Annotated in this window: 48 protein-coding genes and 1 pseudogene (1 of these 49 running past the window's edge); 29 read left to right on the forward strand and 20 right to left on the reverse strand. The window is 67.9% G+C overall.

All coding sequences use genetic code 11. The features are described 5' to 3' along the window. The 7 genes from QZ772_RS17435 to QZ772_RS17465 form a co-directional block, all read right to left on the reverse strand. A partial coding sequence (locus QZ772_RS17435; protein WP_295528888.1) for a GDP-mannose 4,6-dehydratase occupies positions 1 to 628 on the reverse strand: 628 nt, incomplete at its 3' end. 107 nt (positions 629 to 735) lie between these two features. Continuing rightward, positions 736 to 3897, reverse strand: a complete 3162-nt coding sequence (locus tag QZ772_RS17440; RefSeq protein WP_295528890.1) for a glycosyltransferase — start codon at positions 3895 to 3897, stop codon at positions 736 to 738. Then, positions 3897 to 5141, reverse strand: coding sequence for an FkbM family methyltransferase (locus QZ772_RS17445; RefSeq protein WP_295528892.1), 1245 nt, complete (start codon positions 5139 to 5141; stop codon positions 3897 to 3899). Before QZ772_RS17445 ends, QZ772_RS17440 begins: the two co-directional genes overlap by 1 nt. A gap of 125 nt (positions 5142 to 5266) precedes the next feature. After that, positions 5267 to 6658: a hypothetical protein gene (locus QZ772_RS17450; protein ID WP_295528894.1), complete on the reverse strand. Its 1392-nt coding sequence runs from the start codon at positions 6656 to 6658 to the stop codon at positions 5267 to 5269. Next, a complete protein-coding gene (locus QZ772_RS17455; protein WP_295528896.1) occupies positions 6651 to 9164 on the reverse strand; it encodes a glycosyltransferase family 4 protein in 2514 nt (837 codons plus the stop codon). Before QZ772_RS17455 ends, QZ772_RS17450 begins: the two co-directional genes overlap by 8 nt. A gap of 63 nt (positions 9165 to 9227) precedes the next feature. Further along, positions 9228 to 9950: an ABC transporter ATP-binding protein gene (locus tag QZ772_RS17460; RefSeq protein WP_295528898.1), complete on the reverse strand. Its 723-nt coding sequence runs from the start codon at positions 9948 to 9950 to the stop codon at positions 9228 to 9230. A gap of 7 nt (positions 9951 to 9957) precedes the next feature. Continuing rightward, on the reverse strand, positions 9958 to 10764 hold the full coding sequence (locus QZ772_RS17465; protein ID WP_295528900.1) for an ABC transporter permease: 807 nt from the start codon (positions 10762 to 10764) through the stop codon (positions 9958 to 9960). A 144-nt stretch (positions 10765 to 10908) separates the two neighbouring features. Between QZ772_RS17465 and QZ772_RS17470 the strand changes: the two genes are divergently transcribed. The 3 genes from QZ772_RS17470 (at position 10909) to QZ772_RS17480 (ending at position 15869) form a co-directional block, all read left to right on the forward strand. After that, positions 10909 to 12927: an acyltransferase family protein gene (locus QZ772_RS17470; RefSeq protein WP_295528902.1), complete on the forward strand. Its 2019-nt coding sequence runs from the start codon at positions 10909 to 10911 to the stop codon at positions 12925 to 12927. Positions 12928 to 13017: 90 nt separating this feature from the next. Beyond that, positions 13018 to 14820, forward strand: a complete 1803-nt coding sequence (locus tag QZ772_RS17475; protein WP_295528989.1) for a glycosyltransferase family 2 protein — start codon at positions 13018 to 13020, stop codon at positions 14818 to 14820. After that, a complete protein-coding gene (locus tag QZ772_RS17480; RefSeq protein WP_295528904.1) occupies positions 14817 to 15869 on the forward strand; it encodes a glycosyltransferase in 1053 nt (350 codons plus the stop codon). The genes QZ772_RS17475 and QZ772_RS17480 overlap by 4 nt, the downstream gene beginning before the upstream one ends. 93 nt (positions 15870 to 15962) lie before the next feature. On the opposite strand, the gene QZ772_RS17485 is transcribed toward QZ772_RS17480, so the two are convergent. Then, positions 15963 to 16736, reverse strand: a complete 774-nt coding sequence (locus QZ772_RS17485; RefSeq protein WP_295528906.1) for a glycosyltransferase family 2 protein — start codon at positions 16734 to 16736, stop codon at positions 15963 to 15965. A 68-nt stretch (positions 16737 to 16804) separates the two neighbouring features. On the opposite strand from QZ772_RS17485, the gene QZ772_RS17490 reads away from it, so the two are divergent. The 15 genes from QZ772_RS17490 (at position 16805) to QZ772_RS17560 (ending at position 33595) form a co-directional block, all read left to right on the forward strand. Continuing rightward, positions 16805 to 17902 carry a glycosyltransferase gene (locus QZ772_RS17490; RefSeq protein ID WP_295528908.1) on the forward strand — a complete coding sequence of 366 codons (1098 nt, stop codon included), beginning with the start codon at positions 16805 to 16807 and terminating at the stop codon, positions 17900 to 17902. A gap of 72 nt (positions 17903 to 17974) precedes the next feature. Continuing rightward, entirely contained in the window at positions 17975 to 18868 is an 894-nt protein-coding gene (argB, locus tag QZ772_RS17495) for an acetylglutamate kinase (RefSeq protein ID WP_295528910.1), read from the forward strand. Positions 18869 to 18948: 80 nt separating this feature from the next. After that, the gene (gene slmA, locus QZ772_RS17500) at positions 18949 to 19626 is read left to right on the forward strand and encodes a nucleoid occlusion factor SlmA (RefSeq protein WP_295528991.1); all 678 of its coding nucleotides are present in this window, start codon (positions 18949 to 18951) and stop codon (positions 19624 to 19626) included. Between the two features lie 214 nt (positions 19627 to 19840). Then, positions 19841 to 22084, forward strand: a complete 2244-nt coding sequence (gene katG / locus QZ772_RS17505) for a catalase/peroxidase HPI (RefSeq protein ID WP_295528912.1) — start codon at positions 19841 to 19843, stop codon at positions 22082 to 22084. Between the two features lie 121 nt (positions 22085 to 22205). Continuing rightward, on the forward strand, positions 22206 to 23054 hold the full coding sequence (locus tag QZ772_RS17510) for a fumarylacetoacetate hydrolase family protein (RefSeq protein WP_295528914.1): 849 nt from the start codon (positions 22206 to 22208) through the stop codon (positions 23052 to 23054). A gap of 130 nt (positions 23055 to 23184) precedes the next feature. Continuing rightward, positions 23185 to 23865, forward strand: coding sequence for a TetR/AcrR family transcriptional regulator (locus QZ772_RS17515; protein ID WP_295528916.1), 681 nt, complete (start codon positions 23185 to 23187; stop codon positions 23863 to 23865). A gap of 70 nt (positions 23866 to 23935) precedes the next feature. After that, on the forward strand, positions 23936 to 25732 hold the full coding sequence (locus tag QZ772_RS17520; RefSeq protein ID WP_295528918.1) for an acyl-CoA dehydrogenase C-terminal domain-containing protein: 1797 nt from the start codon (positions 23936 to 23938) through the stop codon (positions 25730 to 25732). A 44-nt stretch (positions 25733 to 25776) separates the two neighbouring features. Beyond that, positions 25777 to 26208: a DUF2147 domain-containing protein gene (locus tag QZ772_RS17525; RefSeq protein WP_295528920.1), complete on the forward strand. Its 432-nt coding sequence runs from the start codon at positions 25777 to 25779 to the stop codon at positions 26206 to 26208. Positions 26209 to 26267: 59 nt separating this feature from the next. After that, entirely contained in the window at positions 26268 to 28679 is a 2412-nt protein-coding gene (locus QZ772_RS17530) for a 3-hydroxyacyl-CoA dehydrogenase/enoyl-CoA hydratase family protein (protein WP_295528922.1), read from the forward strand. A gap of 64 nt (positions 28680 to 28743) precedes the next feature. Next, on the forward strand, positions 28744 to 29166 hold the full coding sequence (locus QZ772_RS17535; RefSeq protein WP_295528924.1) for an endonuclease domain-containing protein: 423 nt from the start codon (positions 28744 to 28746) through the stop codon (positions 29164 to 29166). After that, on the forward strand, positions 29163 to 30365 hold the full coding sequence (locus tag QZ772_RS17540; RefSeq protein ID WP_295528926.1) for an acetyl-CoA C-acyltransferase: 1203 nt from the start codon (positions 29163 to 29165) through the stop codon (positions 30363 to 30365). Before QZ772_RS17535 ends, QZ772_RS17540 begins: the two co-directional genes overlap by 4 nt. Before the next feature lie 141 nt (positions 30366 to 30506). Continuing rightward, the gene (locus QZ772_RS17545; RefSeq protein WP_295528928.1) at positions 30507 to 31337 is read left to right on the forward strand and encodes a thioesterase family protein; all 831 of its coding nucleotides are present in this window, start codon (positions 30507 to 30509) and stop codon (positions 31335 to 31337) included. 49 nt (positions 31338 to 31386) lie between these two features. Further along, complete coding sequence (locus tag QZ772_RS17550) at positions 31387 to 32130, forward strand: SDR family oxidoreductase (RefSeq protein ID WP_295528930.1); 744 nt, start codon at positions 31387 to 31389, stop codon at positions 32128 to 32130. A 73-nt stretch (positions 32131 to 32203) separates the two neighbouring features. Beyond that, entirely contained in the window at positions 32204 to 32806 is a 603-nt protein-coding gene (locus QZ772_RS17555; protein ID WP_295528932.1) for a 2-hydroxychromene-2-carboxylate isomerase, read from the forward strand. Between the two features lie 24 nt (positions 32807 to 32830). Next, entirely contained in the window at positions 32831 to 33595 is a 765-nt protein-coding gene (locus QZ772_RS17560; RefSeq protein WP_295528934.1) for an enoyl-CoA hydratase, read from the forward strand. Positions 33596 to 33677: 82 nt separating this feature from the next. Here the strand turns inward: QZ772_RS17560 and QZ772_RS17565 are convergent, their stop codons facing one another. Continuing rightward, complete coding sequence (locus QZ772_RS17565; RefSeq protein ID WP_017757113.1) at positions 33678 to 34100, reverse strand: acyl-CoA thioesterase; 423 nt, start codon at positions 34098 to 34100, stop codon at positions 33678 to 33680. Positions 34101 to 34176: 76 nt separating this feature from the next. Here QZ772_RS17565 and QZ772_RS17570 point away from each other — a divergent pair, with 76 nt between their 5' ends. From QZ772_RS17570 to QZ772_RS17585, 4 genes are read left to right on the forward strand one after another with little or no spacing between them, the layout of a single operon-like run. Beyond that, complete coding sequence (locus QZ772_RS17570; protein WP_295528937.1) at positions 34177 to 36066, forward strand: ABC transporter ATP-binding protein/permease; 1890 nt, start codon at positions 34177 to 34179, stop codon at positions 36064 to 36066. 26 nt (positions 36067 to 36092) lie between these two features. Next, positions 36093 to 37031 carry a 2-hydroxyacid dehydrogenase gene (locus QZ772_RS17575; protein WP_295528939.1) on the forward strand — a complete coding sequence of 313 codons (939 nt, stop codon included), beginning with the start codon at positions 36093 to 36095 and terminating at the stop codon, positions 37029 to 37031. Positions 37032 to 37087: 56 nt separating this feature from the next. Further along, the gene (locus QZ772_RS17580; RefSeq protein WP_295528941.1) at positions 37088 to 38590 is read left to right on the forward strand and encodes a M81 family metallopeptidase; all 1503 of its coding nucleotides are present in this window, start codon (positions 37088 to 37090) and stop codon (positions 38588 to 38590) included. A 28-nt stretch (positions 38591 to 38618) separates the two neighbouring features. Continuing rightward, positions 38619 to 40211, forward strand: a complete 1593-nt coding sequence (locus QZ772_RS17585; protein ID WP_295528942.1) for a phage tail sheath C-terminal domain-containing protein — start codon at positions 38619 to 38621, stop codon at positions 40209 to 40211. Between the two features lie 68 nt (positions 40212 to 40279). Here the strand turns inward: QZ772_RS17585 and QZ772_RS17590 are convergent, their stop codons facing one another. Further along, positions 40280 to 41728, reverse strand: coding sequence for an amidase (locus QZ772_RS17590; RefSeq protein ID WP_295528944.1), 1449 nt, complete (start codon positions 41726 to 41728; stop codon positions 40280 to 40282). An 85-nt stretch (positions 41729 to 41813) separates the two neighbouring features. Between QZ772_RS17590 and QZ772_RS17595 the strand changes: the two genes are divergently transcribed. From QZ772_RS17595 to QZ772_RS17620, 6 genes are all read left to right on the forward strand, one after another. Further along, entirely contained in the window at positions 41814 to 42770 is a 957-nt protein-coding gene (locus QZ772_RS17595) for a LysR substrate-binding domain-containing protein (RefSeq protein WP_295528946.1), read from the forward strand. A 319-nt stretch (positions 42771 to 43089) separates the two neighbouring features. Next, on the forward strand, positions 43090 to 43986 hold the full coding sequence (locus QZ772_RS17600) for a transporter substrate-binding domain-containing protein (RefSeq protein ID WP_295528948.1): 897 nt from the start codon (positions 43090 to 43092) through the stop codon (positions 43984 to 43986). Between the two features lie 122 nt (positions 43987 to 44108). After that, positions 44109 to 44834: an amino acid ABC transporter permease gene (locus QZ772_RS17605; protein WP_295528950.1), complete on the forward strand. Its 726-nt coding sequence runs from the start codon at positions 44109 to 44111 to the stop codon at positions 44832 to 44834. 1 nt (position 44835) lies between these two features. Next, on the forward strand, positions 44836 to 45501 hold the full coding sequence (locus QZ772_RS17610) for an amino acid ABC transporter permease (protein ID WP_295528952.1): 666 nt from the start codon (positions 44836 to 44838) through the stop codon (positions 45499 to 45501). A gap of 32 nt (positions 45502 to 45533) precedes the next feature. After that, a complete protein-coding gene (locus QZ772_RS17615) occupies positions 45534 to 46271 on the forward strand; it encodes an amino acid ABC transporter ATP-binding protein (RefSeq protein WP_017758520.1) in 738 nt (245 codons plus the stop codon). A 432-nt stretch (positions 46272 to 46703) separates the two neighbouring features. After that, on the forward strand, positions 46704 to 47087 hold the full coding sequence (locus QZ772_RS17620) for an HdeA/HdeB family chaperone (protein ID WP_295528954.1): 384 nt from the start codon (positions 46704 to 46706) through the stop codon (positions 47085 to 47087). Positions 47088 to 47093: 6 nt separating this feature from the next. Here QZ772_RS17620 and QZ772_RS17625 read toward each other — a convergent pair whose 3' ends face one another. The 3 genes from QZ772_RS17625 to QZ772_RS17635 are packed head-to-tail and all read right to left on the reverse strand — an operon-like array spanning position 47094 to position 50043. After that, on the reverse strand, positions 47094 to 48140 hold the full coding sequence (locus tag QZ772_RS17625) for a DctP family TRAP transporter solute-binding subunit (protein ID WP_295528956.1): 1047 nt from the start codon (positions 48138 to 48140) through the stop codon (positions 47094 to 47096). Between the two features lie 44 nt (positions 48141 to 48184). Beyond that, on the reverse strand, positions 48185 to 49483 hold the full coding sequence (locus tag QZ772_RS17630; protein ID WP_295528958.1) for a TRAP transporter large permease: 1299 nt from the start codon (positions 49481 to 49483) through the stop codon (positions 48185 to 48187). Next, entirely contained in the window at positions 49480 to 50043 is a 564-nt protein-coding gene (locus QZ772_RS17635) for a TRAP transporter small permease (RefSeq protein WP_295528960.1), read from the reverse strand. The genes QZ772_RS17630 and QZ772_RS17635 overlap by 4 nt, the downstream gene beginning before the upstream one ends. Positions 50044 to 50144: 101 nt before the next feature. Here QZ772_RS17635 and QZ772_RS17640 point away from each other — a divergent pair, with 101 nt between their 5' ends. After that, positions 50145 to 50651 carry a metallophosphoesterase family protein gene (locus tag QZ772_RS17640; protein ID WP_295528962.1) on the forward strand — a complete coding sequence of 169 codons (507 nt, stop codon included), beginning with the start codon at positions 50145 to 50147 and terminating at the stop codon, positions 50649 to 50651. On the opposite strand, the gene QZ772_RS17645 is transcribed toward QZ772_RS17640, so the two are convergent. The 7 genes and pseudogenes from QZ772_RS17645 to QZ772_RS17675 form a co-directional block, all read right to left on the reverse strand. Beyond that, entirely contained in the window at positions 50629 to 51921 is a 1293-nt protein-coding gene (locus QZ772_RS17645) for a Zn-dependent hydrolase (RefSeq protein WP_295528964.1), read from the reverse strand. The genes QZ772_RS17640 and QZ772_RS17645 overlap by 23 nt on opposite strands. 86 nt (positions 51922 to 52007) lie before the next feature. Beyond that, entirely contained in the window at positions 52008 to 53189 is a 1182-nt protein-coding gene (locus QZ772_RS17650) for an amidase (RefSeq protein WP_295528966.1), read from the reverse strand. 15 nt (positions 53190 to 53204) lie between these two features. Beyond that, entirely contained in the window at positions 53205 to 54221 is a 1017-nt protein-coding gene (locus tag QZ772_RS17655; protein ID WP_295528968.1) for an ABC transporter ATP-binding protein, read from the reverse strand. Positions 54222 to 54226: 5 nt separating this feature from the next. Then, positions 54227 to 55260: pseudogene (locus tag QZ772_RS17660) on the reverse strand (ABC transporter ATP-binding protein). After that, a complete protein-coding gene (locus QZ772_RS17665; protein ID WP_295528970.1) occupies positions 55257 to 56150 on the reverse strand; it encodes an ABC transporter permease in 894 nt (297 codons plus the stop codon). Before QZ772_RS17665 ends, QZ772_RS17660 begins: the two are co-directional and overlap by 4 nt. A gap of 3 nt (positions 56151 to 56153) precedes the next feature. After that, entirely contained in the window at positions 56154 to 57107 is a 954-nt protein-coding gene (locus QZ772_RS17670; RefSeq protein ID WP_295528972.1) for an ABC transporter permease, read from the reverse strand. Positions 57108 to 57150: 43 nt separating this feature from the next. Next, positions 57151 to 57197, reverse strand: partial view of an ABC transporter substrate-binding protein gene (locus QZ772_RS17675; protein WP_295528974.1) — the 3' end only. The gene runs 1624 nt beyond the window's last position; only the last 47 of its 1671 coding nucleotides appear in the window; its start codon lies beyond the right edge, outside the window — the gene reads right to left on this strand; its stop codon occupies positions 57151 to 57153.

Consider the following 57197-nt stretch of genomic DNA (forward strand, 5'->3'; position numbering starts at 1 on the left):
CGTCCAGCTTGCCCAGCACGATCTTGGCGACCGAATCGGTGATCTTGCGGGTGACGAACTCACGGCCGCGCAGCGGGCTCTCGTGATTGAACAGGATGCCGCTGGAGCCGAAGATGTCGTAGCTCTCACGGTAGTTCACTGTCATCCAGTGTGCGTAGAGCTTGGCGACACCATAGGGGCTGCGCGGGTAGAAGGGCGTGGACTCGATCTGCGGCACGGCCTGGACCTTGCCGAACATCTCGGAAGTGGAGGCTTGGTAGAACCGGATGTTCTTGTTGGTGAGCCGAATTGCCTCCAGCAGGTTGAGCGCCCCGAGGCCGGTGATCTGCGCGGTGGCGCCGGGCTGGTCGAAGCTCACGCCGACGAAGCTCTGGGCGGCGAGGTTGTAGATCTCATCCGGCTCGACCGAGCGCACCAGCGACAGCGAGCTGCCCAGGTCGGTCAGGTCGTATTCGACCAGATGCAGGTTCGGATTCTTCTCGATGCCGAGTTCTTCGATCCGCCAGAAGTTGACGGAACTGGTGCGGCGGTAGGTGCCGTAGACGACGTAGCCTTTGGCCAAGAGAAGTTCTGCCAGGTAGGCGCCATCCTGCCCGGTGATGCCGGTAATAACTGCACGCTTGTTCATCGAATGACCTTATCAAAATTGTGGTGGAACGCCATGAGCGCCGACGCGTCCGACTCAGTTCGCTGAATGACCTCAGCCATGGCGCGACCGCAACGCGAAGGAGGAACTCATGCGCAAAGCCCGTCGGAGATCAGTGCCGGGATGAGGGCGTCGTCGTCGTCAAGAACGGTCGCACGCCGCTTCTTCCCTTCCCACGCAGGGTGACGCGCCACCCATTCATCGAACTGCTGGGCTCCGCCCTTCGCGGCATACAGCACGCCATCGAAGATGTTTAGCGCCTCTACAACGACGGCGCTGTCGTCCGAGACGCCGGGCGCAGGCACGGGAGCCGACCGGAGCGGTGCTTCGTCCACGAACAGCAGATTCAGCCGTACGTTCTGATGCTTGAGTGCGTACAACTGCTTCATGCGTAAACGAAGAGCGTCGGCATGCATGTCGACGCCCACGTAGATGTCGCCCTGTCGGAAGTCGATGGGCTCATCCGGCAGACAGTGGGGCGCATTCAGCAATTCGAGCGCGAATCTGCGGGCGTAGAAAAACTGCGTGTCTTCGTCCGAGAGCCGGACCGGCTCCACGCGATAGCCTGCGCGCAGAGAACACAAGGCACGCGAAAGCATCGCGCGCGCACGATGCGCTCGATTGGACGGTGCAACGTTGTCAGCGCTGGCGGCGAGATCGACAAATATCCTGCGGGCAGGCCGAGGCAGTGGGAGCGAACGGACTGTCGCAGCAGCCAGCGTACGAAGCTCTGCCTCGGAGGCGGAGAGCCCTTCGCGAGCGAAGTGCTGCAGGAGGCCTGGCCGGCGGTACCTATCGGTAGCCACGAACGCCTGCAGTGCGTCGGCGTACATCCGGGCGCAGGCTTGAGGAGAGTGCTCTTTTTCGATCAGCGCCCGCGCTTTCGTGCGCAGCGAGGCGATGGTCGCTGGATCGCTCCTCAGCCTTTCCAATGCATCGATGAGCTGCTCATCCGAGAACTGGTCTGGAATCTTTAGAACGGTATCGTCTGGCAGATATTGCATCGAGCCGTTGGCGTTCACGATCGTAGGAAGGCCTCGACTGAGTGCGTCCAGCACGGTCCCGGATGTTTCACCTCTAGAGAGGGTGCGCAACTGCACGGCAGCGTCGGCGGCGTCCAGATATTGTTGAAAGAGATCGTCGTCCGCCCAGCCGGTGATGCGGATCGAGGATGGGTTGGGCGAGCTGGCAATGCCTGCGAGCAGGGTCTTGCCGAAGTCGCCCTCGTCGTTTTTGCCGACATAAACGAGCGCGCAATCGCTGCGGCGAGCCAAGGAGGACGCGCTCCATGCATGAAGCAAACGGTCGTTCAGCTTGGTGGGACCGATGATTCCGAACGTGCAGACGACGAAATCGTCTGGACCGAAGCCAAGCCTCTGCCTTGCGGCCTGCCGGCGTTCGACCGAAAGCGTCGGCAACGCACGCATGTGCGGAATCAGCGCCCACTCGTCGGCGGTGTCCGTCTCGTACCACTCACGGGCGAGCGCCTGCGAGTAGGGAGAGTGGACGATCACGCCGCGCGCCGCGCGAAGAACGTCGAAATTGCATGGGAAGGCGTAGATGGTTCTCGACGCGTCCGTCTCGGTGAAGCGGTGTCGCAGGGCCGGATAGCCGTGGGACTCGTAGAGAGCGCGAGACCAGTTGGCAGGTTGGAGACCGGCAAATTCACGATGGGCCTGAATGCCGCTGAGAAAGAAGTCGTGAAGAACCACAGTCCCTGGCACATCTTCGAGCAATTCGAACATGTGCTGATGGAATTCGGAGTTGCCGAAGTGATACAGCACATGGTCGAACTGGCAGGCGTTGGCGCGCAACCATTCGACGTCCTTGCGCGGAAGCTCGAGGCCAGCCCCGTGACCGGTTGGCACCGTGGACGTGATGAGGGTGATGTCGAACAGTCTGGACAGTTCAGGCAGCAACTCTGCGCTGTAACTGGCAATGCCTGTGCGTTCCGGGGGCAGAGGCGAAACGTAGGCCAGTGCCGGCTTTGCATGCTGGATGGCTGGGGTTGGCACGGCTAAAGGCCGGTTCGAACGGTCCATCAGGAGTTCGAAGGCTTCGATGGCGCGCCGCGCCGACTCGTCCCAGGAGAACTTGCGGCTTTGCGCCAGCCCCTCCTGCGCAATTCGTCGGCGCATCGATTCGTCTGCAAGAACCTGTGCCATCTTGCGGCCGATGGCGCCGTCGTCCCGCGGATCGAACAGGACCTCTTCCCTGCCGACGACTTCCGGAAGGCTCGAACAGTTCGAGGCGATTACCGGGGCACCACACATCATGGCCTCGAGGGCAGGCAGGCCGAATCCTTCGTGCCAGGACGGAAAGACAAAAAGATCGCACAAGTTGTAGAGGTCGACCAGATCGTTTTCCGGCACGAAACCGGTGATCACCACGGAAGTGGGCGGGATGCCCTCTGCACGAGCCAGTTGCAACAGACGATCACGATCGTTGTCTCGCGCGCTGCAAACGATGGCCACCTGATGGCTCTGGCGTAGCGCTTCCGGCAGGTGCGCGAACGCCCTGATCAGCCCCTCCAGATTCTTGCGGTGGTCGATGCCGCCCGTGTACATGATGAACTTGCGGTCAAGGCCGTACTTCGACCGTAGCTCACGTTCGCTGGCTTCGGATGGCCGAGAGGGCTGGAAATGGTTGCCCGCCGCTGTCGAGACATTGACGCACCTCGTCGGGTCCAAATGCAGGTGGTCCAGGCCTTCCTGCCTCGACGATTCGGAGATTGCCAGCCACAGATCGGCCTTACGAAGCGCCTCGATCTTGGCCATGTACCAACGCCTGATGGTCGGATCGTTGAGATACGGATCCGGATTGATCAGCGGAATCAGGTCGTACAGCGTGACCGATGTTCTCAGGGGCGCGAAGGCTCCGATGCTGGTGATGGTCGGATCGCCCAGACCCTCGAAGAGGCTGGAGATATGAACGACGTCCGGTTGAAGGCCGTGGAGGAAGGTTTCGTAGAGCTTTGCGGCGGCCAACGTCGATGCAGGGCTGGCCGAGGCGAACCCACGGTCGGTGCCCGGCTGCCAGATCTTGATGTCCTGGCGCTCTACCACGCCCTTGAATGCATGGACGATTTCCTCGACCGATTCGGTGAATCCGCCATTGAGCGCGATCTGAATGTGATGACGGTCTCTGCCGCGCAACGCGATGTGCTGGGCCAGTGCCAGGGAATATCTGCCGATACCGCGAGTTCTGCTGCCTGGCGCCTGGGCGCCTTGAAGGTCGATGACGATTCGCATCAGTGGGAACGTGATTGATTGGCGATGGCGGTTAGTCGCTTGAAGACGAGCTTGGCATCGGGCGACAGCGCCGCCGCTGATGAGGCGGGCGCAACTTCAGTGTGGCCCGGCGGCGCGGCAAGCATCGTGCTGAGGCGCCGCTTGAGCGGCGGCGCGACGTTGAGCACCGCACTGACACCGGCCTGGAGCTTGGGATGGTGGTGCAGCGTTACGGCCAGCACCCGCAACGTGGTCCGGACGCGATGTTTCAACGCGGCCGAAAGCCGGCCCTCCATCGCAGCGTAGGCGAAGCGGCGAAGCACCGAGCTCGTTGCACGTTGCTCCCTGGCTTCGGCCTGCATGGCCCGATCGGTCATGAGTGCTGCCTTTTGCTCGGCGAGCGCGGCTCGGGCTTGCAGCTCCGCGGCGGCGGCTTTCAACGTCGCCAGTTCGGCGGCGGCGGCTTCCCTGCTTTGCTGCGATTCGCGCAATGCTTCCCTGGTACCCAGCAGCTCGGCATCAAGGCGCTCGAGCGTCGCCGCAGCTGCAAGAGGGGGTCGATGCAGCCACGAGGTGCCATGGCCGCTGAATCGCGTCTCGTCGAAAACGTTGGGCGGCGAGGCGAAGGCCTTGGAGAGTGCCGCCCGCTCCTGGGCCACATAGAAGCGGTTGAGTCCGTCGAAATAGCAGAAGCGGTATCCCGCTTCGACGAGCAAGGCATCCGCCTCCTCATAGTGAAGCTCTTGCGAAAGCGGGACGGTGGCCTCGATCACGATGATCCAGGGCCTGAGGATCTGGCTGTCCCAGCCGCGAAGCACGCGAGCCTCTTCGCCCTCGACGTCGATCTTCATCCAATGGACATCGCGATCCTTGAGGTCCGCAAAAGCCACATGGATGGGCAAAGCCGGCGTCGGCACGACCAGGGCGCTCAACCCATGCGTCTTGTTCAGCGCTGCGGCATTGGCACTGTCGCTGGTGCTCAGGCCGGTGTTTGGGAACACATGAAGGTCCAGGACGCCCGAAAAATCGGAAAGGGCGATCTGCAGCACCTTCTCGTCGGGGCGATCCTCGCGCAGCAGAGCAGCGTATGCAGGAACGGGCTCGACATGGGTTCCTCGCCATCCCTGCTCGTAGAAACCCTTGCTGACTGAATCGACGACCGGATGCTGGGCGCCGATGTCGATGTAGACACCCCTGTCGATGTGCTTCAGCGCGCGCCACAGCACCACATCCTCCAGGTTCTGTGCGTAGGAAGTGAAGGTCATCGCAGGAATCTCTCGTTATCAGTTCGTGCAGGCCGCACCGGAGCCGGTCGGGCAGCCGGCGGCCGCGCAGTGTACAAGTCGCCACTCCCCCTTCCCTGACGCGCTGGGCCGTGCCGACGCGCGGGTCAGCTCCCCCATGCGCAGGCGCCACTCGGCGGCATGTCGGGATGCCAGCAAGGATCCTGTTCCAAGAAGGGATGCCAGCGTTCCATGAAGCGCGCCCAGCCGCCTGCCGAGTCGTTCGGCAAGCCTGCGACCTCCAGATGGCTGTCCACCGTCAGCGGCACGGGCGCTGCGCAGACCGAGCGCATCCCAAGCATGCGCAACTTCAGGCAAAGATCAGCCACCGCCAGAGCCGGCCCAAAGCGCTCGTCGAAACCATTGGTCTCCTCAAGCAGCGAACGCCGGGTGGCAAAGGCCTGCCAGCTCAGCATGCTCCATTCTCTCGATGTCCCGCCCGGGGGTGTCTCAGAGGCGTCCTGCTGGGCGGGCTCGCGACCAGCCAGCCTCAAGAGTCCGAGGCTGTCGCCGGCCATGCCCGCAAAGACGATCGCCCCCTCGCGGTCCATCAGTACCGGGCTGCATCCGCCGACGTCCTCCTGCAGCGCATGGGCGAGCAATGGATTGAGCCAAGACGCCTGTTCTGGCAGGTCGATGCGTGCGTCGAGGAAAACCATGAGCTCGTGCCTGCTTGCCCGCCACATCGCGTTACGCGCGCGCGTCCGACAGTTGGCGCGCGCGAGGGCCGTGACATCAATGCCTGCCGCCGATGAGGAGAAATTGGCGCTCCCATCGTGCTCAACGATCAGCTGAATCGGCGCTGGATAGTCATAGCGTTGCAGTCGCTGGACAACGGTAAGGACCGTGTCGGCCGCGGTGCCATGGGAATCATCTTGGACGAGGCAGATCGTCAGCGGCGGCGCGGCCTCGGGCGTGAGCCTTCGTAGCAACTCCAGCGTCGAGGGAAGGTGTCCGTCCACGATCTCATACAGCGGACGGTCGGGTCCCAACCATTGCGCCACCGCCTGCGCGTGAAGAAGGCGGTCATGGCGCGGCGGCGTCGTGCGCTCCGCCAGGAGCTCAGGAATTCGGGTGATCGCGATTCCGGCTGCTGCTGCGCGCAGGAGCAGGACGTACGCCTGGAAAGCGCCGCCCCCGCCGTGAACTCCGCCAAATCGGGCAAGGATGTCGCCTCGCACGCACAGAGGCAGGCCCACGTAGTTGGCCGACACCAGCCAGGTCAGGTCGAAATCGGGCTTCAGGAGAGGCCAGTCGCCCCGCGAATCCCGTACAAGTTCGTCCACGTAGAAGATGCCCACGTCCGGTCTGGCAGCAGCGTGCGCAAGCAGATGCGCGGCCAGGATGGGTTTGGTTTGCACGCCGCTGGAAGTCAGCACCGCCCACTCGGCGTGCGGCATTGCGGCTGCACCGTCAGCGGCCTCGTCTTCACGGCCGGCTCTGAGGTCTCCGTCCAGGAGGATGTGCCGCAACCAAGAGGAATCGGACAAGTCAGTCACGGGGTTTCCGATGCATGTGCTTAGAAAGGCTCTGCTGCATGCACTTTGCGACCCGGTCCGCCGACAGGGTGTCGAGAATGCGCGCACGCGCTGCCTGGCCAAGCCTTCCGTCACCCGCTTCGACAAGCGCGGCGGCCTCGACCAGTCGCTCGCACAGATGCTGCTCGTCGATGTTCGCCCAGGTGTCGCCCTTCAGATAAGGTCCGTGGTCTTCTTCGAGAGTGACCAGTGTGTAGCGGACCGGCATGCCCGTGGAGGCATCCAGGAAGTCCCGGGTTCCGCTGTAGTCCGTTGCGACGACGAGTTTGCCTGCGACCATCGCTTCGGCCACCGTCAGGCCGAATCCCTCCGCGCAGTGGGGGGAGGCATAGATGTCCGCCATGCTCATCAGGCTGCGCATGGCCTGCCTGTCCAACGACCGGTCGATCAGGAGGCAGCCTTCACATGCGTCTGCCAGCGCCTGTAGCCGGCTGCCGGCGTCACGGCTGTCGAACAGGTGTTTTGTTTTCAGCACCAGCCGCCAGCCCTGGGTGGCCAAGCCGCTGCTTTCGAAAGCACGGATCAGCGCGAAAGGGTTCTTGCGAACCAGGAAGCTGGCGCCGTCGAAGACATAGAGGATGACACGTTCATCGAGAGCGATGCCGAGCTCCTGCTTGGTGCGACGAATCTCCTGGGGATTTGGGCGGATCGCAGGATCGCCAACCACGTGCGGAACCACATCGATGGGCAGATCGGTATGTTGTGCGAATACTTTCTTGCAGAACTCAGTGGGCGCCCAAAGCGCGTCGACCTGATCGAACGCGGGCAGCCAGCTCGCAGGCACGCGCTCGGTTTCCCAGACCCACAGCCCGACACGCAGCCCTGCTGCGTCGATGCCTCGACGCTGATCCGCGGTGGGCACGCTGGCCAGCGAGTCGGGGTTGAGGTGGATCACGGCGACATCCGCAGGACCGGCGAAGTCGCGCATGGGTACGGCCGGCGCGATGCGCCGGTGCACATGGAAGGGCCGGGCCACGGGCTCCAGATGCAGGTCGAAATGGGTGCGGCGCAGGGCTGACAGATAGGACCGGCTGGCTACGCCCAGGCCATTGTTGTAGTTCCAGGGGCCTAGAAAAAGTAGCCGCGGACTTGGCTCAGCAGGCGCGAGCGGCGGCGCCTCTGGGGGGGCTGCGGTAGCTGGCAGCTCGTCCTCGCGAGGAAGGGCCTCGAGTCTCTGCTTCCAGCCGCTCAGGGAAAGTTGGGCATCGTCCAGTTGGACAGCTGATTCCCAACCAGGACGAGCCGCGTGAAACGACCTGACGAAGTCCGCCTCCTGCCAGTCAAGGTACCGCCGCTCTGCAGGCAAGTCGGTCACGCGCTGCACGAAGGCATGAAACGCCGGGGAGCACAGTGCCTCTTCCGTGAAGGTGATCCAGCCGGTCCATGGAAGGATCGACCCATCCCTGCCTCCACGGGCCAGCGTGATGACGGGTGCCGCCGGCCGGCGCATGGCATCGAGCGCACGATCCAGGAGGTCTGGATGACCGCCGAGTTCGAGCATGCGGGCGTCGAGCCAATGCATGTGCCGCGCCCGCCCCAGCCCAGGCAGTCTGCGCATGAGATGCGCCCAGGCCTTGAATGGGGTGCTGGCCTCAGGTTGGAGATGGAGGCCATCGGCGGCCGCCATCAGGCGTTCGGTCGTCGGTCCGCCCCCGAGCGCGGGCGTTGCACCGACGACCAGGACCCGCACGCCGCGCCGGGACAGGTGCTCCAGGAATGCCTCTGCCTGGCCTCTCTCAACGCGCGTCGGAGTCGTCAGTGCGAGGAGTGCGATCTCTTCCGAGGCTGGGTTGACGCGGAACGGCTTCACGCAGTGCAGTGGCAGGTCTGCCAGGGGGCGGCCGGGCGTGCGATGCTGCTCGCGTCGGTTGGGGCTGGCGCCCCGGGGGGCGCCTATCGTCAGATAGTGGACCAGAGGCGGCATCCCCGAACGCTGCGCGTCCGGGTTGTGTTGCAGGTACCAGTCACTATCGAAGCGGGACGATGTGTCGACGGCCAGATCGGCGCCGTGCTCAAGGTAGTGACGCAGCGGGTAGCCATCCGAGGAGCGCATGCCCGCCAGCTTCCCGATGACCATCATGTACCAACGCAGGTCGAAATAGGGATTGGGGTTTCGACCCTCCTGGCTGCCGGCGCGGATGAAGTGCACCAAGGGCTGGGCTCCCGCCTCGGCCACGTCCAGGTTCTGCTGCAGATACCAGGCGCTGTCGAACAGAGGATTGGGCTGCAAGCCTTCGAATCCGCCCCGCTCGAGATAGTGCATAAGCGCGCCACCCGGGTGGTGTCGTGCCGCTGGCCGCTGGCCGAGGTAGTACGGCTCGTCGAACAATCCGCTGGTTACGACGAGGCGAGCCTCTCGCTGCCAACGCACCTCGTGCTGCAGCCGCCGGCGCATAGCGACGAGATCGAGGTGGAAAGCCGCCGCCGCCAGATGGCGAAGCAGGTGGGCCAGGCGCTTCGGGTCCATCCATGGCGTCCCTTTGCTGCGAAGGCCAGACATCGGGGCGGCGGTCCTACCGAGGGAAGCTGGTCAGGCCGCCGCGCGCAGATCCTCGCGCCGGACGATGGTGCCGTGCTCGAGGTGGATGATCATGTTGCATTCGCGCTGGATCAGCTCGGGAGAATGGGTGGCCAGAACAAGAATGCCCGACTGGGAGACCATGGACCGCATGCGTTGCTCTGCCTTTTCGGTGAACTCGGCGTCCCCGACGGAAAGCCATTCGTCCATCAGCAGGATGTCCGCGGTCATGCTGGTGCAGATGGCAAAAGCCAGCCGCATCACCATGCCGGTCGAATACGTGCGCACCGGCATGTTCACGTACTCGCCCAGACCGCTGAACTCGCAGATTTCCGGCGTCATGGCTTCGATCTGGCGCCGCTTCAGGCCCATGGACAGGCCGCGTAGCATGATGTTCTCCACACCGCTGGCGTCGCGCTCGATGCCCATCGACGGGTCGATCAGGCTGGCGACGCTGCCGACCCGGCTGAATTCACCCGACGTCGGTTCGTACACGCCGGCCAGCAGGCGAAGCAGCGTGGACTTCCCGGCGCCGTTGTGGCCCATGATGCCGAGCCGGTCGCCCGCTCTGAGTTCCAGGTTGATTTCCGACAGGGCCTGTACCACGGTGACGCCGGTTTCCTTTCCGACGCGACCGCCGGTGACCGAGGCGGCCAGCGTCTTCTTGAAGGAGGTGGCGCTGGCGCCGTAGATGGGGAAGCCCAGGCTGACGTTCTTGAGCGAAAGGGATGTCATGGGCGACTCAGAGCCAGAAGACGATGCGGCGGCGGTAGCGCTTGAACAGATAACAAGCCACCGTGATGTTCAGCACTGTCCAGAAGAGCATGCCGAGCCAGTTGTGCCAATGCGCCACGCCGCCCATAAGCGGCGTGCGCAGCAACTCCAGCATCTGCGCCAGCGGGTTCCACAGCATGTACCTGGCGCGGTCTGGCAGGTTCTCGGGCAGCCAGAACACGGGTGTGAGGAACATCAGCATCTGCATGACGCTGGCGATGATCTGAGCCACGTCCCGGAATCGCGTACACAGGATGCCCAGGCCGATGCCGATGCAGTGGGCGTTGACGATGAGCAGCAGGAACGCTGGGACGACCAACAGGGCCTGCCAGGACAGCGAGATGCCTGTCCAGAGCGCGACGGGTACAAAGATGATGATGTGATGCGCAAACTGGATGACGCTGCGTGCCTGGGTGCGCCAGACGAACATGCTCACCGGGTAGTAGCCTTGTTTAAGGTAGTTCTGCGCATTGATGAAGGCATCGCCAGAGTCGATCACCGTCACCGAGAAGAAGGTCCAGAAGATGATGCCCAGCGCCAGGTGCGGGAAGAACTTGGACAGCTCGGTGCCGAACAGCGAGGCATACAACGGGCCCATGCCGCCGATCATGGCGCCCATGCTCAGGGTCAGCCACAGTGGGCCCAGCGTCGAGCGGCGGTAGCGCAGCACGATGTCGAACCAGGCCAGGGTCCACCAGATGTCGATGCGGCGGGTGCCTTCCCACCAGTCCTTCCACGCGCTTCTGTGCAGGTTGGAGTGGACGGTGGTGGTCATGCGATGGGGAGCTGAAGAGAAGCGCGGGATTCTATCCGGGGGCTTTTTCCCGGCATGGCGCGCCGCCAGGGCCATCGGGCAGCGCATGGATAATCCGCCGTCCTGTTCAGCACAGCGTGGCCCTGCGCCACCCGGCCGCACCGCATGCCGCCCAGCCCCGCTCCCGCGCCTTCACTCTCCCATCCGGCCTACCGACCCGACATCGACGGACTGCGCGCGATCGCGGTGCTGTCGGTCATCGTCTTCCATGCCTCGCCGCGTTGGCTGCCGGGCGGCTTCGTGGGCGTGGACATCTTCTTCGTCATCTCGGGCTTCCTGATCTCGACCATCATGTTCGGCAGCCTGGGCGGGGCCGGCTTCAGCTATGCCGAGTTCTATGCCCGCCGCATCCGCCGCATCTTCCCGGGGCTGGTGCTGGTGCTCGCAGCAACGCTGGCCTTCGGCTGGTGGGTGCTGCTGGCCGACGAGTTCCGGCAGCTGGGCAAGCATGTGCTGGCCAGTGCGGGCTTCGTCGCGAACCTGGTGCTGTGGGGCGAGGCGGGCTATTTCGACACCGTGGTCGAGACCAAGCCCCTGCTGCACCTGTGGTCGCTGGCAGTGGAGGAGCAGTTCTACATCTTCTGGCCGCTGCTGCTGACGCTGGCCTGGAAGCGCCAGCACCTGCTGCGGTGGATGGGCGTGGCGGTGGGGCTGTCCTTCCTGCTCAATGTGGGACTGGTGCTGCGCCATCCCGATGCGGCCTTCTACATGCCGCTCACGCGCGTGTGGGAGCTGGGCGCGGGCGCGATGCTGGCGTGGGTGGCTTGGCGTCGCGGTGCCGGAGCGCCGGCCCTGCCGGGTCAGCACTGGATGGGCGCGGCCGGACTGGCCTGCATCGTGGCAGCACTGGCGCTCATCGATCGGCACAAGGCCTTCCCGGGGTTCTGGGCGCTGTTGCCGGTGGTCGGCGCCTGTCTGTGCATCGCGGCCGGCCCCAGGGCCTGGGTCAACCGACAGCTGCTGGGTTCGCGTCCCTTCGTGTGGTTCGGTCTGATCAGCTATCCGCTGTACCTGTGGCACTGGCCATTGCTGGCCTATGCACGCGTGCTGCAGGAAGGGTTCATCGATCCGCCGCGCGCGGTGCGCTGGGGCGCGCTGGCCGTGGCGGTGCTGCTGGCCTGGCTGACCTTCCGCTTCGTGGAGCGGCCGCTGCGCCGCGGCGGCCGCGGGGTGGTCGCGGGCCTGGCCGGCGCGATGGTGGCGCTGGCGCTCTTCGGTGCAGCCGCGCAGATGCGGTGGCTGATGCCCCGCAACGACGACCCCAGCATCCAGGCCATCATGAATGCCAGCGCCGACTGGGTGTATCCGGAAGCGCTCAAGCCATTCACCTTCGAGGGCCAGCGCTTCGAGCGCGTCGACGGCGGCCCGCGCGAGGTGCTGCTGATCGGCGACAGCCACGTCGAGCAGTTCCGCGCCCGTGCCCTGGCACTGGCCGAGCAGAAGCCCGATGAGGTGTCGACGCTGCTCTTCGCCACCCGCGGCGCCTGCCCGCCGATCCCCAACCTCATCGAGGACCGCGACCCCATCTGCGGCGATCGCCTGTCCGCTGCGCTGGACCTGGCGCGCACCCCGGCGGTCAAGGCCGTGGTCATCGGTGGCTGCTGGAGCTGCTACTTCGATGTGAGCCAGGCGCCGGCGGCCGCGAGTGCGCCGCCGCCGCCCGACCATTACTACTACCGCGATGCCCAGGGGCAGCGTCACATGCTGCGCGGCGGCGATGGCGTGCCGCAATCCATGGCCGCGCTCGGCCGGCTGCTGGCCGAACTGCATGCCATGGGCAAGATCACCTACCTGCTGCTGAACATCCCGGTCGGTCCGGATTTCGAGCCGCGCAGCCGCCTCACCGGCAACCGGATGCAGGTGATGACCGCGTCGCCGGTCACGCCGCTGGCGCCGCTGCCGCCTTCGCAGGCGGCGCTGCACGCACAGCTGCGGCAACTGGCCCTGGACAACGGCGCGGTGCCGCTGGACCCGATGGCGGGCCTGTGCCGGCCCGATGGTCAATGCGTGCGGACCGATGCGCAGGGCGACCCGGTCTACAAGGACGCGACCCACCTGCGCGCGGCCTATGCGCGCGAAGCGGCCCGCTTCCTTGATCCAGCGCTGCTCGCGCCGCCGCGCTGATCGGCCCGGCCCCATGCCCGTCTTCTGGAGACTGAATTGACGAACCGATGGTGGCGGCTGGCCCGCCTGGCGCTGACCCACGGTCCCCGCATGGTCACGCGCGTGCCGCAGGCCTGGCGCGTGTGGCGCAAGGCCGGCTGGCGTGGGGTGAAGTGGGAATTCCGCCGCAAGCTGCGGCCCGGCAACGACTACGGACGATGGGTGCGCGAGCACGACACCATCACGCCCGAGCAACGCGAGTCCCTGCGCGCACGCGCCGCCGCGTTGACCGACGGTCCGCTGATCTCGGTGCTGATGCCCTGCTACAACCCCGACCCGCAGTTCCTGCGCGCGGCCATCGCTTCCGTGCAGGCGCAGCTTTACGGCCACTGGCAGCTGTGCATCGCCGACGACGCATCGCCCGCGCCCGAGGTGCGGCAGGTGCTCGAGGCCTGCCAGACCGAGGACCCGCGGATCCAGGTCGTCTTCCGCCCGAAGAACGGCCACATCTCCTCGGCCTCCAACAGCGCACTCGAACTGGTGCAGGGCGAATGGATCGCCCTGATGGACCATGACGACCTGCTGCCCGAGGACGCGCTGTTGCGCGTGGCCGAATGCGTGCGCGACCATCCCGATGCGCAACTCGTCTACTCCGACGAGGACAAGGTCGACGATGAGGGCCAGCGTTCGGACCCGTACTTCAAGCCCGACTGGAACCTGGATCTCTTCCGCTCGCACAACATGTTCAGCCACCTGGGCGTGCTGCGTACGGCACTGGTGCGCGAGGTGGGTGGCTTCCGCCAAGGGCTGGAGGGCTCGCAGGACTGGGACCTGGTGCTGCGCTGCGTGGAGCGCATCGCGCCCTCGCAGATCGTGCACATCCCGCGCGTGCTCTACCACTGGCGCATCCATGTGCAGAGCACGGCCAAGTCGATGGATGCCAAGCCCTATGCGGCCGTGGCTGGCGAGCGTGCGCTGGATGAGCACTTCCAGCGTCTGGGCGTCCAGGCCAAGGCCGAGTACCTCGGCTACGGCTACCGGGTGCGCTACGCACTGCCCAGCCCGCCGCCACTCGTGTCGCTGATCATCCCCACGCGCAATGCACTTGCGCTGGTGCGCCAGTGCATCGGGTCGATCCAGAAGCGCACCGACTACCCGAGCTGGGAAATCATCCTGGTGGACAACGGCTCGGACGACCCGGCGGCGCTGGCGTACTTCCAGAAGATCGCGCAGCAGCCCCACATCCGTGTGCTGCGCGACGACCGGCCCTTCAACTACTCGGCTCTGAACAACCAGGCCGTCGCCGTCGCTAGGGGCGAGCTGGTGGCGCTGGTCAACAACGACATCGAGGTGATGTCGCCGGGCTGGCTGTCGGAGATGGCAAGCCTGGCCCTGCAACCGGACGTGGGCGCTGTCGGGGCGCGGCTCTGGTACCCGGACATGACGCTGCAGCATGGAGGGGTGATCCTGGGGCCTGGGGGATGTGCGGTGCATGCCCACAAGGCACTGCCGCGGGGCCTGCATGGCTATGCGGGCCGTGCCGCCCTGATCCAGTCCTTCAGTGCCGTCACCGCCGCTTGCTTGGTGGTGCGCAAGTCCGTCTATGAACAGGTCGGTGGCTTGGACGAGGTGAACCTGGCTGTCGCCTTCAACGACGTGGACTTCTGCCTGCGCCTGCGCGAGGCGGGCTACCGCAACGTGTGGACGCCCTATGCCGAGCTGCTGCACCACGAGTCGGCCACGCGCGGCGAGGATCTGGCGCCCGAGAAGCGCGAACGTTTCGAGCGGGAGTTGGCCTTCATGTGCAGCCGCTGGGGCGCGTTGATCGACCGCGACCCGGCATACAACCCCAACCTGACGCTGCTGCTCGAGGATTTCAGCCTTTCATGGCCCCCGCGCCGGATGGACGCATGAACGCCGTGGAAGCCTCAACGCCGCCAGGGCCGCGCGATGCCGTGGTCGACCATTCGCCTCCGGCGGACCAGGCTGATATCTCCGTCGCCCTCTGCACGCGCAACGGCGCCCGCTACCTGCCCGCCCAGGTCGCCAGCATCTGCACCCAGGATCTCCTGCCGCGCGAGATCGTGCTGTCCGACGACGATTCCTCCGACGACAGCATCGCCGTGGTCCAGCGCACGCTCGCCGAGCATGGCCTGGCCGAGCGCATCCCGCTCACCGTCATGCGCAACCGCCCGCCGCTGGGTGTCACGCGCAACTTCGAGCAGGCGATCCGGGCCTGCCGCGGCGAGCTGATCGCCCTGTGCGACCAGGACGACGTCTGGCACCCTGGCCGCCTGCGGCGCATGGTGGCCGAGTTCGAGCGCCGGCCCGATCTGCTGCTGCTGCATTCCGATGCCCGGCTGGTGGACGGCGAGCTGCGGCCGCTGGGCCAGACCCTGCTCCAGGCGTTGGAGACGCGGCCCGGAGAGCTCACCGACATCGCCGCCGGTCGCGCCTTCGCGGCCCTGATGCACCGCAACCTGGTCACCGGTGCCACTACAGTGCTGCGGCGCAGCCTGCTCGAAATCTCGCTGCCGATTTCGCCGCTATGGGTGCACGATGAATGGCTGGCCACCGTGGGCGCAGCCATCGGCCGCGTCGACCTGCTGCCCGAGCCGCTGATGGACTACCGGCAGCACGGCAACAACCAGATCGGCGCGCAGCGCATGACCCTTCGGCAGAAGATCGACAAGGCCCTGGGCGAGCGGGGGGACAAGTACGCCCACCGCGTGCGCCGTTCCGAGGCGCTGATGGACTTCCTGCAGGGGATGGGCGAGAGCGTGCCGCCCTGGGTGATCGAACTGGCGCAAGGCAAGCTGGACCATTTCCGCTTTCGCGCCAGCTTGCCGCGCTGGCGCGTGGCACGAGTGCTGCCGATCGCGGTGCAGGCCGCGCGCGGGCGCTACGACCGCTTCGACCGCGGGCTGCCGGCCATCCTGCAGGACCTGTTCGAGCGAGCCTGAATGCTGATGCGAGGCGGGTTGCGCAAGGCTGCCCGTGGGCGCCGCGCGCTGGGAGCCGGTGCCGAGCCCGTGCGGGGTCCGCGTCAGGACTGGCTAACGGCGCGGTGAGGGGGCGCCTGCCTCGCGCGCCAGCAACCGCCGATAGCGCCAGAAGGCGCCAGAGCGCCACACACGCAACAGGCTGCTCACATGCCACCACAGCGGCCGCAGCCGCCGGTGGCTGGCGCGTTGGGCGTCGTGCCGGGCCTGCTGGTCTTCGGCGATCTGGATGCGCCAGCCCGCCAGGCGCAGGCGGGCGCAGATGTCGAAGTCTTCGCCGTACATGAAGAAGCGTTCGTCGAAGCCGCCGATCTGGCGGTAGGCCTCGGCGCGAAACAGCATGAACAGACCGGGAATCCAGTCGGGCGCGGCCGGGATGGCGTAGCCGGGCTTGCGGCGTCCGAGGATCTCGTGCGGGGTGAGCAGGGCGCGGTGCTGCTCCGGCGCCGCCTTGCCTGGCTCCAGGATGCGCGGCGCCAGCAGGCCCGCCTGAGGCGATGCAGCGGCCAGCAGTGGCGAGAGCACATCATGGTCGAGCCGGATGTCCGGGTTCAGCACCAGGAACCACGGCGTCTCGCAGTGGCCGAAGGCCTGGTTGTTGTTGGCGCCGAAGCCCAGGGGCGCGGGGTTGTCCAGCCGCAGCAGCGGCAGGCCAGGCGGGGCGTCGGCCAGCAGGTCGGGCTCGGGGATGTTGACCGTGAGCACCACGCGGTGGATCAGTGGCCCGCAAAGTTCGGCCAGTTGGTGCAGCAGCGGCAGGATCAGTGCCTGCTGCCCGTGGCTCACGATGGAGATGGTCAGCGGCGGGCGGTCTGGCAGCACAGGCATGGTCTAATTTCGCTCGGGATTCTAGGAGGCCGCCCCGTGGCCTCGCGCCTGGTGTCCCATCCCTCCCCATGATTGCCCTGATCGTCATCAGCTTCCTGTTTTCCGCCGTCACCGTGCTCGTGCTCATGCGGCGGGCGCGGCGCCATGCGCGGCGCTACGCGGCCGACATGCCGCAGCGCTTTCACAAGGGCCACATTCCGCGTCTGGGTGGCGCGGGCATTCTGGTGGGCACCGGCGCGGCGTGGGTGGCTTCGGGCGTCACGGGCGGCGATCCCTTCAACCTCAACTGGCCTTTCGGTACGGCGCTGCTGACCTTCGTCTGCATCCTGCCGGCTGTGCTGGGCGGCATCACCGAGGATGTGACCCAGCGCGTGCCGGTGCGCATCCGTCTGGCGCTGACCACGGTGTCGGGCGTGCTCCTGTGCTGGCTGCTGGGCATCGGCGTGCACCGCCTTGGCATTCCGGGCCTCGACGGCTGGCTGCAGGCCACGCCCCTGGTGGGGGCGCTCATCGCCGTGCTGGGCCTGGCGGGCCTGCCGCATGCCTTCAATATCATCGACGGCTACAACGGCCTGGCGGGCACCGTGGCCGTGCTGGTCGGCCTGGCCATCACCCACGTGGCGCTGCAGCTGGGCGACCGGCAACTGGCCGGCATGGTGGTCTGTCTGGTCGGTGCCACGCTGGGCTTTCTGCTGTGGAACTACCCGCGCGGCAAGATCTTCGCGGGTGACGGCGGGGCCTATGTCTGGGGCATGGTTCTGGGTTTGGCCTGTGTGCTGCTGGTGCAGCGTCACCGCGCCGTCTCGCCCTGGTTCCCGGTGCTGCTGCTGATCTATCCCGTGTGGGAGACGCTGTTCTCCATCTACCGCAAGGCCGCCCGCGGCCAGTCGCCCGGCACGGCGGACGCGCTGCATTTCCACCAGCTCATCTTCCGCCGCATCGTGCGCGTGGCGTTCGAGGACAACGAGGCACGCCAGCTGCTGGCGCGCAACAACCGCACCTCGCCCTACCTGTGGATGTTCGCGGCGATGTCAGTGGTGCCGGCCGTGCTGTTCTGGAACAACACGTTGCTGCTGGCCTTCTTCTGCCTGCTGTTCGCCGTCACCTACGTGGCGGCCTACCTGATGATCGTGCGCTTCAAGGTGCCCAGGTGGCTGCGGCCTTGAGCGTGAGCGCACCTTGCCGACACTCCCTCTCCCGTCGTCTTCGTATCCCATTCTTCAAGCAACGAGGCCTGCATGACCGACCCCGTCCTGAACATCCCCCCGCGCGACAAGGCCGAGATCCTGGCCCAGGCGCTGCCCTACATCCGCAAGTTCCATGGCAAGACCATGGTCATCAAGTACGGCGGCAATGCCATGACCGATCCGGCCCTCCAGGCCGACTTCGCCGAGGACGTGGTGCTGCTCAAGCTGGTGGGCATCAACCCGGTGGTGGTGCACGGCGGCGGCCCGCAGATCGAGGCCGCGCTCAAGCGTCTGGGCAAGACGGGCCAGTTCATCCAGGGCATGCGGGTGACCGACGCCGAGACCATGGAAGTCGTCGAATGGGTGCTGGCCGGCGAGGTGCAGCAGGACATCGTGGGCCTGATCAACCAGGCCGGTGGCAAGGCCGTGGGCCTCACCGGCCGCGACGGCGGGTTGATCCGGGCGCAGAAGCTCAAGATGGTCGACCGCAACGACCCCAGCGTCCTCCACGACGTCGGCCAGGTGGGCGACATCGTCTCCATCGACCCCGGCGTGGTGCAGGCCCTGCAGGACGACGCCTTCATCCCCGTCATCAGCCCCATCGGCTTCGGCGAGGACAACGAGAGCTACAACATCAATGCCGACGTGGTGGCCGGCAAGCTGGCCACCGTGCTCAAGGCCGAGAAGCTGGTGCTGCTGACCAACACGCCCGGCGTGCTGGACAAGACCGGCAAGCTGCTCACCGACCTGAGCGCGCGCGAGATCGACGAGCTCTTTGCCGACGGCACCATCTCGGGCGGCATGCTGCCGAAGATCGAGGGCGCGCTCGATGCCGCCAAGAGCGGCGTCAATGCGGTGCACATCATCGATGGCCGCGTGCCGCATGCCATGCTGCTCGAGATCCTGACCGACCAGGCCTACGGCACGATGATCCGCGCCCGCTGAGGCAAGGGGCAGGGCAGCGAGCCGTGCCTGAACCGCCGACGGCAGAATCGGCGCTTTACAAGAACTGGGGCAGCGCAGCGATGGAGAACGAGGAGCCGCTGGGTTCGGAAGCCATGTCGGAGCCGGCCGCCAGCCTGGCCGCCCCGCCGGCGCGCAAACGGCCGCGGCCGGGCGAGCGCCGCGTCCAGATCCTGCAGGCGCTGGCGGCCATGCTGGAGCAGCCCGGCGCCGAGCGCATCACCACGGCCGCGCTGGCGGCCCGGCTGTCGGTGAGCGAGGCGGCCCTGTACCGGCACTTCGCCAGCAAGGCGCAGATGTTCGAGGGCCTGATCGACTTCATCGAGCAGAGCGTCTTCTCCCTCGTGCAGCAGATCGCCGAGCGCGATCGCCCGCCGGCCGAGCAGGCCGCGCAGCTCATGCACATGCTGGTGCAATTCGCCGAGAAGAACCCGGGCATGGCGCGGGTGATGACGGGCGATGCCCTCGTCTTCGAGCACGAGCGGCTGCAGCAGCGCATGAACCTGTTCTTCGACAAGCTCGAAGCGCAATGGCGGCAGATGCTGCGCGAGGACGCCGCAGCCGCCGGCTCGGCCACGCCCACCGCCGATGCGCAGGTGCGCGCCGCCGCAGTTGCGGCCTTCGCCATGGGCCGGCTGCAGCGCTACAGCCGCTCCGGTTTCCGGCGCCTGCCATCGGAGCACCTGGACGGCTGCCTGGCGGTGCTGCTGCAGGACCGGTCACCCTCCATTGCCCACTGAGCCGGCGTCGTCCGGCGCGCTTCAAGCCCCCAGTGCCCATGGGGGTTGATCCGAGCGAATGCTGCGTCCGTAGTCGGTTTCATGACCGCCTCTTGACCCTCGCCACCTATGGCCGGGATAGGCGTTGTTGGCTCGCCGTGCGCCGGCCATCTGCAGAGAATCCACGGCACCGTTTTCCCCACCCCTCGTCCCGAGAAAGCACAAGGAGCGCCCCATGGCCAACGACAGCTCGCAGAGCAAATGCCCCTTCCACCAGGCCGCCAGCAGCGGCACCACCAACCGTGACTGGTGGCCCCAGCAGCTGCGCCTGGACATGCTGCACCAGCACTCGGCCAAGTCGAACCCGATGGGCGAGGATTTCAACTACGCCGAAGCCTTCAAGAGTCTGGACCTGGACGCCGTCAAGCGCGACCTCACCGCGCTCATGACCGATTCGCAGGACTGGTGGCCGGCCGACTTCGGTCACTACGGCGGCCTGTTCGTGCGCATGGCCTGGCACAGCGCCGGCACCTACCGCACCGCCGACGGCCGTGGGGGTGGCGGTCGCGGGCAGCAACGCTTCGCGCCGCTCAACAGCTGGCCCGACAACGTCAGCCTCGACAAGGCCCGTCGCCTGCTGTGGCCCATCAAGCAGAAGTACGGCAACAAGATCTCCTGGGCCGACCTGATGATCCTGACCGGCAACGTCGCGCTCGAATCCATGGGCTTCAAGACCCTGGGCTTCGGCGGCGGCCGCGCCGACACCTGGGAGCCCGACCAGGACGTTTACTGGGGCCGCGAGACCAAGTGGCTGGGCGGCGACGTCCGCTATTCGCAGGGCTCGCCCGGCGTCGACGGCCGCGGTGTGCTGGTCAAGGACGACGACAGCAAGGTGCCCGAGAGCCGCGACCTGGAGAACCCGCTGGCCGCCGTGCAGATGGGCCTGATCTACGTGAACCCCGAAGGGCCGGACGGCAAGCCCGACCCGGTGGCCTCGGCCCGCGATATCCGCGACACCTTCGGCCGGATGGGCATGGACGACGAAGAGACCGTGGCCCTCATCGCCGGCGGCCACACGTTCGGCAAGACCCACGGCGCCGCGCCGGCCGACAACGTGGGCGCCGAGCCCGAGGCGGAAGACCTGGCATCGCAAGGCTTCGGCTGGCACAACAAGCATGGCGTCGGCAAGGGGGCGGACGCCATCACCAGCGGCCTGGAAGTCACCTGGACCCGCACGCCGACGCAGTGGAGCAACGACTACTTCGAGTTCCTGTTTGGCCACGAGTGGGAGCTGACCAAGAGCCCGGCTGGCGCTCACCAGTGGGTGGCCAAGAATGCCGAGCCCAGCATCCCGCATGCCTTCGACGCCAGCAAGAAGCTGCTGCCGACCATGCTCACCTCCGACCTGGCGCTGCGCTTCGACCCGGCCTACGAGAAGATCTCTCGCCGCTTCCTGACCAACCCCGACCAGTTCGCCGATGCCTTCGCCCGCGCCTGGTTCAAGCTGACCCACCGCGACATGGGCCCGCGTGCCCGTTACCTGGGCAAGGAGGTGCCGGCCGAGGAATTCGTCTGGCAGGACCCGCTGCCCGCTGTGGACCATTCCCTCATCGGCGAGCAGGACATCGCCGCGCTCAAGGCCAAGGTGCTGGCTTCGGGCCTGACGGTGCCGCAGCTGGTGGCCACGGCCTGGGCCTCGGCCTCCACCTTCCGCGGCGGCGACAAGCGCGGCGGTGCCAATGGCGCCCGCATCCGCCTCGCGCCGCAGAAGGACTGGGCCGTCAACCAGCCCGAGCAACTGGCGCAGGTGCTCAAGACACTGGAAGGCATCCAGGCCGAGTTCAACGGCGCGCAGAAGGACGGCAAGAAGGTGTCGCTGGCCGACCTGATCGTGCTGGCCGGCGGCGCTGCCATCGAGAAGGCGGCAGGCGCTGGCGTGACCGTGCCCTTTGCTCCGGGCCGCACCGACGCCAGCCAGGAACAGACCGATGTCGAAGGCTTCGCCGTGATGGAGCCGTTTGCCGATGGCTTCCGCAACTACGTCAGGACGGCCTCGGCCGTGCCGGCCGAAGCGCTGCTGGTCGACAAGGCCCAGTTGCTGACGCTGACCGCGCCCGAGATGACAGCGCTGGTGGGTGGCCTGCGCGTGCTGGGTGCCAACACCGGCGGCAGCCAGCACGGCGTCTTCACCGACCGCGTCGGCACGCTCAGCAACGACTTCTTCGTCAACCTGCTGGACATGGCCACCGAATGGAAGGCCACGTCGCCTGCGAAGGACCTGTACGAAGGCCGCGACCGCAAGACCGGCGCCGTTCGCTGGACCGGCACCCGCGCCGACCTGGTGTTCGGCTCGCATGCCCAGCTGCGTGCCATCGCCGAGGTGTACGGCAGCGCCGATGGCCAGCAGAAGTTCGTGCGCGACTTCGTCGCCGCCTGGACCAAGGTGATGAACCTGGACCGCTTCGACCTCGTGGCCTGAGCGTCCTTGCCCTCGCGCCCCCCGGCACCGCCGGGGAGGGCGTGGAAGAATGCGCCCGCCCGCCGCCGTCCCCACGGCCGGGCGAGGCGCTTTCGTTCACGTCACGGAAAAAGGATCCTCCATGAAGCTCGTCCGCTACGGCAACCCCGGCAAGGAAAAGCCCGGACTCATCGATGCGGAAGGCCGTCTGCGCGACCTGAGCGCCGTCGTTCCTGACCTCGGCGCGGCCCAGCTCGACGACAAGGTCCTGGCCAAACTGCGCCGCCTTAAGCCCGACACGCTGCCGCTGGTGCGCGGCAAGCCGCGTCTGGGTTGCCCGGTGGCCCAGGTGGGCAAGCTGGTCGCCATCGGCCTGAACTATGCCGACCACGCAGCCGAGGCCGGCATGCCCGTGCCCAAGGAACCGATCATCTTCCTCAAGGCCACCACCTGCATCCAGGGTGCCAATGATCCGGTGATGCTGCCCAAGGGCTCGGTCAAGACCGACTGGGAGGTGGAACTGGGCGTCGTCATCGGCCGCCAGGCCCGCCATGTCTCGCAGAAGGAGGCGCTGGACCATGTGGCTGGGTACTGCGTGGTCAACGACGTGAGCGAGCGCGAGTACCAGATCGAGCGCGGCGGCACCTGGGACAAGGGCAAGGGCTGCGACACCTTCGGCCCCATCGGCCCCTGGCTGGTCACGCGCGACGAGGTGCCCAACCCGCAGCGCCTTGCGCTCTGGCTGGACGTGAACGGCGAGCGCATGCAGACCGGCAGCACGCGCACCATGGTCTTCGGCGTGGCCAAGATCATCAGCTATGTCAGCCAGTTCATGACGCTGATGCCGGGCGACGTGATCGCCACCGGCACGCCGCCCGGCGTGGGCATGGGCATGAAGCCGCCGCGTTTCCTGCGCGCGGGTGACACCATGACGCTGGGCATCGAAGGCCTGGGCGAGCAAGTGCAGCCGGTGGTCGCTTTCAAGCGCTGAAGCACGCGGCGAGCCGGCGGCGGGCATGCCGTAAGACCCCCGGCGCCGCCGGGAATTTCACAGGCTTGACGCCATCGGGCGACAGAATAAAAATGCACGACCGTTCGTTTTATTCTGTCCATCCCGAGCCATGAGCACTTCCAGCGCCGTCAAGCCTGTCCGCCAGGCCGCCAAAGGCCAGCAGACCAAGGCCGCCATCGTCGATGCTGCGCTGAACCTGGCGGCCCAGGTGGGGCTGGAGGGCCTGTCGATCGGCGCGGTGGCCGAGCTCACCCAGATGAGCAAGTCGGGCGTCTTTGCCCATTTCGGCTCGCGCGAAGAACTGCAGATCTCGGTGGTGCGCGAGTACCACCACCGCTTCGAGCAGGAAGTGTTCTTCCCGGCGCTGACCCAGCCGCGCGGCCTGCCGCGGCTGCGGGCCATGTTCGCCAACTGGATGAAGCGCACCACCACCGAGATCGACTCTGGCTGCATCTACATCAGCGGCGCGTCCGAGTTCGACGACCGACCCGGCCCGGTGCGCGATGCGCTCGTCGAGTCGGTCAGCATCTGGCAGGCCGCCGTGCTGCGCGCTGTTCGCCAGTCGCAGGAAGAAGGCCATCTGCAGGCCGAGGCCGACGCCCGGCAGATCGCCTTCGAGATCCATGGCCTGATCCTGGCGCTGCACTACGAGGCGCGCTTCCTGCGCGTCGACGGTTCGGTGGACCGGGCCAACACCGGCTTCGACAACATCCTCGCGCGCAGCGCCACGCCCGATGCGCCGCCGGCTGCCCCAGCCGCACCCGCGCGCAAGCTGCGCACCGTGCGCTGACCAGCACCCGTTCTTTCTTCGCTTCCCTTCCTTCCTCTTCAACCTTCTTCCCGAGCAGGAGACGCCTCGCATGCCCACCTACACCCCCCCGCTGCGCGACATGCAATTCGTGCTGCATGAAGTGTTCAATGTCGCCGACGAATTCAAGGCCATGCCGGCCCATGCCGAGACCGATGCGGACACCATCAACGCCGTGCTGGAAGAGGCGGGCAAGTTCGCCGCCGAGGTGGCCTTTCCGCTGAACATCGGCGGCGACACCGAGGGGTGCACGCTGGACGTGAAGACCCACGCGGTGACCACCCCCAAGGGCTTCAAGGAGGCCTATGCGCAGTACGTCGAAGGCGGCTGGCCCGCGCTGTCGTGCGATCCGCAGTTCGGCGGCCAGGGCCTGCCGCACACGGTCAACCAGTGCCTGTACGAGATGCTCAACAGCGCCAACCAGGCCTGGACCATGTACCCCGGCCTGTCGCACGGCGCGTATGAAGCGCTGGTGGCCCACGGCACGGAAGAGCAGAAGAAGACCTACCTGCCCAAGCTGGTGAGCGGCGAATGGACCGGCACCATGTGCCTGACCGAACCCCATTGCGGCACCGACCTGGGCCTGCTGCGCACCAAGGCCGAGCCGCAGGCCGACGGCAGCTACAGGCTGACGGGCAACAAGATCTTCATCTCGGCCGGCGAACACGACATGGCCGAGAACATCGTCCACCTGGTGCTGGCCCGCCTGCCCGATGCGCCCAAGGGCAGCAAGGGCATCAGCCTGTTCGTGGTGCCGAAGTTCAACGTCAACGTCGACGGCAGCCTCGGCGAGCGCAACCCGATCTTCTGCACGGGCCTGGAGCACAAGATGGGCATCCACGGCAACGCCACCGCGCAGATCGCGCTCGACGGTGCCGTGGGCAGCCTGGTCGGCGAGCCCAACAAGGGCCTGGCCGCCATGTTCGTGATGATGAATGCCGCCCGCCTGGGCGTGGGCAACCAGTCGCTGGGCCTGACCGAAGTGGCCTTCCAGAACGCGCTGGCCTATGCCAAGGACCGCATCCAGATGCGCTCGCTGTCGGGTGTGAAGGCCAAGGACAAGGACGCCGACCCGATCATCGTGCACCCCGACGTGCGCAAGATGCTGCTGACGGCCAAGGCCTATGCCGAGGGCGGCCGCGCGCTGCAGATTTTCTGCACGCTGCTGCTGGACAAGGCCCACCACCATCCCGACGAGAAGGTGCGCAAGAACAGCGACGAGCTGGTCGCGCTGCTCACGCCCATCGTCAAGGCCTTCATCACCGACAACGGCCACATCAGCACCAATGCCTGCATGCAGGTCTTCGGCGGCCATGGCTTCATCAAGGAATGGGGCATGGAGCAGTTCGTGCGGGACAACCGCATCAACATGATCTACGAGGGCACGAACACCGTGCAGTCGCTGGACCTGCTGGGCCGCAAGGTGCTGGGCAACAACGGTGCCACGCTGAAGAAGCTCGGCAAGCTGATCGGCCAACTGGTGGAAGAAGAGGGCGTCAACGAGAAGATGGCCGAGTTCATCAACCCGCTGGCCTACTTGGGCGACCAGATGACCAAGTTCACCACCGAGATCGGCTTCAAGGGCTTCCAGAACCCCGACGAGGTCGGCGCCGCCGCGGTGGACTACCTGCGGGTGGCCGGCCATCTGGTCTTCGCCTACATGTTCGCCCGCATGGCCCAGGTGGCACTGCGTCAGATCGCCGCGGGCAGCACCGACCCGTTCTACACCGCCAAGCTGCAGACCGCCCGCTTCTACTTCGCCAAACTCTTCCCCGAGACCGCGACGCTGATGCGCACCGCGCGTGCGGGCAGCAAGGCGCTGATGGATACCGACGCCGCGCTGGCCTGAGCGCTACCGCCCTTCATTCCCATCCACCACGACCGGAGACCTCCATGCTGCTTCGTGCATCTCTCGCCCTCTCGCTGGTGCTGGCCTCGTCGGCCGCGCTGGCGCAGATGAGCCCCGTGGGCCTGTGGCGCAACGTCGACGACAAGACGGGCGAGACAAAGGCCGAGATCCGCATCACCGACAACGGCGGCCAGCTGTCGGGCCGCATCGAGAAGGTGCTGAAGAAGGAAGGCTCCTCCACCTGTGACCAGTGCACCGACGATCGCAAGGGCCAGCCCATCGTGGGGCTGGAGATCGTGCGCGGCGGCAAGAAGGCCGACGGCAAGGAAGTGTGGGAGGGCGGCAAGATCCTCGATCCCGAGAACGGCAAGGAATACCGCGCCAGCTATACGCCGGTCGATGGCGGCAAGAAGCTGGAAGTGCGTGGCTACCTCGGGCCGTTCTGGCGCACCCAGACCTGGCAGCGGGCGCAGTGAAGGCGCAAGCCGTTTCAACGCCTGGCCAAGACACCCAACGGTCCAAGACACCCAACACCATGTCCAGATTCCAAGTCAAGAAAGTCGCCGTTCTCGGCGCAGGCGTGATGGGCGCGCAGATCGCGGCCCATCTCGTCAACGTGCGCGTGCCGGTCATCCTGTTCGACCTGCCCGCGAAAGAGGGGCCCAAGAGCGGCATCGTGCTCAAGGCCATCGACAACCTCAAGAAGCTCAAGCCCGCCCCGCTGGGCGTGGCCGAGGACGCGGCGCTGATCCAGGCCGCCAACTACGAGGAACACTTGGGCCTGCTGGGCGAATGCGACCTCGTCATCGAGGCCATCGCCGAGCGCATGGACTGGAAGCTCGATCTCTACAAGAAGATCGCGCCCCACGTCGCGCCGCATGCCATCCTGGCCTCCAACACCTCGGGCCTGTCGATCACCAAGCTGGCCGAGGCGGTGCCGGAGAGCATCCGCCCGCGCTTCTGCGGCATCCACTTCTTCAACCCGCCGCGCTACATGACGCTGGTGGAGCTGATCCCCACGCCCACCACCAATGCCCAGGTGCTGGACGACCTGGAAGCCTTCGCCGTCACCGCGCTGGGCAAGGGCGTGGTGCGTGCCAAGGACACGCCCAACTTCATCGCCAACCGCATCGGCATCGCCGGCATGCTGGCGACGATGAAGGAAGTGGAGAAATTCGGACTGTCCTTCGACGTGGTCGATGACCTTACCGGCAAGCGCCTGGGACGCGCCAGCTCGGGCACCTTCCGCACCGCCGACGTGGTGGGCCTGGACACCATGGCCCACGTCGTCAAGACGCTGCAGGACAACCTGAGCGAGGCGACCGACCCGTTCTACCCCAATTTCGCCACGCCGCCGGTGCTGGCCAAGCTGATCGAGCTGGGCCGCCTGGGACAGAAGACCAAGGGCGGCTTCTACAAGAAAGCGGGCCGCGACATCCTGCGCTTCGACCTCGAATCCGGCGACTACGTGCCCGCCGGCCAGAAGGCCGACGAGGTCTACGGCCGCATGCTCAAGAAGCCCGCGGGCCAGCGCTTGAAGCTGCTGCGCGAGAGCGAAGGGCCGCAGGGCCAGTTCCTGTGGGCCATCCTGCGCGACGGCTTCCACTACGCGGCGCTGCACCTGGCCGACATCGCCGAAAGCGCCCGCGACGTGGATCTGGCCATGCGCTGGGGCTTCGGCATGAAGCAGGGCCCCTTCGAGCTGTGGCAGGAGGCCGGCTGGTCGCAGGTCGCGCATTGGATCCAGGAGGACATCGACGCCGGCAAGGCGCTGGCTAAGGCGCCGCTGCCGAAGTGGGTGTTCGAAGGCCCGGTGGCCGAGGCCGGCGGCGTGCACACGCCCGAAGGCTCGTGGAGCGCCGCCGAGCAGCGCTTCGTGCCCGAGCGCCGCCTGCCGGTGCATGCGCGCCAACTCTTCCCCGAGAGCGTGCTCGGCAGCGGCGCCAAGGCCGCCGAAGAGTCCGGCACCACGATCAGCGACGAGGGCGACGTGCGCGTCTGGACGCTGGACCGGCCGGGCTACGAGGGCGTGCTGATCGCCAGCATCCATTCCAAGATGAATGCCATCAGCCCCGACGTGGCCGAGGCGCTGGCCGAGGCCGTGGCGCTTGCCGAGCGCGAGTACCAGGGCCTGGTGATCTGGTCGCCTTCGGACAAGTTCTCCGTCGGCGCCGACCTGCAGGCCATGCTGCCCGCCTTCGTGGTGGCCGGCGTGGGCGCGATCGAAGGGGCCGAGCAGGCGTTGCAGGACGTGATGCTGCGCATCCGTTATGCCAGCGTGCCGGTGGTCTCTGCCGTGCGCGGCATGGCCCTGGGCGGCGGCTGCGAGCTGGCGGTGCACAGCGCCCGCCGCGTGGCCGCGATGGAAAGCTACATCGGTCTGGTCGAAGTGGGCGTGGGCCTGGTGCCCGGTGCCGGCGGCCTGACCTACATCGCCCGCCGCGCGGCCGAGAACGCCGCCGCCTCCACCGGCTCCGACCTGCTGCCCTTCCTCACCGAAGGCTTCACCGCCGCCGCCATGGCCAAGGTGGGCGCCAGCGCGCTGGAGTCGAAGAAGCTGGGCTACCTGGTCGAGGGCGACGTGATCGTCCCGCACAAGGACGAGCTGCTGCACGTGGCCATCGGCCAGGTCAAGGCCATGAGCGACGCCGGCTGGCGCCCGCCACTGAAGAAGCCCTTCCGCGTGGCGGGCCGCAGCGGCGCCGCCACGATCAAGGGCCAGCTGATCAACATGCGCGACGGCGGCTTCATCAGCGCGCACGACTTCCACATTGCCAGCCTGATCGCCCATGTGGTGACCGGCGGCGACGTGGACCCCGGCACCCCGGTGACCGAGGAGTACCTGATGCGCCTGGAGCGCGAAGCCTTCTGCGCGCTGGTGCAGCATCCGAAGACGCAGGAGCGGATCATGGGGATGCTCTCGACGGGCAAGCCGGTCCGCAACTGACCCGCCTTGCTCCTTCCCCCTCTGGGGGAAGGCAGGGATGGGGGCAAGTGCCACAACACCGCTCATGCAGAACCAATCCACCTCCGCCGCTCGCACCCACGCGCGCGCCCTCCGCACCGCGATGACCGACTCCGAGCGTCGCCTGTGGTCGTGCCTGCGCGGCGAGCAGCTGGGTGTGAAGTTCCGGCGGCAGCATCCGCTGGGTCCGTACATCGCGGACTTCGCCTGCCTGGCGCCGAAGCTGATCGTGGAACTCGACGGTTCGCAGCATGCGCAGCAGCGCGCCTACGACGCGGCGCGCGAAGCTTTCTTCGAGGCGCAAGGATTCGCCGTCTTGCGCTTCGCATCCAACGAACCCTTCATCAATCCAGAGGGTGTTCTGCACGCCATTGCCCATCGACTGGCATCGTTGGCGGCGCAGGCGAGCCCCCATCCCAGCCTTCCCCCAACGGGGGAAGGAGCCCAATACCCAGGAGCCCCGGCATGAGCAGCAAGCAAGTTCAAGACGCCTACATCGTCGCCGCCACGCGCACCCCCATCGGCAAGTCGCACCGCGGCTTCTTCCGCAACACTCGGCCCGACGATCTGCTGGCCACGACGCTGAAGGCGGCGCTGGCGCAGGTGCCGCGCCTCGATCCGCAGACCATCGAGGACATCGTCTGCGGCTGCGCCATTCCCGAGGCCCAGCAAGGCCTGAACGTGGCGCGCATCGGCGCCGTGCTGGCGGGCCTGCCCACCAGCGTGGGCGGCATCACCGTCAACCGCTTCTGCGCTTCCGGCCTGTCGGCCGTGCAGATGGCGGCCGACCGCATCCGTGTGGGCGAGGCCGAGGTGATGATCGCCGCTGGCGTCGAGAGCATGAGCATGGTGCCGATGATGGGCAATGCGCCCTCGCTGTCGCCGTCCATCTTCGAGCGCGACGGCGACGTGGGCATCGCCTACGGCATGGGCTTGACGGCCGAGAAGGTGGCGCAGCAATGGAAGGTCAGCCGCGAGGCGCAGGACGCCTTCGCGCTCGAATCGCACCGCCGCGCCGTCGCCGCCCAGCAGGCCGGTGAGTTCGCCGACGAGATCACGCCCATCGAGGTCACCGACCGCGGCTTCGACGCCGCCAGCGGCGAGACCACCGCCAGGACGCGCACCGTCAACCTGGACGAGGGCCCGCGCCCCGACACCAGCCTGGAGGGCCTGGCCAAGCTGCGCACCGTGTTCGCCGCCCGCGGCACGGTGACGGCCGGCAACAGCTCCCAGACCTCGGACGGCGCCGGCGCGCTGATCCTGGCCAGCGAGGCCGCCTGCCAGAAGTACGACCTGCAGCCGCTGGCGCGCTTCGTCAGCTTCGCCAGCAAGGGCGTGCCGCCGGCCATCATGGGCATCGGTCCCATCGAGGCCATCCCAGCCGCGCTGCGCTATGCGGGCCTGAAGCAGGACGACATCGACTGGATCGAGCTGAATGAGGCCTTCGCGGCTCAGTCGCTCGCCGTGATCAACACGTTGGGCCTGGACGTCGCCAAGGTCAACCCGATGGGCGGTGCCATCGCCCTGGGCCACCCGCTGGGCGCGACGGGCGCCATCCGCGCCGCCACGGTCGTGCATGCGCTGCGCCGCAAGCAGCTCAAGTACGGCATGGTGACCATGTGCGTGGGCATGGGGCAGGGCGCGGCGGGCATCTTCGAGCGCGTCTGAGCGCGGGCGGGGCGTGCGCGCTGGCGACCGGAGCAACCTGGCCGGCGCCGCGGCGGTGAGCCCGGCCGCTCCGGGTTCCTCCGGAGGCGCCGCGTCCCGCACACGACTGGACCCCGCAGTCGCTTTATGCACACTGCCGCCATGAACGACCACCCGCTCGATCGTGCCCTCGCGCTGTCGCACAGCGACATCCAGTCCGGGCTCTTCACCGGGGCCACCAGCCCCGACTACTGGAACATGGTGGGGCCCTTCGGCGGCACGACGGCGGCGCTGCTGCTGCAGGCCGTGATGCAGCACCCGGAGCGGCTCGGCGAGCCCATCGCCCTCACCGTCAACTATGCAGCAGCCGTGACCGAAGGCCCGCTGCAGGTGCAGGCGGTGCCGGTGCGCACCAACCGCTCCACCCAGCACTGGACGCTCACGCTCAGCCAGGCCGACGACGAAGGCAAGCCTCAGCTCAACACCACCGCCACGGTGGTCACCGCAGCGCGCCGGCAGACCTGGGGCACGACCGATGTGGCCATGCCCCAGGTGCCTGCCCCCACGCAGGTGCGCGGCATGGGCACCGGCCCCAAAGGCGTGGCCTGGGTCGGCCAGTACGACATGCGGCCCATCAGCGGCGGCATTCCGAGTGAGTGGAACGATGCCGGCGATCACAGCGAGACGCTGATCTGGGTGCGCGACGCCCAGCCGCGCACGCTGGACTTCCCGGCGCTGGCGGCAATGAGCGATGTCTTCTACCCGCGCGTTTGGCTCCGTCGCGCCCGGCCGGTGCCGGCGGGCACCGTGTCCATCACCACCTACTTCCACACCAGCGCGGCCGAGCTGGCGGCCGTGGGCGAAGGCTTCCTGCTGGGTCGCGCGACCGGCCAGCAGTTCCGCAGCGGCTTCTTCGACCAGACCGCCCAGCTCTGGAGCGAGGCCGGGCTGCTGCTCGCCACCAGCCACCAGATGGTCTACTTCAAGGAATGACGCGCATCGTTCCGAGCCTGCGCTTTCCTTTTCATCGCCAGGAGCCACCATGCCCCAGCCCGCTGCCCTGATCGTCGGCGCCGGTGATGCCACCGGCGGTGCCATCGCCCGCGCCTTCGCGCGCGAAGGCTATGCCGCCTGCGTCACCCGCCGCAGCGCCGACAAGCTGTCGCCCCTGGTGGCGCAGATCCAGGCCGACGGCGGTACGGCCCATGCCTTCGGCAGCGATGCGCGCAAGGAGGAGGAGGTCGTCGCCCTGGTCGAGCAGATCGAATCGACCATCGGGCCCATCGAGGTGATGGTGTTCAACATCGGCGCGAACGTGCCCGAGAGCATCCTCACCGAGACGGCGCGCAAGTACTTCAAGGTCTGGGAGATGGCCTGCTTCTCGGGCTTCCTCAATGCCCGCGAGGTCGCCAAGCGCATGGTGGCCCGGCCGCTACCGGCGGGCGGGCAGCGTGGCACCATCCTGTTCACCGGCGCCACCGCCTCGCTGCGTGGCGGCGCCAACTTCGCCGCCTTCTCGGGCGCCAAGATGGCATTGCGCGCGCTGGCCCAGAGCATGGCGCGCGAGCTGGGGCCGCAAGGCATCCACGTGGCCCACACCATCATCGATGGCGCCATCGATACCGAATTCATCCGCAGCAACTTTCCCGAACGCTATGCGCGCAAGGCGGAGGACGGCATCCTGAACCCCGATCACATCGCCGCGGCCTACGTGATGCTGCACCGCCAGCCGCGCGATGCCTGGACCCACGAGCTGGACCTGCGGCCGTGGATCGAGAATTTCTGAGCGCCGGCTGCGCAGCAACCGGGCCGGCCCGGCATCATTGCGGCACCCCCACGAGAACGACTGGAGACTCCCCATGACCGCTCCCGCCCGCGTCGAATGCTTCTTCGACTTCGGCAGCCCGGCCGCCTACCTGGCCTGGATGCAGCTGCCCCATGTGTGCGCCGACACCGGCGCCGAGCTGGTGTGGCGCCCCATGCTGCTGGGCGGCGTGTTCCAGGCCACCGGCAACCGTTCGCCCGCCGAGGTCGAGGCCAAGGGCCGCTACATGCGCGAGGACCTGGCGCGCTTCGCCCGCCGCGCCGGCGTGCCCTTCGAGCACAACCCGCACTTCCCCATCAACACGCTGACGCTGATGCGCGGCGCCACGGCGATGCAGCTGCACCGGCCCGAACGCTTCCAGGGTTATGCGCAGGCCGTGTTCGACGCCATGTGGGCGCAGCCGCGCAACCTGGGCGATGCGGGCGAGCTGACGGCCGTGCTCACCGCCGCCGGCTTCAATGCCGCCGAGTTCATGACGCTGCTGGGCCGCCAGGACGTCAAGGACCAGCTCAAGGCCACCACGCAGGAGGCCGTGGAGCGTGGCGTGTTCGGTGCGCCGACCATGTTCGTCGGCGACCAGATGTTCTGGGGCCAGGACCGGCTGGACTTCGTGCGCGACGCCCTGACCCCCCGTTGATTCTTCTCTTCCCTCACCAACACCATGAGCGACATCCTCGTCCACACCGAAGCGGGTGTGACCACCCTGACCTTCAACCGCGTCGACAAGAAGAACTCCATCACCAGCAGCATGTACGCCGCGCTGGCCGACGCGCTCGATGCCGCGCGCGACGACGCGGCCGCGCGCTGCGTGCTGATCCAGGGCGATGCCACCATCTTCTCGGCCGGCAACGACATCGGCGACTTCCTGAACAAGCCGCCGTCGGGGCAGGACTCGCCCGTGTTCCGCTTCCTGCGCGGCATCGCGGCCTTTCCCAAGCCGGTGGTCGCTGCCGTGTGCGGCCCGGCGGTGGGCATCGGCACCACGCTGCTCTTCCACTGCGATCTGGTCTATGCCGGCGACAACGCGGCCTTCTCGATGCCCTTCGTCAACCTGGGCCTGTGCCCCGAGGCGGCGTCGAGTCTGCTGGTGCCGCAGATGTTCGGCTACCACCGCGCGGCCGAAGCGCTGCTGCTGGGCGAACCCTTCATGGCCGAGGCCGCACTCGAAGTCGGGCTGGTCAACCGCGTGCTGCCGCCGACCGAGTGCAATGCCTATGCGCAGCAGCAGGCCCGCAAGCTGGCGGGCAAGCCGCTGTCGGCGCTGATCGAGACCAAGCGGCTGCTCAAGAAGACCCAAGCCGCCGCCGTGGTCGAACGCATGGACGAAGAGGGCGCGAGCTTCGGCCGCATGCTGCGCGAACCCGCGGCGCGCGAGGCCTTCACGGCCTTCATGGAAAAGCGGCGACCGGACTTCAGCAAGGTCTGACGCCGAGCCGGCCGGCCTGGCTGCCAGCGCGGGGCGCTTGGGGCCAGGGGTGGGCGGGTGAGTGGGCTGGGGTCGACGGCTCTCAGCCCTTGGGCGGCACCACCGGCCGTGGCCGGCCGTTCTCGTCGATGGCCACGTAGGTGAGCGAGGCCTCGGTCACCTTCACATACTCGCCCTGCTGGCGGATGCGCTCGGCGAAGACCTCGACCTTCACCGTGACCGAGGTGCGGCCCACGCGCGTGACGGCCGCATAGAAGGACAGCAGGTCGCCCACGCGCACCGGCTGCTTGAAGATGAATTCGTTGACCGCCACGGTGGCCATGCGACCCTGCGCATAGCGGGCCGGGATCACCGAGCCGGCCAGGTCCACCTGGGCCATGACCCATCCCCCGAAGATGTCGCCGTTGCCATTGGTGTCGGCCGGCATCGGGATCACCTTGAGCACGAGCTCCATATCGGCGGGCAGGCTTTTGAGGACGGCGGGGGCGGCGGTCGGGGCGGTCATTGGACAATCCGGGAAACAACGCCGCGGATTGTCCCGCATGCGACTCGCCCCCGGCCCGTCGCGCCAGAACACCCCCATGAGACCTTCCCACCCCCTGCCGCCCGCTGCCGAGCCGGGCGCTCCTGCGCCCGCGCGCAGCGATGCCGCCACGCTGCGGCGCCTGTTCCCCTACCTGTGGGCCTACAAGTGGCGGGTGCTCGCAGCGCTGCTGTTCATGGTCGGCGCCAAGCTGGCCAATGTGAGCGTGCCGGTGCTGCTCAAGCACCTGGTCGATGCCATGACGCTGCAGCCCGGCGACCCGCGCGCGCTGCTGGTGGTGCCGGCGGCGCTGCTGGTGGGCTACGGACTGCTGCGCTTTTCCACGTCGCTGTTCACCGAGCTGCGCGAACTGGTCTTCGCGCGTGCCACCGAGGGCGCGGCGCGGCGCATCTCGCTGGAGGTGTTCCGCCACCTGCACGGGCTGTCGCTGCGCTTCCACCTGGAGCGCCAGACCGGGGGCATGACGCGCGACATCGAGCGCGGCAGCCAGGCGGTGCATTCGCTCATCTCGTACTCGCTCTACAGCATCGTGCCGACGCTGATCGAGCTGGTGCTGGTGCTCGGCATCCTGGGCGTGCGCTTCGACTGGTGGTTCGTGGCCATCACCGGCACCGCGCTGGTCGTGTACATCGGCTTCACCGTGTGGGTGACCGAATGGCGAACCCAGTTCCGCCGCAGCATGAACGAGCTGGGCGCGCGCGCCCAGAGCCGCGCGGTCGATTCGCTGCTGAACTACGAGACGGTCAAGTACTTCAACAACGAGGGCTTCGAAGCCCGCCGCTACGACGAGCAGCTGGAGCGCTACCGCCGCGCCGCCGTACGCAGCCAGACCACACTGTCGCTGCTCAACACGGGCCAGCAGATGCTGATCGCGATCAGTCTGGTGGCCATGCTGTGGCGCGCCACGCAGGGCGTAGTGGACGGGCGCATGACGCTGGGCGATCTGGTCATGGTCAATGCCTTCATGATCCAGCTGTACATCCCGCTCAACTTCCTGGGCGTGCTCTACCGCGAGATCAAGCAGAGCCTGGTGGACCTGGAGAAGATGTTCGCGCTGCTGGAGCGCGAGCGCGAGGTGGCCGATGCGCCGGGCGCGCGGCCGCTTCGCCATCCGGAAGGCGACGTGCAGTTCGACGACGTGCACTTCGCCTATGAGGCGGCACGGCCCATCCTGCGTGGCCTGAGCTTCACCATCCCGGCCGGCAAAACGGTCGCGGTGGTCGGCCCCTCGGGTGCGGGCAAGTCCACGCTGGCGCGGCTGCTGTACCGCTTCTACGACGTGGATCCTGCCTCGGCCGGCACTGGCGGGGGGGCCATCCGCATCGGCGGGCAGGACATCCGCGAAGTGACCCAGCACAGCCTGCGCGCGGCCATCGGCATCGTGCCGCAGGACACGGTGCTCTTCAACGACACCATCGGCTACAACATCGCCTACGGTCGGCCCGATGCCGGTCAAGAAGAGGTGGAGGCGGCGGCCCGCGCGGCGCGCATCCATGCCTTCATCGCCGCCACGCCCAAGGGCTACGAGACCACGGTGGGCGAGCGCGGCCTCAAGCTCTCCGGCGGCGAGAAGCAGCGCGTGGCCATCGCGCGCACGCTGCTCAAGAACCCGCCCATCCTGATCTTCGACGAGGCCACCTCGGCGCTCGACTCCGCCAACGAGCGCGCCATCCAGGCCGAGCTGGCCAGCGCCGCGCGCGGCAAGACCACGCTGGTGATTGCGCACCGCCTGTCGACGGTGGTGGATGCACACGAGATCCTGGTGCTCGACGCCGGCCAAGTGGTCGAGCGCGGCACGCATGCCGAGCTGCTGGCGCGCGGCGGCGTGTATGCGCGCATGTGGTCGCTGCAGCAGAACGAGCGCCCGGCCGAGGCCTCGCCTGTTCCGTTGATCGCCTCGCCCGGCGGCGCCGCGCAGCCCGCCTGACCCGTTTCTTGCTTCCCTTCGCTTCCATGTCCGCCAAGATCCCTCTTCTCGTCCTCAACCAGCAGACGCCCGCGCATGTGCAGCAGATCGGCGCCGTCTACGACCTCGTCTACGCACCGACGCCGGCAGAGCGTGCCGCCGCAATCGCCAGCCGGGGCCGCGACTTCCGGGCTGTGCTCACCATCGGCACCGTGGGCCTGACGCCCGAGGAGGTCGCGGCGATGCCGGCGCTGGAGCTGGTGTGCTGCATGGGCGTGGGCTACGAGGGCCTGCCGATGGACGCGCTGCGGGCGCGCGGCATCGTCACGGCCAACGGCGCCGGCACCAACGACAGCACGGTGGCCGACCACGCCTTCGGCCTGATCCTGGCCATCGTGCGCCGCATCCCGGAGCGCGACCGGCTGTGCCGCGAGGGCGTGTGGCGCGACGTGCTCACCATGCCGCCGCAGCTCGAAGGCCGGCGCCTGGGCATCTTCGGCATGGGCGCCATCGGCGCCAAGCTGGCGCGCCGCGCCGCCGGCTTCGACATGCCGGTGGGCTACCACAACCGCAAGCCGGTCGAAGGCTCGCCGCACCGCTACTTCGACGACCTGGCCGAGCTCGCGCGCTGGTGCGACGTGCTGGTGTGCGCGGCGCCGGGCGGCGCGGCGACGCGGCACAAGGTGAATGCGCAGGTGCTGCAGGCGCTGGGGCCGCAGGGCTACCTGGTCAACGTGGGCCGCGGCAGCCTGGTCGATACCGAGGCGCTGGCCGAGGCCTTGCGCGGTGAAACCATCGCCGGTGCCGCGCTCGACGTGTACGAGAGCGAACCCAGGCGGCCGGAGCCGCTCATCGGCCTCGCCAACATCGTGTTGTCGCCCCACATGGCCGGCTGGTCGCCCGAGGCCGTGCAATGCAGCGTGGACCGCTTCATGGCCAATGCCGAAGGCCACTTCGCCGGGCGTGGCGTGGTGTCGCCGATCTGAGTGCCTGCCTCGCCGAGCACCGCACCCTGCATCCGATTCCTGCGCAGCACCGCCCCATGAACGTCTTCATCGCCGGCTTCCAGCACGAGACCAACACTTTCGCGCCGACCCAGGCCGACTGGGCTGCCTTCGAGGCGGGCTCCGGCTTTCCGGCCTATCGGCGCGGGCCGGTGGTCATCGAAGCCTACCGCGGCAAGGCCATTCCCATCGGCGGCTTCATCGAGGCGGCCGAGCGCCAGGGCTGGACGCTCACCGCTTCGGGCTGGGCCGGCGCCAATCCCTCGGCCCATGTCACGCGCGAGGCCTTCGAGCGGATCGCCGGCGACATCGATGCCGACCTGCGTGCGGCCCTGGCCGGGCCGGGCGTCGATGCGGTCTACCTCGACCTGCACGGCGCCGCCGTGACCCAGCACCTGGACGACCCGGAGGGCGAGTTGCTGGCGCGCATCCGTGCCGTGGTCGGCCCGCAGGTGCCCATCGTCGCCAGCCTGGATCTGCATGCCAACGTGACCCAGGCCATGCTCACGGTGGCCGATGCGCTGGTGGCCTACCGCACCTATCCGCAGGTGGACATGAAGGACACGGGCGCGCTGGCAGCCATGCTGCTGGCACGTCGCCTGGCCCGCGGCAGCCGCGAGCTGCTGGCCGTGCGCCGGCTCGACTTCCTGCTGCCACTCAATGCGCAGAGCACCATGACCGCGCCGGCCGATGCCGTCTACGAAGAATTGCGGCGCCTGGACGCCGCGCAGGGCACGGTCCTCAGCTTCGCCATGGGCTTTCCGGCGGCGGACATCGACGAATGCGGGCCGGTGATCTGGGCCCATGGCGAGCAGGCCCAGGCGGCCGTCGACGCGCTCTTCGCGCGTGTGGACCAGCCGCGCAGCCAATGGCGGCTGGACCTGAAGACGCCCGAAGCCGCGGTGATCGAGGCCCTGGCGCTGGCCGCGGAGGCCTCGGCACCGGTGGTCATCGCCGATACGCAGGACAACCCTGGCGCCGGTGGCGACAGCAACACCACCGGCATGCTCCATGCGCTGCTGGCCGCGGGCGCAGGCCGGCGCTTTCCGGGGCAGGTGGCGCTGGGCCTGCTGGCCGACCCGGAGGCGGCCGCCGCGGCCCATGCGGCGGGCGAGGGCGCGCAGATCGAGGTGCAACTGGGCCGGCGCGTGCCCACCTGGGGAGGCCAGTTCAGCGATGAGCCGGTGCGCGCGCGGGCCACGGTGCGTGCGCTGCGGGACGGCCATGTGGTCCTCAAGGGGCCGATGGGCATGGGCGGCGAGGTCCGTCTCGGCCCCTGCGCCTGCCTGGAAGTGGAGGGCGTGCTGGTCGGTGTCTGCACGCTCAAGACGCAGATGCTCGACCGCGAGCTCTACCGCTTCCTGGGCATCGAACCCGAGGCGATGAAACTGCTGGTCAACAAGAGTTCGGTGCACTTCCGCGCCGACTTCGCGCCCATCGCCAGCCACATCCTGGTGGCCAAGGCAGCGGGCCCCATGGCGGCCGACCCGGCCGACCTGCCGTGGATCCAACTGCCCGCCGGCATGTCGCTGCGGCCCTGAGTGGCGGGGCGGGCACGGAAAGGCCGAGATGAACCAGATGAAGACCCCCGGCGTTTACATCGTCGAGAAGAATGCCTTTCCGAACGCCGTCGTGGAAGTCGCCACCGCGGTACCGGCCTTCATCGGCTACACCGAGACGGCCGATCACGGCGGGCTGGATCTGCAGGGCAAGCCCTGGCGCATCACCTCGATGGACGAGTTCGAGGCCTGCTTCGGTGGGCCCCCTGAGCCGCGGTTCCGGGTGAAGCGTGTGGCGGATCCAGCGGCCGACCCGCGGACGGCCGTCGACATGGCCCAGCCCCGTCCACAGGTCAGCGAGTTCGTGCACAACGGCCACGCCTATCGGCTCAGCCGCGAGCCGGGCAAGGCCGGCAACCGGTACCTGATGCATGCGGCGATGCGTCACTTCTTCCAGAACGGCGGAGGACCCTGCTACGTGGTGTCCGTCGGCCTTTATGGCGATGCCGCGCGCGCACCTGACATCGAGGCCGGCGACGACCAGCGCGGCCTGATCGGCGGCCTCGCGCCGCTGCGCAAGGAGCAGGAGCCCACCCTGTTGGTGGTGCCCGACGCGGTGTTGCTGTCCAGCGGCGATTGCACCGCGGTCCAGGCGGCCGTACTCAAGCACTGCGGCGGCGACATGCGCAACCGCTTCGCCATCCTGGACGTATGGGGTGGCGACCGTGGACGCGACGATCCGGCGGGCGATTGCATCGAACGCTTCCGCCATGGCATCGGCAGCAACTTTCTCGGCTTCGGTGCAGCCTACTACCCGTGGATGCACACCGCGCTGATGGAGGCCGGCGACTTCCGCTACTGGATGCTGGAGAACGTCGCTGACCTGGCTTTGCTGATCAGCGAAGAGCTGCAGCTGGACCAGGCCGCCGCCGACGACAAGGCTGCAGAGCTGCACAGACGCACGCTCGCGGATATGACGAGGTCGGGCATGGACGCTGTCTCGCAGCGCATGCAGCTGGACAAGTCGCTGCTTGCCATGAGTGAGCTCTACGCCCGGATTCGCGACGAGGCCCTGGTGCAGATGAACCTGATGCCGCCGTCGGCGGCGATGGCAGGGCTTTACACCATGGACGACAACACGCGTGGCGTGTGGAAGGCGCCGGCCAGTCTCTCCATGGCGGGCGTGATCGCGCCGGCGGTCCCGATCTCGACTGACGAGCAGGAGGATCTCAACGTCAGCGCCGACGGCAAGAGCATCAACGCCATCCGCAGCTTCATGGGCGAAGGCGTGCTGGTCTGGGGCGGTCGCACCCTCGACGGGAACAGCCCCGACTGGCGCGACATCAACGTACGCCGCACGATGATCATGATCGAGGAGAGCTGCAGACTCGCCGCCAAGGCCTTCGTGTTCGAGGCCAATGTGCAGGGCACCTGGGCGAAGCTCCAGGCCATGATGACGGACTATCTGACCAGCGTCTGGAAGCGCGGCGGCCTCGCCGGCGCCGTGCCCGGGGACGCCTTCAGCGTGCAGGTGGGCCTGGGGCAGACGATGACGCCCGAGGACATCCTAGAGGGCATCCTGCGCATCACGGTGCGGGTGGCCATCAGCCGGCCGGCGGAGTTCATGGAGATCACCTTCCAGCAGCAGATGCAGAAGTCCTGATCTCTCGCCGCCGTCGATCGCTTCTTGGGCTTGCCGCGGGCGCCGAGACGGACGACGGGCGGCGAATGTCAGGCCTGCGCCAGCACCGGCGGCCGCAGGGCCGCCCACGGACAGGCTCGGTCGTAGGCATTGCCGAGCTGAAGTACCGCCAGATCGGCGTTGACCGGCCCGGCCAGCTGCAGCCCCATCGGCAGCCCTTGAGGCCCGAAGCCCGCGCGCAGATTGAGCGTGGGCAGGCCCGCCAGCGTGAAGGGCGTGACGATCTCCATCCAGTGGTGGTAGGTCTGGCTCTTCACGCCGGCCACCTCGTCGGGCCAGTGCAGGTCGGCATCGAAGGGGAAGACCTGGGCCGTCGGCGCCACCACGGCATCGAAGCGCTCGAAGAGCCGCAGGAAGGCACGGTAGACGTTGGAGCGCCAGATCGAGGCCTGGTAGAGCGAGGCGGCGTCGAGATGGCGGGCCTGTTCGATCTCCCACAGCGCCTCGGGCTTGATGCGCGCATGGTTGCGCGGGTCGGCCGCCAGCGCGCCCAGCTTGCCGCCCACCAGCAGTTGGCGAAGCCGCAGCCAGGCCTGCCAGTTCTGCTCGCGCGGCACGTCGAGCTGGCAGGCCTCAACCTCGCAGCCCAGCGTGCGGAACACTGACAGCGCCTGCTCGCAGGTTGCCACCACGGCCGGGTCCACCGGCAGGTCGGGCCATAGGCTGCCCAGCCAGCCGATGCGCCGGCCCTTCACCTCGGTGCGCAGGTCGAGCGCATCGGCATCCGGCAGCGCCTGCGGCAGCGAGAGCGGCACGCGCGCATCCACGCCGGCCTGCACGCACAGTAGACGGGCGGCGTCCTCCACCGTGCGCGCCATGGGGCCTTCGGTGCCCAGCTGCTGGAAGAACAGGTCTTCGTCCGGCGAGCCGGGCACGCGTCCGCGTGAAGGCCGGAAGCCGATGACGCTGTTGAAGGCCGCGGGGTTGCGCAACGAGCCCATCATGTCGCTGCCGTCGGCCACCGGCAGCATGCCGAGGGCCAGTGCCACGGCCGCGCCGCCGCTGCTGCCGCCCGCCGACTTGCTGTCGTCCCAGGCATTGCGGGTGGTGCCGAAGATGGTGTTGTAGGTGTGAGAGCCCAGGCCGAACTCGGGCGTGTTGCTCTTGCCGATGACGATGGCGCCCGCGGCCTTGGCGCGGGCCACATGCAGGCTGTCATGGCGGGCCGGGCTCTTCGGTGCCAGTGGCGAGCCCATGGAGGTGGGCAGGCCGGCCGCATGGCTCAGGTCCTTCACGGCCAGTGGAAAGCCATGCATCCAGCCCAGGCGCTCGCCGCGTGCAAGCTGGGCGTCGCGCGCATCGGCCTCGGCCAGCACGGCGTCGGCGTCGCGCAGCGAGACCAGGGCGTTGAAGCGCGGATTGAGCGCGTCGATGCGGCCCAGCGTGGCCTGCATCAGTTCGCGGCAGGAGACATGGCGGCCCGCGATCAACTGGGACAGGCGGGTGGCATCGAGGTCAAGGAGTTCGGTGTCGGTCATGGCGTTCGAAGGTGGGCTGCGCCGCGGCGGCAGGCCCCTGCATGGCGGCAAGCTGCAAGCGTACCCAGGACCATAATCGCCCGCCATGGAAACCAAATGGCTCGAGGACTTCGTGAGCCTCGCCGAAACCCGCAGCTTCAGCCGCTCGGCCCAGTTGCGGCACGTGACGCAGCCGGCCTTCTCGCGCCGCATCCAGGCCCTGGAGAGCTGGGCCGGCACCGACCTGGTGGACCGCAGCAGCTATCCCACGCGGCTCACGGCCGCCGGCCAGACCCTCTACACCCAGGCGCTGGAGATCCTGCAATCGCTGCAGAGCACCCGGGCCATGCTGCGCGGCCATTCGGCGGTGGCGCAGGACGTGATCGAGTTCGCCGTGCCGCACACGCTGGCCTTCACCTTCTTCCCGAGTTGGGTCACGCGGCTGCGGCAGGAGTTCGGCCCGCTCAAGAGCCGGCTGATCGCCCTGAACGTGCACGACGCCATGATGCGGCTGGTGGAAGGCAACTGCGACCTGCTGATCGCCTATCAGCATCCCTCGCAGCCCCTGCAGCTGGACACCCACCGCTACGAGATGGTCCACCTGGGCGAGGAGGTGGTCGCGCCCTGGGTGCGACCCGATGCGGAGGGCCAGCCGCGCCACCGCCTGCCCGGTCAGCCCGGCTGGCCGCTGCCCTACCTGGGCTATGCGCCGGGCGCCTACCTGGGCGGCGTGGTCGACCAGCTGCTCAAGTCCTCTTCCGTGCCGATCCACCTGGACCGCGTCTACGAAACCGACATGGCCGAAGGCCTGAAGGTCATGGCCCTGGAGGGCCATGGCATCGCCTTCCTGCCCCAGAGCGCCGTGCGCAACGAGGTGCGCTCGCGCAAACTGGTCAGCGCCAACGGACCGGACATGGCGCCCCTCGAGGCCACGATGGAGATCCGCGCCTACCGCGAGCGGCCCGCTGCGCCGGCGCGCGGGGGCGACGGCGGCTCCACGCCCAAGCGCGCGGCCGACCTGCTGTGGGCCTACCTCACCAGCGCGCAGCCGGCCACGGATTGACCGGTTGGGTGCCCTTCCAGCGCTGCTCCGCGCACGCGGCGCCGTCCAAGGCCGGTGGGCCGATGTCGGCCGTGCATCCGCGATGCCGTGTGTGCATGCCCTCATCCCGGATGCACATGGGCCTGCCACAGCTTGGGCATGGAGGCTGCTAACCCTTGCAAAGCCCTGACACAGAGGGCGCACGCATCACTTTGTGGTGCGCCGCGCGCTGTTTTAATGCCCAATGTTGGTGGGTTCTGCACCCCCTTGGTTCGGGTTATCCCGAAAAAGGTGTGTGTCTAGAATTTCGCCCGTCCCCGACCCCTCCCAAGGAGCATTCATGAAGAAGCAACTCACGCTCATCGCCATTGCGGCGCTCGCCACCAGCGGCGCGTTCGCGCAGGCCAACGACACCCTGGCCAAGATCAAGTCCAGCGGCAGCATCAGCCTCGGCGTGCGTGATTCCTCGGCCCTGTCGTTCACGCTGGGCAACGGCAAGTACACCGGCTTCCACACCGAGATGGCCGAGCGCATCGTCGACGACCTGAGCAAGGACGTGGGCAAGAAGCTCAACATCGTCTACACGCCGGTGACGTCGCAGAACCGCATTCCGCTGGTGCAGAACGGCACCGTCGACCTGGAGTGCGGCTCGACCACCAACAACGCCACCCGTCAGAAGGACGTCGATTTCGCCCACACCACCTATGTGGAAGTGGTGCGCACCGCCGTCAAGGCCGATTCCCCCATCAAGGACCTGAAGGACCTGAACGGCAAGACCGTGGTGACCACCACCGGCACCACCTCCGTGCAGACCCTGCGCAAGAACGAGCGCGCCCAGGGCATCGACTTCAAGGAAGTCATGGGCAAGGACCACGCCGACAGCTTCCTGCTGCTCGAGTCCGGCCGTGCCGACGCCTTCGTGATGGACGGCTCCATCCTGGCCGCCAACATCGCCAAGTCGAAGAATCCCGCCGGCTTCAAGATCGTCGGCCCCGAGCTGTCGGTCGAGCCCATCGCCTGCATGCTGCGCAAGGGCGACGACGCCTTCAAGAAGGCCGTCAACGCTTCCATCGATCGCCAGATCAAGGACGGCTCGCTGGCCAAGCTGTACGACAAGTGGTTCATGCAGCCGATCCCCCCGACCAACACGGCCCTGAACCTGCCGATGTCGGACGCCACCAAGGCAGCGTGGGCGAACCCCAACGACAAGCCCATGGAAGACTACGCCAAGAAGTGATCCGCACGGGCCATGAGTGAGTGAGCAGACGCCCGCCACTTCGGCGGGCGTCTGCGTATGAGCGGACCGGTCGCGGCCCAGGCGGGCCTTCAACACGAATCACAAACAGCGAGGAGTTCCCGATGGGAAATTGGGATTGGCAGGTCTTCCTGCAGGATCCGGGTGGCAAGGATCCCACCTATTGGCAATGGATGATGTCCGCCTGGGGCTGGACGGTTTCGGTGGCGCTCACGGCGCTGGTGATCGCCCTGGTCACGGGCTCGATCATCGGGGTGCTGCGCACGCTGCCCGACAACCCGTGGCTCGTGCGCCTGGGAAATGCGTGGGTGGAACTGTTCCGCAACATCCCGCTGCTGGTGCAGATCTTCCTCTGGTACCACGTGGTGCCGGCGCTGATCCCGGCCATGCGCGACGTGCCGCCCTTCGTGCTGGTGGTGCTGGCGCTGGGCTTCTTCACCTCGGCGCGTATCGCCGAGCAGCTGCGCTCGGGCATCCAGGCCCTGCCGCGCGGCCAGCGCTATGCGGGCATGGCGGTGGGCTTCACCACGCCGCAGTACTACCGCTACGTGCTGCTGCCCATGGCCTACCGGATCATCATTCCGCCGCTCACCAGCGAGTCGATGAACATCTTCAAGAACTCGTCCGTGGCCTTCGCGGTGTCGATCGCCGAGTTGACGCAGTTCGCCATGCAGGCTGGCGAGGAAACCGCCCGGCCCATCGAGATCTACCTGGGCGTGACGGTGCTCTACGTCATCTCCGCGCTCGTCATCAACCGCATCATGGCCTTCATCGAGAAGCGGCTGCGGGTCCCTGGTTTCGTGGCAGCCGGCACGGGCGGAGGACATTGATATGAACCTCGACTTCGGCTTCTACAACTGGGGCGTCATCAGCAACTTCGTCCTGAAGGGCCTGTGGTTCAGCCTCATGCTGACCGTTGTGGCCACGCTGGGCGGCATCTTCTTCGGCACGCTGCTGGCGCTGATGCGCCTGTCGGGCAAGAAGTGGCTGGACATGCCGGCCGCCATCTACGTCAACGGCATGCGCAGCATCCCGCTGGTGATGGTGATCCTGTGGTTCTTCCTGCTGGTGCCTTTCATGATCGGCCGCCCCATCGGCGCCGAGATGTCGGCGTACGTCACCTTCATCGCCTTCGAGGCGGCGTACTTCTCCGAGATCATGCGTGCGGGCATCCAGTCGATCCCGCGCGGCCAGGTCTTCGCGGGCCAGGCCATGGGCATGACCTACCGGCAGAACATGACGCTGGTGATCCTGCCGCAGGCCTTCCGCAACATGCTGCCGGTGCTGCTGACGCAGACCATCATCCTGTTCCAGGACACCTCGCTGGTCTATGCCATCGGCGCCTACGACATGCTCAAGGGCTTCGAGACGGCGGGCAAGAATTTCGGCCGCCCGGTCGAGTCCTACCTGCTGGCCGCTGTCGTCTACTTCGTGATCTGCTACGCGCTGTCCTATCTGGTGAAGCGCCTGCACAAGAAGATCGCCATCATCCGATGAACCGCTGAGAGGAATGCTCCATGGCTGAAAAAATGATCGAAATCAAGAACGTCTCGAAGTGGTACGGCCCCGTCCAGGTGCTGCACGACTGCTCGGTGAGCATCGACAAGGGCGATGTGGTGGTGGTGTGCGGCCCCTCGGGCTCGGGCAAGTCCACGCTGATCAAGACGGTGAACGCGCTGGAGCCGATCCAGAAGGGCGAGATCGTCGTCAACGGCATCAAGGTCAACGACCCCAAGACCAACCTGCCCAAGCTGCGCTCCAAGGTGGGCATGGTGTTCCAGCACTTCGAGCTGTTCCCCCACCTGTCGGTGACCGAGAACCTCACCATCGCGCAGATGAAGGTGCTGGGCCGCAGCGCCGACGAGGCCAAGACCCGCGGCCTGAAGATGCTGGACCGCGTGGGCCTGATGGCGCACAAGGACAAGTTCCCCGGCCAGCTCTCGGGTGGCCAGCAGCAGCGCGTGGCCATCGCCCGCGCCCTGTCGATGGACCCCATCGTCATGCTCTTCGACGAACCCACCTCGGCGCTGGACCCCGAGATGGTTGGCGAGGTGCTGGACGTGATGGTGAGCCTGGCCAAGGAAGGCATGACCATGATGTGCGTGACCCATGAGATGGGCTTCGCGCGCAAGGTGGCCAGCCGCGTGATCTTCATCGACGTGGGCGGCCGCATCCTGGAAGACTGCTCCAAGGAAGAGTTCTTCGGCCATCCGGAGAACCGCCAGCCGCGCACCAAGGACTTCCTCAACAAGATCCTGCAGCACTGAAATGGGCGCATAAGGCTACTGCGCGGCCCGATCTCGCACCTGCGGTTCTCGCCGTACCCAAGTACGGCTGCGATCCTCGGCGCGACCTCGACCCGCTCGCTACGCCTTCTGCACCCATTTCATTCCGATCCCCCCGAAAGAATGCCTCGCACTGCGAGGCATTTCTTTTTGGTCTGCGGTATGGCCTGGAAGATCAGGCGCTGCATGCGGTGCCTGCTGGCGTCCCAGCATCGGCCCGTGTGACGCCGAAGCAGCCATTCAGGCTCGCGGCGCGCGCGGAGCGCGCTTGAATGTTTAAGACGCGCCTAAGTGGCCATTCCTAGCATGAACCCATCGCGCGACAACCTTCTGGTTCTCGCAGCGATACGAAGCGGGAGTGATCGGTCGTCCTGGCCGGCCACGACCCCATGTTCTTGCCTCAGGAGTGTCCCCATGAAAGTTCTTGCAGCCCTCTCCGTCCTGACCCTGTCGACCCTGGCCGCCCCGGCCGCGATGGCGCAGACGCCGCCTCCGGCACCGGCCGCAGCCGCTCCGGTGCAGGCCGCGGCCACCGCCAAGCCCATCGTCAAGATGCGCTGCTCCGACTACGTCGCGCTCGACGAGACCGTCAAGCCGAAGTTCATCTATTACGTCGTGGGCCACGGCACGCACGGCAAGAAGGAGGCGGTGTTCGATGAGGTCGCCGTCGAGAAGATCAAGCCGCAGCTCGACGAGTACTGCAAGATCAATCTCACCAAGTCGGCCTACAAGCAGGTGATGGCCAGCAGCATGGCCTCCGACCCGGTGCATGGGGCCGGAATGCACAAGGCCAAATAAGCCGCCTCACTTCTGCCGCGCCGCGATGGCCTTCTCGGCCTTGTCGACCAGCCCGGTGCCGATGGTGCCCTTCCACTTCGCGTAGACCGGACGCGTGGCCTTCACGAAGGCCTCGCGTTCGGCCGGCGTGAGCTGGGTCACCGTCACGCCCATGCCGGCGATGTCCTTGAGCAGGGGCTTGTCGGCCTCGGTCAGGCCCTTGCGGGCCAGGGCGATCTCTTCCTTGCCGGCGTCGAGGGCGGCCTGCCGAACGATGGCCTGGTCGGCCGGGGTCCAGCTGTTCCAGATCTCCTTGTTGACCACGAAGATCAGCGGGTCGGCCACGTAGCCCCAGGTCGTGACGTACTTCTGCCCCACCGTGTGCATCTTCAGCACCGTGAACAGGAACAGCGGGTTCTCCTGACCGTCCACCGCGCCGCTGGCCAGCGCCGGCTGTGCATCGGCCCAGCTCATCTGCGTGGGGTTCGCGCCCAGGGCACTGAAGGTGTCGGAATAGATGGGTGAACCCACCACGCGCAGCTTCATGCCCTTGAGGTCCTCGGGCGTCCTGATCGGGCGCTTGGAGTTGGTGACCTCGCGGAAGCCGTTCTCGCCCCAGGCCAGGGGCACCACGCCGGCCTTGTCCAGGCGCGCGAAGATGTCCTTGCCCACCTCGCCCTGCGTCAGCGCATCGATGGCCGCATAGTCGGGCATCAGGAAGGGCATCGAGAAGAGGTTGAGTTCCTTCACCTGCGGCGACCAGTTGATGGTCGATCCCACGGCCATGTCGATCACCCCCTGGCGCAGCGCGCTGAATTCGCGCGTCTGGTCGCCCTGGATCAGCGAGACGCCAGGATAGAGCTTGATGTTGATGCGGCCCTGCGTGCGCTCCTTGACCATGTCGGCCCACAGCTTGCCGGCCATGCCCCAGGGCGTGGGCGGGCCCAGCACCAGCGACATCTTGTACTCGGCCTTGTAGGCGGCCTGCGCGGCCGCGCCGGTCGAGAAGGTGGCCAGGGCCACGGCGGCGGCGGCCAGGCCGATGAGGCTGCGGCGGAAGGTGGATGGGGTCATGCTTCGTCTCCTTTGGGTTGTCTTGTCGGGGGGCTCCGGCGTCGTCAGTAGCCCAGGTAGCGCGGCAGCCACAGCGCCAGCTGCGGCCAGATGATCACGGCCACCATCACCAGGAACATGGCGAACAGCATCCAGCCCACCCAGCGCACGGTGGACTCCATGCGCACGCCGGCGATGCGACAGGACACCATCAGGTTCACGGCCAGCGGCGGCGTGAACTGGCCCAGCGCCACCTTGAGTGTGAGCAGCACGCCGAACCACACCGGGTCCCAGTTGTAGTGCTGCACGATGGGCCACAAGAGCGGCACGAAGATCAGGAAGATCGACACGCCGTCCAGGAACATGCCCACCGTGATCAGCATGAGGATCACCAGCGACAGCACGCCGTATTCGCCCAGGCCCGAGTTGACGATGGCCTTGGCCACCGGGTCGATCACGCCCAGCGTGGAGAGCGAATAGGCAAAGATGCCCGCCAGCGACACCACGATCAGGATCACCGCCGACAGCTCGCCCGATTCGCGCAGGATCGGGAACAGGTCGCGGACCTTGATGGTGCGGTGGATCGCCATGCCCACGAAGAGGCCATAGAACACGGCCACCACCGCCGCCTCGGTGGGCGTGAACCAGCCAGCCCGCATGCCACCGAGGATCAGCACCGGCGCCGCCAGGCCCCACACCGCCTGGCGCAGGCTCTGCCAGAAGGGCGGGCGGGGCAGCGTGGCCTCCAGCGCGCCCATGTTGTGGCGGCGGGCCATCCACACGGCGGGGATGATCAGCGCCAGCCCGGCCAGGATGCCCGGCACCATGCCGGCCGCGAACAGCGCCGGCACCGAGGCGCCCGGCACCAGCACCGAATACACGATGAAGGCCACCGACGGCGGGATCAGGATGTCGGTGGCGGCCGCCGCGCCCACCACGCTGGCCGAGTAGGCGGCCGGATAGCCGGCGCGCGACATGGCCGCGATCATCACCGCGCCCACGGCCGCGGCGTTGGCCGGGCCCGAGCCCGAGATACCGCCCAGGAACATGGCCACCACGATGGCCACCAACGGCAGCATGCCGGGGCCGCGTCCGACGATGGCGATGGCGAAGTTCACCAGCCGCAGCGCCACGCCCGAGCGGTCGAAGATCGAGCCCACCAGCACGAACATCGGAATCGCCAGCAGCGGGTACTTGCCCAGGCCCGCATAGAAATTCTGCGGCACGGCCAGCAGGCCGAACCATTGCGCATCGGCATTGGCCAGCGCGATGCAGGCCGCGCCCGCCAGGCCCAGCGCCGCGCCGATCGGCACGCCGATCAGCATCATGGCCACGAAGCCGACGAAGAGCAGGGTGGCGATCATGCGTCGCTCCCGTCGCCCGCTGCAGTGCGCCGGCCGCGGCGGATGAACAGGCCGACGGCGCGCAGGCCGATGCCGGTGCACACGATGGGCAGCCAGATCGAGTACCACCACTGCGGCACGCCGATGCCCGGCGAGGTTTCCTCGAAGCGCCAGTCGTCCCACACGATGCGCACCGACAGCGCGGCGATCAGGAAGAACAGCAGCGCCACCATGGCCGCGCCGAACTGTGCCAGGCGCCTGCGGCGGGTCATGGAGCCGGCCTCGCTGAAATATTCGATGCGGATGTGCCGGTCGCGCGCCACGGCGGCACAGCCGCCCACCATGGCCAGCAGGATCATCAGGAAGACCGAGAACTCCTCGGTCCAGGCGAAGGAGGTGTCGGTGAAATAGCGCACCAGCACATTGGCGAAGGTGATGCAGGCCAGCAGGCCCATGATGACCACGGTGGCCCAGTCCTCGATGGCCAGCGGCACCTTCACGGGCTCGTCGGCGGCGGCGATGTCGGGGGGGAGGGGGCTGGCGGCGTCCAGCTGGGCGCCGGGCTCGGGGGCGGAGGACATGGCGGGCGGGGGCGGCCAGGCCTTGCGCGGGCCGCACCGGGAGAGAGAAAACGAGGTCGGATCGTAGGGGCCGACGTCCCTGGGGCCCATGGGGGCTTTCCATGAACGGCACGGGCGACACGCACATTGGCGACAGTCGGGCCATGGCCCGCATCGCCCTCATCTCCGACACCCACAACCTGCTGCGCCCCGAGGCGCTCGACTGGCTGCGCGGCAGCGACGCCATCGTGCATGCCGGCGACATCTGCGGCGCCGAGGTGCTTCAGACGCTGGACGCCATCGCGCCCACGCTGGCGGTGCGTGGCAACAACGACATCGGCCCCTGGGCCGAGGCGCTGCCCACGCGGCTGGATTGCGAACTGCACGGCGTGCGGCTGTGCGTGGTGCACGACATCGCCGACCTGGTGGCCGAGCCGCCCGCCATCGGCACGCAGGTGGTGGTCACCGGCCATTCGCACCGGCCGCATGTGGAGATGCGCGGGACGGTGCTCTACGTGAACCCGGGCAGCGCCGGCCCGCGGCGCTTCAAGCTGCCGGTGTCCGCGGCCGAGCTTCAGGTGCGCGAGGGGCGGGTGCAGGCGCGGGTCAGGATGCTGCTGGAGGTGTAGCGCCTTCGATCCCCGCCTGCGCCAGCATGGCATGCAGCAGCACATTGCAGCCGGCGGCCAGATGCTCGGGGCGCGCGTCCTCGATCTCGTTGTGCGAGATGCCGTCCTTGCAGGGGACGAAGATCATCGCGGCCGGCGCGACCCGCGCGACGTAGACCGCGTCGTGGCCGGCGCCGCTCACGATGTCCTGGTGCGTCAGGCCGGCGCGTTCGGCGCCTTCTCGTACGGCCGCCACCAGTTGGGGCGTGAACTGCACCGGCGGAAAGTACACCGTCTGCTCCACTGACACGCTGACGCGCCCCTCGGCCTGCAGCGCGGCGCAGGCGGCGCGCAGGCGGGCGTCCATGCGGCTCAGGCCTTCATCGTCGCCATGGCGCAGGTCGACCGTGAAGGTCACGCGGCCGGGAATGACGTTGCGCGAGTTGGGATGCACCTGCACATAGCCCACCGTGCCGCGGCCATGCGGCTGCTCGTCCATCGCGATCGCGACCACCTCCTGCATCAGGCCGCTGGCGGCCTGCAGCGCGTCGCGGCGCAGGCGCATGGGGGTGGGGCCGGCATGGGCCTCCTGGCCGGTCACGATCACGTCGTACCAGCGCTGTCCCAGCGCGCCGGTGACCACGCCCAGCGGCACGTCGGCGTCTTCCAGCACCGGGCCCTGCTCGATGTGGGCCTCGAAGTAGGCGCCGAAGCGGGGTGCGCCGGCGCTCACGGCGGCCGGCGCCGGTCCGGCGAAGCCAGTGGAAGCCAGGGCCTGGGCCACGGAGATGCCGTCACGGTCACAAGCCGCCAGCGCATGGTGGAGCGTGAAGGCATCGGCATACACGCCCGAGCCCATCATCACGGGCACGAAGCGCGAGCCTTCCTCGTTGGTCCACACGCAGACCTCCAGCGGAGCGACGGTGCGGATGCCGGCATCCTGCAGCGTGCGCAGCACCTCCAGCCCGGCCAGCACGCCATAGTTGCCGTCGAACTTTCCGCCCGTGGGCTGGGTGTCGATGTGGCTGCCAGTGGCCACGGCGAGGCGCGTGGGGTCGCTACCTTCGCGGCGCACGAAGAGGTTGCCGATGGCATCGACGCGCAGGCTGCAGCCCAGTTCCTGCGCCCAGCGCAGGAAGAGCTGGCGGCCCTGGCGGTCCAGGTCGGTGAGGGCCAGGCGGCAGACGCCGCCCTTGTCGGTGGCGCCGATGCGCGCCAGCGTCATCAGCGATTGCCAGAGTCGTTCGCCGTCGATGGCGAGCGGGCGGGTCAGAGTCGGGGCGGCGGTCATGGTCGTTCCGTGGACGGGCGCGGGCGCAGAGGTGTGAATGAAGCTCGTGTGGACTGGTGGGCGTGCGGGGTGGGCTTCGGCCCGTCTCAACCTGCGGCCAGCCGCTCGGCCAGCGCGATCAGGCTGCGGTCGCTGCCGGCCGGGCCCAGCAGCGACAGGCCCAGGGGCGCGCCTGCGCGTTGCGCCAGCGGCAGCGACAGCTGTGGAAAGCCCGCGAGCCCGGCCAGGCACAGCAGGCGGATGGACCGATTGCGGTAGTCCTCAAGCGCGGTGTCGGGGTCGCTGCGCAGCGGCGCGATGTCGGGCATGGTGGGCATCACCAGCACGCCATCGTGGCCCAGGAGCGCGGCCAGGTGGGCACGGAAGCGGGTGCGGAAGGCCTGCGCCTCGGCCACCTGCGCATCGGTCACGCCGCGCGAGAAGGCGAAGCGCTCCTTCACGCCCGGGCCCAGCGGCGGCGCGAAGCGCTCGATCAGCGGGCCGTCGGTCATCCAGGCCTCGCGGCCCTGGATGTGGCGGAAGTGCCAGTACATGGCGTCGAAGCTGTCCAGCGCGGCCTCGACGGGCGCCGCGGTGCCGAAGGCGGCCTCCACCTGCGCCAGTGCAGGCTGCAGCGCTTCGGCCGCCTCGGGCGTGGCCAGCGCCCAGACGTCGATGGGCCGCAGCAGGCGGGGCGCGGCGGGCAGCGGGGCCGCGTCGTCGCCCAGCAGCACGTCGGCCACGCGGGCGAAGGTGCCGATGTCGCGGGCGAACCAGCCGCAGGTGTCCAGGCTTGGGGCGAGGTCCAGCGCGCCTTCCAGGCTCACGCGGCCGTGGCTGGGGCGCAGGCCATACAGGCCGCAGTGGTTGGCCGGGGCGCGCACCGAGCCGCCGGTGTCCGTGCCCAGCGCGAAGTCGCACAGGCCGTTGGACACGGCGGAGGCCGAGCCCGATGACGAGCCGCCGCTGATGCGCCCCGGCGCCGCGCCGTTGATGGGCGCGCCGAAATGCGCGTTGTCGCCGTTCATCGAGAAGGCGAGTTCGTCGGTCACCGTCTTGCCGGCGAAGGCAGCGCCGGCGTCGAGCAGCTTCTGCACCGTGGGCGCGGTACGGGTCTTGAGGCCCGACATCGCGAGCACCAACGGGCTGCCGCCGCCGGTCGGATACCCGGCCACGTCGAACAGGTCCTTCACGCCGAAGTACAGGCCCGCGAGTGGCCCGGTAGAGGCATGGGGCACCGGCGTGTCCGGATAGGGAACGAAGGCGTGGGCGGGATCGTGCAGGGGCATGGAAGACGCGAAGGTTCAGGCGAGTGCGGGCGCGAGGCCGGCGGTCTCGTCGGTGCGGATGCAGCGGGCGCGGTGGCCCGGGTCGAAGCTGATGACGCGGGGCTGGCCGTCCAGGCAAGCCTCGATGGCCAGCGGACAGCGGGGCGCGAAGGCGCAGCCCGGCGGCAGGGCGGCCAGGTCCGGCGGTGCGCCGGCGATGGTGCCCAGCGGCGTGCCGCGGTCCATGGCGCCATGGGCGCGGCTGCGCAGCAGGGCGATGGTGTAGGGATGGCGCGGGCGTTGGATCAGCTCGCGTGCCGAGCCTTCCTCCACGATGCGGCCGGCATACATCACGGCGATGCGGTCGGCCACCTCCACGGCGGCGCCGATGTCGTGCGTGACAAAGATGGCCGCCAGGCCCAGGTCGCGCTGCAGCTCGCGCAGCAGCAGCAGGATCTGGATCTGCACCGTGGCGTCGAGCGCGGTGGTGGGCTCGTCGGCCAGCAGCAGCTGCGGGTTGCAGGCCAGGGCCAGCGCGATCATGGCGCGCTGGCGCATGCCACCGGACATCTCGTGCGGATAGGCCGCCAGCCGCCGCTCGGGGCTGGGGATGCGCACGCGCTCGAACAGGGCCAGAGCGCGCGCATGGGCGGCGGCCTTGTCCAGACCTTCGTGCCGGCGCAGCGATTCGACGATCTGCGCGCCGACGGGGTAGACCGGGTCCAGCGCCAGCAGCGGCTCCTGGAAGATCATCGACGCCACCTTGCCGCGGTAGGCCGACAGTTCGCGGCCCGACATGGCCAGAACGTCGCGCCCCGCCACCTGCACCTGGCCGCCGATGCGGGTGCGCCGCTCGGGATGCAGGCGCAGCAGCGTGCGCAGCGTGACGCTCTTGCCGGAGCCCGATTCGCCGATCAGCGCCACCACCTCGCCGCGCCGCACCTCCAGGCTCACGCCGCTGACGGCGTGCACCGGCTTGCGGCCGCCGGTGAAGGTGACGCTGAGGTCGTGCAGGCGGACGAAGGGGTCCTGGTTGTCTTGCATGTCGGTCATCGCGGTCATGCGGCCAGCTGCGGGGCTAGCGGATGGCCGCTGCCGGCCTCGTGCACCAGGCAGCGTGCCACGCGCAGCGGTGCCACCGGCAGCAGCACCGGCGCGCGCTCGCCGCACACGGGCGCGGCATAGGCACAGCGCGGGTGGAAGCGGCAGCCCGAGGGCGGGTCGATGGGGTTGGGCGGGTCGCCGGCCAGCGGCGCCTCTTCGGTGCGGCGGTCCGGGTCCATGGACGGCATGGAGGACAGCAGCGCCTGCGTGTAGGGGTGCGCCGGCTCGTCGTAGAGCGCATCGGCCGGCCCGACCTCGGCCACCTGGCCCAGGTACATCACCATCACGCGGTCGCTCATGTAGGCACCACGTGCAGGTCGTGGCTGATGAAGACATAGGTCAGGCCGAACTCGGTCTTGAGCTGCTGCAGCAGGTTGATGACCTGCGCCTCCACCGACTTGTCGAGCGCCGACACGGCCTCGTCCAGGATCACCAGCCGCGGCTGCAGCGCCAGCGCGCGGGCGATGTTGACCCGCTGGCGCTGCCCGCCCGACAGTTCGTGCGGCCAGCGCTCGGCGAAGCGCGAAGGCTCCAGGCCCACGCGGGCGAGCAGGTCGCGGGCGCGCTCCGCCGCCTCGCGTCGGCGCACGCCATGCACCTGCGGGCCGAAGGCAATCGAGTCTTCGATGGTCAGCCGCGGGTTGAGGGAGGCATAGCTGTCCTGGAACACCATCTGCACCTGGCGGCGGAAGTCCTTCAGCGGCAGGTCGCGCGAGCCGACCACGCGGCCGTCGAACACCACCTCGCCGGCCGTCGGCGCAATCAGGTGCATCAGCAGCCGGGCCGTGGTGCTCTTGCCGCAGCCGGACTCGCCGACCACGCCCAGCGTCTCGCCCTTGAAGACTTCGAAGTCCACGCCGTCCACCGCGCGCACCACGCCGCCGGCGCGGCCCAGCAGGTCCTTCTTGAGCGGGAAGTGCTTCTGCAGCGCGCGGATGGTGAGCAGCGGCTGCGCCGGGCCGCCCACGTCGTCGTCGTGCATCGTCATGCCTTGTTGTCCATGGCCGAACGCAGCCCGTCGGAAAGGAGGTTGAACGCGATGGAAGTGATGAAGATCATCACGCCCGGCAGCGCCGCCACCAGCGGCTGGGTGTAGATGGCGGTGCGCAGCGTGTTGAGCATCAGGCCCCACTCGGGCTCCGGCGGCTTCACGCCCAGGCCCAGGAAGGACAGGCCCGAGGCCAGGATCATCGACACCGCCACCAGGCTCGTGGCGTATACGAAGATGGGCCCGAGCACATTGCCCAGCACATGCACCCGCACGATGGTGAAGCCGCCCGCGCCCGAGGCGCGGGCCGCCTCCACGTAGTCGCGCCCGCGCACCTGCGTGGTCACGGCCTCGGCCACGCGCGCGATCTGCGGGATGAACACGATGGTCAGCGAGATCAGCGAGTTGGTGATGCCCGCGCCCAGCGTGCCCGACAGCGCGATGGCCAGCAGCACCGACGGAAAGGCATAGAACACGTCGATGGTGCGCATGATGGCCGTGTTGACCAGGCCGCCCGCGTAGCCGGCCAGGATGCCGATGCCCGATCCGACCACGAAGGCGCACAGCACCGGCGCAATGCCCATGAACAGCGACAGCCGGGCGCCCACGATCAATCGCGACAGCAGGTCGCGGCCCAACTCGTCGCTGCCCAGCGGCAGGCCGGGCGTGCCCACCGGCTTGAGGCGCTTGAACATCGAGGACTGGTACGGGTCGGCCGGCGCCAGCCAGGGGCCGAAGAGCGCCATCAGCACCAGCAGCAGCACCACGACGGCCGCGGCCATGGCGACGGGATCGCGTACGAAGCGCGCCCCCACCGAGGCCCAGTAGCCGCGCGTGCGCTCCGCCGGCAGCGGCTGCACGTCGGTGGCGGAGGAAAGAACGGCGGCCATCGGTCAGCTCCGGGCGATGCGCGGGTCGAGCAGCGTCTGCAGCACATCCACCGCCAGGTTGAGCAGCACGAAGAACAGCGCCAGCACCAGGATCGTGCCCTGCAGCAGCGGCAGGTCGCGCTGGAAGATCGCGGTGTTGAGCAGGAAGCCCGTGCCGGGCCAGGAGAACACCGTCTCGATCAGGATCGAGCCGCCCAGCAGGTAGCCCAGCTGCAGGCCCATGACCGCCAGCGCCGTGGGCGCCGCGTTCTTGACCACATGGCGGAACACGCCGAACTGCGTGAGCCCCTTGGCCTTGAGCCCGACGATGAATTCCTGCGCCAGCAGCTCGGCCACCAGCGCCCGCACCGTGCGCGCGATGATGCCCATGGGGATCACCGACATGGTCAGTGCCGGCAGCAGCATGAACTGCACATGAGCCCAGTCCCAGGCCCACTGGTCCGAGCCGCCCGGGCCGGCGCCGGTGGCGGGCAGCCACATCAGCTGCGACGAGAACACGATGACCATCACCATGCCCAGCCAGTAGTGCGGCGTGCTCACGCCCAGCACCGACAGGAGCGAGGCCAGGCGGTCGATGATGGAGTTGCGGAAGTAGCCGGCCACGAAGCCGAACAGCGACCCGAGCAGGAACCCGATGGCCGTGGCCAATACCGCCAGCCGCAGCGTGTTGACCACGGCGCGCATCACCTCGCCCGCCACCGGCCGGCTGGTGCCGATGGACAGGCCCAGGTCGCCATGCAGCGCCCGCCACACCCAGCGCACGAATTGCTCGGGCAGCGGTCGGTCGAAGCCGTAGACCGAGCGCAGCTGCGCCTGCAGCTCGGCCGAGGCATCGGCCGGCAGCACCGACACCAGCGGATCGCCCGGTGCGATGTGCACCAGGGCGAAGCACACCAGCGTCACGCCCAGCATGATGGGCACGGTGTAGAGGATGCGTCGGAGCAGATAGGCGAGCATGGCGGGGTCGTTCAGGCCGTCTCGGTGAAGCGGCGGCGCGCGGTCACTGCATCTTCATCGTGGCGATGTCGATGAACCAGCTCTTGGGTT

It is taken from the genome of uncultured Pseudacidovorax sp. (genome assembly GCF_913773995.1).
In the GTDB taxonomy this organism is placed as follows: Bacteria; Pseudomonadota; Gammaproteobacteria; order Burkholderiales; family Burkholderiaceae_C; genus Xenophilus.

Excerpts from the sequence above, each read along its gene's own strand:
- QZ772_RS17440 (WP_295528890.1), bottom strand. The coding sequence starts at position 3,897 with ATGCGAATCGTCATCGACCTTCAAGGCGCCCAGGCGCCAGGCAGCAGA.
- QZ772_RS17445 (WP_295528892.1), bottom strand. The coding sequence starts at position 5,141 with ATGACCTTCACTTCCTACGCACAGAACCTGGAGGATGTGGTGCTGTGG.
- QZ772_RS17455 (WP_295528896.1), bottom strand. The coding sequence starts at position 9,164 with ATGGACCCGAAGCGCCTGGCCCACCTGCTTCGCCATCTGGCGGCGGCG.
- QZ772_RS17460 (WP_295528898.1), bottom strand. The coding sequence starts at position 9,950 with ATGACATCCCTTTCGCTCAAGAACGTCAGCCTGGGCTTCCCCATCTAC.
- QZ772_RS17465 (WP_295528900.1), bottom strand. The coding sequence starts at position 10,764 with ATGACCACCACCGTCCACTCCAACCTGCACAGAAGCGCGTGGAAGGAC.
- QZ772_RS17470 (WP_295528902.1), top strand. The coding sequence starts at position 10,909 with ATGCCGCCCAGCCCCGCTCCCGCGCCTTCACTCTCCCATCCGGCCTAC.
- QZ772_RS17475 (WP_295528989.1), top strand. The coding sequence starts at position 13,018 with ATGGTCACGCGCGTGCCGCAGGCCTGGCGCGTGTGGCGCAAGGCCGGC.
- QZ772_RS17480 (WP_295528904.1), top strand. The coding sequence starts at position 14,817 with ATGAACGCCGTGGAAGCCTCAACGCCGCCAGGGCCGCGCGATGCCGTG.
- QZ772_RS17485 (WP_295528906.1), bottom strand. The coding sequence starts at position 16,736 with ATGCCTGTGCTGCCAGACCGCCCGCCGCTGACCATCTCCATCGTGAGC.
- QZ772_RS17490 (WP_295528908.1), top strand. The coding sequence starts at position 16,805 with ATGATTGCCCTGATCGTCATCAGCTTCCTGTTTTCCGCCGTCACCGTG.
- argB (WP_295528910.1), top strand. The coding sequence starts at position 17,975 with ATGACCGACCCCGTCCTGAACATCCCCCCGCGCGACAAGGCCGAGATC.
- slmA (WP_295528991.1), top strand. The coding sequence starts at position 18,949 with ATGGAGAACGAGGAGCCGCTGGGTTCGGAAGCCATGTCGGAGCCGGCC.
- katG (WP_295528912.1), top strand. The coding sequence starts at position 19,841 with ATGGCCAACGACAGCTCGCAGAGCAAATGCCCCTTCCACCAGGCCGCC.
- QZ772_RS17510 (WP_295528914.1), top strand. The coding sequence starts at position 22,206 with ATGAAGCTCGTCCGCTACGGCAACCCCGGCAAGGAAAAGCCCGGACTC.
- QZ772_RS17515 (WP_295528916.1), top strand. The coding sequence starts at position 23,185 with ATGAGCACTTCCAGCGCCGTCAAGCCTGTCCGCCAGGCCGCCAAAGGC.
- QZ772_RS17520 (WP_295528918.1), top strand. The coding sequence starts at position 23,936 with ATGCCCACCTACACCCCCCCGCTGCGCGACATGCAATTCGTGCTGCAT.
- QZ772_RS17525 (WP_295528920.1), top strand. The coding sequence starts at position 25,777 with ATGCTGCTTCGTGCATCTCTCGCCCTCTCGCTGGTGCTGGCCTCGTCG.
- QZ772_RS17530 (WP_295528922.1), top strand. The coding sequence starts at position 26,268 with ATGTCCAGATTCCAAGTCAAGAAAGTCGCCGTTCTCGGCGCAGGCGTG.
- QZ772_RS17535 (WP_295528924.1), top strand. The coding sequence starts at position 28,744 with ATGCAGAACCAATCCACCTCCGCCGCTCGCACCCACGCGCGCGCCCTC.
- QZ772_RS17540 (WP_295528926.1), top strand. The coding sequence starts at position 29,163 with ATGAGCAGCAAGCAAGTTCAAGACGCCTACATCGTCGCCGCCACGCGC.
- QZ772_RS17545 (WP_295528928.1), top strand. The coding sequence starts at position 30,507 with ATGAACGACCACCCGCTCGATCGTGCCCTCGCGCTGTCGCACAGCGAC.
- QZ772_RS17550 (WP_295528930.1), top strand. The coding sequence starts at position 31,387 with ATGCCCCAGCCCGCTGCCCTGATCGTCGGCGCCGGTGATGCCACCGGC.
- QZ772_RS17555 (WP_295528932.1), top strand. The coding sequence starts at position 32,204 with ATGACCGCTCCCGCCCGCGTCGAATGCTTCTTCGACTTCGGCAGCCCG.
- QZ772_RS17560 (WP_295528934.1), top strand. The coding sequence starts at position 32,831 with ATGAGCGACATCCTCGTCCACACCGAAGCGGGTGTGACCACCCTGACC.
- QZ772_RS17565 (WP_017757113.1), bottom strand. The coding sequence starts at position 34,100 with ATGACCGCCCCGACCGCCGCCCCCGCCGTCCTCAAAAGCCTGCCCGCC.
- QZ772_RS17570 (WP_295528937.1), top strand. The coding sequence starts at position 34,177 with ATGAGACCTTCCCACCCCCTGCCGCCCGCTGCCGAGCCGGGCGCTCCT.
- QZ772_RS17575 (WP_295528939.1), top strand. The coding sequence starts at position 36,093 with ATGTCCGCCAAGATCCCTCTTCTCGTCCTCAACCAGCAGACGCCCGCG.
- QZ772_RS17580 (WP_295528941.1), top strand. The coding sequence starts at position 37,088 with ATGAACGTCTTCATCGCCGGCTTCCAGCACGAGACCAACACTTTCGCG.
- QZ772_RS17585 (WP_295528942.1), top strand. The coding sequence starts at position 38,619 with ATGAACCAGATGAAGACCCCCGGCGTTTACATCGTCGAGAAGAATGCC.
- QZ772_RS17590 (WP_295528944.1), bottom strand. The coding sequence starts at position 41,728 with ATGACCGACACCGAACTCCTTGACCTCGATGCCACCCGCCTGTCCCAG.
- QZ772_RS17595 (WP_295528946.1), top strand. The coding sequence starts at position 41,814 with ATGGAAACCAAATGGCTCGAGGACTTCGTGAGCCTCGCCGAAACCCGC.
- QZ772_RS17600 (WP_295528948.1), top strand. The coding sequence starts at position 43,090 with ATGAAGAAGCAACTCACGCTCATCGCCATTGCGGCGCTCGCCACCAGC.
- QZ772_RS17605 (WP_295528950.1), top strand. The coding sequence starts at position 44,109 with ATGGGAAATTGGGATTGGCAGGTCTTCCTGCAGGATCCGGGTGGCAAG.
- QZ772_RS17610 (WP_295528952.1), top strand. The coding sequence starts at position 44,836 with ATGAACCTCGACTTCGGCTTCTACAACTGGGGCGTCATCAGCAACTTC.
- QZ772_RS17615 (WP_017758520.1), top strand. The coding sequence starts at position 45,534 with ATGATCGAAATCAAGAACGTCTCGAAGTGGTACGGCCCCGTCCAGGTG.
- QZ772_RS17620 (WP_295528954.1), top strand. The coding sequence starts at position 46,704 with ATGAAAGTTCTTGCAGCCCTCTCCGTCCTGACCCTGTCGACCCTGGCC.
- QZ772_RS17625 (WP_295528956.1), bottom strand. The coding sequence starts at position 48,140 with ATGACCCCATCCACCTTCCGCCGCAGCCTCATCGGCCTGGCCGCCGCC.
- QZ772_RS17630 (WP_295528958.1), bottom strand. The coding sequence starts at position 49,483 with ATGATCGCCACCCTGCTCTTCGTCGGCTTCGTGGCCATGATGCTGATC.
- QZ772_RS17635 (WP_295528960.1), bottom strand. The coding sequence starts at position 50,043 with ATGTCCTCCGCCCCCGAGCCCGGCGCCCAGCTGGACGCCGCCAGCCCC.
- QZ772_RS17640 (WP_295528962.1), top strand. The coding sequence starts at position 50,145 with ATGAACGGCACGGGCGACACGCACATTGGCGACAGTCGGGCCATGGCC.
- QZ772_RS17645 (WP_295528964.1), bottom strand. The coding sequence starts at position 51,921 with ATGACCGCCGCCCCGACTCTGACCCGCCCGCTCGCCATCGACGGCGAA.
- QZ772_RS17650 (WP_295528966.1), bottom strand. The coding sequence starts at position 53,189 with ATGCCCCTGCACGATCCCGCCCACGCCTTCGTTCCCTATCCGGACACG.
- QZ772_RS17655 (WP_295528968.1), bottom strand. The coding sequence starts at position 54,221 with ATGACCGACATGCAAGACAACCAGGACCCCTTCGTCCGCCTGCACGAC.
- QZ772_RS17665 (WP_295528970.1), bottom strand. The coding sequence starts at position 56,150 with ATGGCCGCCGTTCTTTCCTCCGCCACCGACGTGCAGCCGCTGCCGGCG.
- QZ772_RS17670 (WP_295528972.1), bottom strand. The coding sequence starts at position 57,107 with ATGCTCGCCTATCTGCTCCGACGCATCCTCTACACCGTGCCCATCATG.